We start from the raw sequence: 57,671 nt of genomic DNA, 5'->3' as shown, positions 1-57,671 counted from the left end.
CCGAAGTTCACCCGGACGGGCCGCCCGTCCGGGGCTCTCGCGCGCCCTCAGAACGTCCAGGAGCGCCCGGCGTGGTCTGGACAACCGTCGACACCGGCGGCCGACCGAACGCGATTCTGAGCGCCGTTCACGTCCGTCCACCTGGGACCGCACGCGCTAGCACGCACGGATGCCCACGTTCGTGAAGACCCCGTGATCACGGGCTGTCATGCCCTGATCACGCCCGCAAAGCCGCCCGAAGCCCCCAGGGCACCCCGGCGGGTCCCGCGGAGACCCCCGCGAAACCACTCTGTGCAAACGTGAAGAAAGTTGATCTTGCCCCGGCGGAGGCCGATTTCCGACGTCTGGTGGACTGCTCACGAGACGTCCGGGCGGAAGCACCCGCAGGTGCACGGCCCACCTGCACGGGCGTTTGGGGTTCGGTAATTCTGTTGCATCGCCTCCGGAAGCCGTTCCGTTAACAACGGGCTCAGCACTAGCCCGATCGTGTGACGGTGAACGCCCTGAGTGACGAGTCGTTTCAGATAGATACCCATTCGATCCCCCCGTAATGGCCTCCGGGCGGCTACAGTGCCTTCGACGACACCACTTTCGGTCTAAAGCTGGCGCGGCTGAACGGCCGAAGGTCCCGGTGCCGGTCGGGGGGCACGACCGACTCCAGGGAGGTAGTGACGTGGCTACCGTCGGCTTATCTCAGGCCGTTCGATCCACGCCAGCCGGTGCTTTGCCGGCGAGCATGGTTCCGCACCCGCGGGAAGAGCTTTTTTCCGTGTTGGTGGTCGATGACCACCCGCTGTTGAGGGAGGCAATCGCAGCACGACTCGCACAGATGGGTGCGGGCACGGTTCACGAGGCCGCCACGGTGGCCGAGGCGAGGGCGCGAGCACAGGCCACCGGCCCGTGCGACCTGGCGATCCTCGATCTCGGACTGCCGGACGGCAGCGGCATCGAGCTGGTTACGGAACTCCGTAGCCACGGATGGCCGCGCGTGGTGGTGCTCGCATCGTCCGACGACCCGTACGCGGTTCGGTCGGCGTTCCAGGCCGGTGCCCAGGCGTACCTGCTGAAGTCCGCGTCGCCGGTGGTTGTCACCGACGGCGTGCGCAGGGTCCTGGAAGGCGGCGTGTACGCCGACCCGAGCGTGGCCCCGGTCCTGGCGACCGGCACGCGGGTGGCGGGCACCGACAACACCCCGCGGGAGCTCTCCGCCCGTGAGGTCGAGGTGCTCCAGCTCGTCGCCGACGGACAGTCGAACAAGGAGATCGGGGAGGAGCTTTCCCTCTCCGCGCTCACCGTGAAGTCGCACCTCTCCCGCATCGGGCGCAAGCTCGGCACGGGTGACCGGGCACAGATGGTCGCATTGGCTATGCGCGCCGGTGTGATCCGCTGACGAAGGCAGACAGAGGCCCTGCGGGGCGGGCGGACCAGGCGCGGTACGCCCGTCCCGTAGGGTCGTCAGCTATGGGAAGTGCACAGGCGGATGGCGCCCGGACCGGAGAGACCACCACCGAGGACGCCGGAACGCCCGTGCTGCTACGCGAGCCCGCCGAAGGCACACCCCCCGTGGTGACCGATCCGGCGGCGCTCGCCGAGGCGTGCGCGCGGCTCGCCGCGGGAACCGGCGCCGTGGCCGTGGACACCGAGCGGGCGTCCGGCTACCGCTACTGGCCCAAGGCCTACCTCGTGCAGCTGCGCCGCGAAGGCTCCGGCACGGTGCTGATCGACCCGATCGCGCTGGCCGACGACCTCGCGCCCCTGCGCGAAGTCCTCAACGACACCGAGTGGGTGCTCCACGCCGCCAGCCAGGACCTGCCGTGCCTGGCCGAGCTGGACCTGCACCCCAAATCCCTCTTCGACACCGAGCTGGCCGGCCGGCTGGCGGGCTACGAGCGCGTGGCGCTGGGCACGCTCGTCGAGCTGTTGCTCGGCTACACACTCGAGAAGGGCCACAGCGCCGCCGACTGGTCGAAGCGGCCGCTGCCCGTCGACTGGCTCAACTACGCAGCGCTGGACGTCGAGCTGCTCAACGAGCTGCGGGGCAAGCTCGAAATCGAGCTGGAGGCCCAGGGCAAGCTGGAGTGGGCGCGCCAGGAGTTCGAGGCCGTGCGCACCGCGCCGCCGCCCGCCCCGCGCGCCGAGCCGTGGCGCCGCACGTCGGGCGTGCACAAGATCCGCAGCCCGCGCGGCCTGGCCGCCGTGCGCGAGCTGTGGCAGGCCCGCGACGAGCTCGCCCGCAAACGCGACCGCGCACCCAGCCGCATCCTGCCCGACAGCGCGATCGTCAACGCGGTCACGGCGGACCCGAAAACCGTCGAGGAGCTCCAGGCCCTGCCGGTTTTCAGCGGCCGCGTGCAACGCAAGTACACGGCCAGCTGGCTGCGGCACCTGCAGGCGGCCAAGGCGCTACCCGCGAGCGAGCTCCCCAGCCCCACCCAGCCCTCCGACGGCCCACCCCCGGTCAACCGCTGGGCCGACAAGGACCCCGACGCCGCCGCCCGCCTCTCCGCGGCCCGCGCAGCCCTCGCCGCCATCGCCGAGGACCGCCGGCTGCCCGTGGAGAACCTCATGCTGCCCGACCTCGTGCGCCGTACCTGCTGGCGCCCGCCGGCCGACCTGTCGGAAGACGGGGTGGCGGCGGTGCTGCGGGCCGGTGGGGCCCGGCCGTGGCAGGTGGAGCTGACGGTGGGGGCGCTGAGCAAGGCGCTGCACACGACGGCTTCTGCCTGACGGCTCCGGCAGGCAGAAGCGGCCGGATTCGCGCTTCGCTCGGCAGATCACACTGCGCTGAGCAACGCGGCGGTCTCGAGGGTGCGCGAGTGGGTGGGCCCGAGCGCAGCGTTGAGGGCGACGACCGCGGCCTCCAGCCCACGGCGAGCCTCCTCGCGGTGCCCTCGGCGCGCGGCGACACGCGCGAGAGTCACCTGGGCCGCAACGGGAGTGGGGTGGCCCGACGGCCAAGCCCCGGCGGCGAGGAGGGCTCCGGCTTCCCGCTCCGCGCGGTCGAGGTCGCCCATCTCCAGGTACGCGTGCGCCAGCAAGCCGCGGATCAGGGGGGACTCGCGCCTGTGGTCCGGGAGGGCGGCCAGGATCGAACCCAGTAGCTCGGCGGCTTCCCGGGCTTCCCCGGCACGCAGCAGCACCGCGGCGAGCAGCTCGCGAAACCCCCCGGTGCCGTGCCGGGCGACGAGCTCGCGCAGCGGCGCGACGGCCGGCTGCGGATCGCCCCGCTCCGCGCGGATCAGCAGGCCGACCCCGGCGGCACTGTCGCGCGAGCGATCGGTGGTGGCCAGCGATGCCAGCTCGGCAAGCAACCGCTCGGCCTCGTCGAACCGTTCGAGCACACGCAGCACCGTGAGCTGGCGATAGCCGGCCACCCGCGTCGCCATGTGGGCCGGCCCGACCTCGGCCGCGCACGAGCGCCGGTGGGTTTCGAGCACGTCGAGCGCCTCGGCGTAGCGCCCGGCCACGCTGAGCACCAGCGCGAGGTTGAGCCGGGTCTGGAAGGTGCCGGGCTCCTTCGCGCCCCACGTCCGCTCGTAGACCTCGGCAGTCTGCTCCAGCACCGGCACGGCCTCGTCCGGCCGGCCCTGCTCGGCCAGGCTGAGCGCGAGGTTCGTCCAGGCGGCCAGCGTGTTCGGATGCCGCACCCACCACCCGCGCCTGCGCCGGCGCCAGCTCGGCGATCAACACCTCAGCGGCCGGCCAGTCCCCCGCCTTCATCAGCGCGCATCCCAGCTCATGCCGGCGCCGCAGGCCGTCCAGGCTTTCAGGTTTACGGGTCTTCGCCAGCGCGGCGCGCAGCCTTGTCACCTCGTCGGCCGGCGCGAGCGCGGGCCTGGCGCGAAACAGCTTCACGGGCGGCCGCCGCTCGATCTGGGCATCGCAGCAGTCTGCCGCGCTCAGCCGAGGCAGTCCAGGACCTTCTGCGCAGCAAGCACTTCCGCGTGCCGATCGGCCACATCCGGGCCAAGACCCCCGGGCGACCCCAGCACCGCAGCAGCCTGACTTCAGCCGAGGCGGTCCAGGACCTCTTGCGCCGCAAGCACTTCCGGGTGGCCGACCGGCCAGGCCACCGCCGCCAGCACGGCGCGGGCGTGGAAGGCCGCCACGTCCGGGTCCGGGTGGATCTGGGCCAGGGTGCCGCGGTTGCGCAGCGTCTGGCGCCAGCCGCTCCACGACTCGGTGACCAGGGTGGTCAGCAGGGAGGCCGCCTCGGGGTGGTCGCCGGTCAGGACCAGGACGTCGGCGAGGGACTGGCGGAAGAAGCCGTGGCGGGGGTGCCGGGTGGCGAGTTCGCGCAAGGGTGGCACGGCGAGGGCGGGGTCGCCCTGTTCGGCGCTGATCTGGAGGCGGGCGGCTTCGGCCCAGTCGAGGTCGAAGGGCTTCTTCAAGTGCGGCACGATGTGCTCGGCCAGCTCGCGCAGGGCCTCGTCCTGGCGGTCGGCGTCGCACAGGGCGATGAGGTCGCCGAAGCGGACTTCGCGGGTCAGGGGGTCGGCGTCGCCGAGTTCGGAGGCGCAGTAGCGGACCAGGGAGGCCGACGCGGCGACGCGCTCGTCGATCCGGTTGGCGACGCTCAGGGCCTCGACGAGCATGCGGCGGCACCAGATCGTGGCGGCCTCGGCACCCCAGGTCCGCTCGTACACGTCCTCGGTCTCGGCCAGCAGCGGTACGGCCTCGTCGGGGCGGCCCTGCCCGGACCACGACATCGCGAGCTGCACCCACACGTTCAGCGTCTCCTTGCTGCGCGGGCCGAACTCGCGGGTCATGGGCGGCACGAGCTCGCGCAACACCGGCTCGGCGTCACGCCATTCGCCCAGCTCGCCGAGGCGCGAGGCGACCGCGAAGCGCTCCAAGAGGTCACGCGCGCCTTCGCGGCCGCGCGACCACTCCGCCGAGCCGCGCAGCGCGGCAGCCTCGTCGAAGGGTCGCGAGCGGAAGAACTTCACCGGCACCACCGCAACGACCTGTCCACAATGTGCATTATGTCCGACCAGCCCCCTCCAGCAGCGAGCGGGCCGCCGCCCGCAGCGGGTCGTCCGGTTCGCCGAGGCCCGCCAGGCGGACGACGGCGTCGGCCGCTTCGCGGGCGTGGGCTTCGACGTCGAGCGCGGGATCGTCGCGGCGGGTGATCGCGGTGCTCTCCACCAGGCCGAACACGAGGTCCGTGCGGATCTCCGAAACGCCCGGCCGGGCAGCGGCCACGAGCGTGCCGTACGCGGCCTTGAGCTCGGCCCGCTCCGCGCGGAACCCCGCGAGGTTCGGCGACGACACCTCGGGCAGCAGGTACAGCGCGCCGATGTTGTGCCGCGCCCCGCCCAGCAGCCGGACGTCCGCGTAGGCCAGCGCCCACAACCGCACGCTCGCCGGCGCCGGCGAGGAGACCAGGCCGACCGCGACCGCCAGCGACGGCCGGACGGTGGCCGCCAGCAGCTCGGCGAGGATGTCCTCCTTGGCCGGGAAGTGGTAGTACAGCGACGCTTGGCGCAGGCCCGCCCGCTCGGCGATCGCGCGGGTCGTGGTCGCCGCGTACCCCGCGCCGGTGAACAGCTCGCCCGCCGCGTCGAGCAGCGCTTCGCGCGCGTCCTGACGGCTCGCCGCCGCGCCGCTCGCGCGCGGTCGCCCCACTCCCGTCGCCTTCCCGTCCACGCGGCCGATCCTGCCAGGCGCCCAGCCGTGTTACGCGCCGCAGCCCCCTCCCGAAACACGCGTTAACACTCGCCTTACGCGGGCGAGACGGCACCGACCCACCGGCGGCTTAATTTCGGTCAACCGATCGAAATCCCCGCCAGCAGACGGGAGCCCCGCATGCCCGCGCCACCGGTCCCCTCCGACGACCTCACCCAGTTCGGCTACCGCCAGGAGCTCCGCCGCAGCCTGGGCGGCTTTTCCGCCTTCGCGGCCGGCTTCTCCTTCGTCTCGATCCTCACCACCGTGTTCCAGCTCTTCGGCTTCGGCTACACCTTCGGCGGCCCGCTGTTCTTCTGGTCGTGGCCGTTCGTGCTCGCCGGGCAGGTCCTCGTCGCGCTCGTGTTCGCGGAGCTGGCCGCCCGCTACCCGCTCGCCGGATCCGTCTACCAGTGGGCCAAGCAGCTCGCGCGTGGGTTCGCCGGCTGGCTCGCGGGCTGGATGATGCTGCTCGGCTGCGTGGTCGCGCTCGCCGCCGCGGCGATCGCGCTGCAGATCGTGCTCCCCTCGGTGTGGAGCGGGTTCCAGCTCGTCGGCGGCGACCCGTCGGTCACCTCACCGACCGGCGCCACGAACGCCGTGCTGCTCGGCACGCTGCTGATCGTGTTCACCACGGTGGTCAACGCCGCCGGCGTGCGCGTGATGGCCCGGATCAACGACGTCGGCGTCGCCGCGGAGCTGATCGGCGTCGTCGTGCTCATCGGTGGCCTCGCGCTGTTCGCCGTGCGCGGGCCGCAGGTCGTGGTGCACAGCGTCCCGGTGAGCGACGGCGCCTCCGCGGCCGGGATCGGCGGTGTGCTCGCTTCGGCACTGATGGCCGCGTACGTGCTGTACGGGTTCGACACCGCGGCGTCGGTCGCGGAGGAGACGCGCGACGCCCGCCGGGCCGCGCCGCGAGCCGTACTGCGCGCGGTGCTGGTGTCCGGAATCGGCGGCCTCGCCGTGGTGCTCACCGCGCTGATGGCCGCGCCGAGCCTCACCGACGGCGAACTCGCCGGGCACGGCCTGCCCTACGTGATCACGGCCGTCTTCGGCGACACCTTCGGCCGGATCTTCCTCGCCGACGTCGCGATCGCCGTGATCGTCTGCACGCTCACCATCCAGACCGGCACGATCCGGCTGATCTACGCGATGGCCCGCGACAACGCGCTGCCGTTCTCCACGCGCCTGTCCGGCGTGAACCCGCGCACCGGCACCCCGCTGTGGCCCGCCGTCGTCTCCGGTGCGCTGGCGATCGCGCTGCTCGGGGTGAACGTCGGCAACCCGACCCTGTTCAGCACGATCACCGGCACCTCGGTCGTCGTGGTCTACCTCGCGTACCTGCTGGTCACCGGCCCGCTGCTGGTGCGCCGGCTGCGCGGGCGGTTCCCAGCCCAGCCGGGCCTGTTCTCGCTGGGGCGCTGGGCGCTCCCGGTGAACGTCGCCGCGGTCGCCTACGGCGTGGTGATGATCGTCAACATCGCCTGGCCCCGCGCGGAGATCTACGACCTCGCCGGCTCGGGTTCGCCCTGGCTGCTGCTGTTCCCCGTCGAGTTCGTCGGCGCCGCCCTGCTGATCGGCTGGTTCTGCTGGCTGCGGCTGCGCCGGTCCACCGCCCCCGCCCTCGAACCCGCGGTCTGAGAGGACGTCCATGAGCACCACGGCAACCACGTACGGCGCGCGCGACCACGCCCGCGCCCAGGCCGGCACGGTCGTCGACACCATGCCGACGATCCCGGCCACGGGATCACCGGCACCGCCCGGCGTCGATCCCGCCACGCTGACCTGGGCCGAGACCGTGGCCGGCGGCGGCTACACGCACAAGGTCCTCGCCCGCGGCACCCGGCTGCGGCTCACCGACCTCGATGGGGACGCCTGCGCCCACCTCCTGCTGTTCAACGCCGACGCGCCGTGGGAACGGCTCAACGTGGCCGACACCGTGAAGGTGCAGTGGAACGCCTACCTCGGCGAATCCGTCGCACTGCTGTCGGACCAGGCGCGGGTGCTCTCGACTGTCGTGGCCGACACCAGCGGCCGGCACGACGCGTTGTGCGGCACGTCCACTGTGGACGGCAACACCGAGCGCTACGGCGACGGCGCACCCGAGGGGCCCTCGCCGGCCGGGCTGCCCCTGTTCACGCTGGCGGCGGCGAAAAACGGCCTGGGGCCCCGGGATCTGCCGCCCAGCCTGTCGTTCTTCCAGGGCGTGCGGGTCGACGCGGAGGGCGGGCTCGAGTTCACCGGCTCCGCAGGCCCCGGCGCGTCGGTGGACTTGCGGATCGAGCTGCCGGTGGTCGTGCTCCTGGCCAACACCGCACACCCGCTCGACCCGCGCGAGGACTACACCGTGAGCCCGCTGCGCGTCCTCGCCTGGCGCGACCGGCCGACCACTCCGGACAGTCCGGAGTGGACCCACACGCCGGAAGCGCAGCGGGCGTTCGAGAACACCGCCGACTACCTCACCGCCCGGGGGCTCGCATGACCACGACCGTGCTCGACGTCGAAGTCCCCGCGCGGGCGCCGTTCTCCACGGTGCTGCGCCGCGGCCAGGAGCTCGCGATCATCGACCTCGGCGGCAACCAGGCCGTCGACTTCCTCTGCTACGACGCGAACGACACCTCCCGCCGCTACAGCGCCGCCGCGACGATCTCGGCGCAGCGGAACATCTTCCTCACCACCGGCAGCGTGCTGCGCACCGGTGAGGGCGCCCCGCTCGTCACCGTCGTCGCCGACACGTGCGGCCGCCACGACACGCTCGGCGGCGCGTGCAGCAAGGAGTCCAACAGCCTCCGCTACGGCCAGCACACCCGGTTCCAGCACGCGTGCGCCGACAACTTCCTCATCGAGGGCAGCAAGTGGGGCCTCGGCAAACGCGACCTGGTGAGCAACGTCAACTGGTACATGAACGTGCCCGTCGAGGCCGACGGCACGCTCGGCATCGTCGACGGCATCTCCGCGCCGGGCCTGGAAGTCCGGCTGCGTGCCGAGACCGACGTCCTCGTGCTCGTGTCCAACTGCCCGCAGATCAACAACCCCTGCAACGGCTTCGACCCGACGCCGGTGCGGATGGTCGTGACCGAGCCGGAGCGTGCGGCGTGAAACTCCTGGTCGCCAACCGCGGCGAGATCGCCGTCCGCCTGCTGCGCGGCGCGCGGGAGCTGGGCATCCCGACCGTCGCCGTGTACTCCGACGCCGACCGCACCGCGCCGCACGTCCGGCTGGCCAACGAGGCCGTACGGCTCGGGCCGGCGCCCGCCGCCGAGAGCTACCTGCGGGCCGACGCGATCATCCGGGCCGCGCTCGACACCGGCGCGGACGCGATCCACCCGGGGTACGGCTTCCTCAGCGAGGACACCGCGTTCGCCCGGGCCTGCGAGAACGCCGGGATCGCGTTCGTCGGCCCGGCGCCGGAGCACCTGGAGGTGTTCGGCAGCAAGCACACCGCGCGCGAGGCCGCGATCGCCGCCGGCGTGCCGCTGCTGCCGGGCACCGGGTTGCTGGCCGACCTCGACGAAGCCCTGGCGGCAGCGGCCGGGATCGGCTACCCGGTGATGCTCAAGGCGACCGGGGGCGGCGGCGGGATCGGGATGCGCGCGTGCGCATCGGCCGAGGAACTGTCCGCCGCGTGGGAGACCGTGCGCAGCGTCGCGGCCAAGAGTTTCGCCAGCTCCGGCGTGTTCCTGGAGCGGCTGGTGACGAGCGCGCGGCACGTCGAGGTGCAGGTGTTCGGCGACGGCGCCGGCGCGGTCCTCGCGCTGGGCACACGCGACTGCTCGCTGCAGCGGCGCAACCAGAAGGTCGTCGAGGAGTGCCCGGCGCCGGACCTGCCGGACGCGGTGCGGCGGCAGCTGGCCGACGCGGCGGTGGCGCTGTGCTCGTCGGTGCGCTACCGCTCGGCCGGCACGGTCGAGTTCGTCTACGACCCCGTCCGCGAGGAGGCCGCGTTCCTCGAGGTCAACACGCGGCTGCAGGTCGAGCACCCGGTGACGGAGGCGGTGTACGGCGTCGACCTGGTGGGCTGGATGCTGCGGCTCGCGCAGGGCGATCGCGGGATGTTCGACGCGGTCCCCGAGCCGCGCGGGCACGCGTTCGAGGCCCGCGTCTACGCCGAGGACCCGAGCGCGAACCACCGTCCGAGCGCCGGCCTGGTCACCGGTGTGACGCTGCCGGACGTCCGGGTCGACACGTGGATCGAGGCCGGCACGACCGTCACCACGCATTACGATCCCTTGCTGGCCAAGGTGATCTGCACCGGAACCGACCGGGCGGACGCGCTGGCGAACCTGCGCGCGGCCCTCGCGGCCACGGCGGTCGACGGGCTGCGCACCAACCTCGGCCAGCTTCGCGCCGCGGCCGTCGATCCCGCGTTCACGAGCGCCACTCACGACACCGCGACGCTCGACGGCGTCACCGACGACGAGCCGCGGATCGACGTCGTGCGCGGCGGCACGATGACCACCGTGCAGGAGTGGCCGGGCCGCACCGGATTCTGGCACGTCGGGGTCCCGCCGTCCGGCCCGATGGACGACCTGTCCTTGCGGCTCGGCAACCTCGCGCTCGGCAACCCCGAGGGCGCGGCCGGCCTCGAGTGCACTGTGGACGGTGTCACCCTGCGGTTCTCGGCCGCCACCACCGTCTGCGTCACCGGCGCCGACGCGCCCGTGCTCCTCGACGGCGCCCCCGTTCCCGCGTGGACGCCGTTCGAGGTCCCGGCCGGCGGCACGCTCGACGTGGGCGCGGGCACGGCCGGCCTCCGCAGCTATGTGCTCGTGCGCGGCGGCCTCGCCGTGCCGGAGTTCCTCGGCAGCGCGGCGACGTTCACGCTCGGCCGGTTCGGCGGGCACGGCGGCCGCGCGCTCGCCGCGGGCGACGTGCTCACGCCCGGCCCGGAGCCCGCGGACCCGGTCGCCGGCGCCGTCGCGGACCGGCCCCCGATGAGTACACAGTGGACGATCGGCGCGCTGGAAGGACCGCACGCCGCACCGGAGTTCTTCACGCCGGCCGACATCGAGACCTTCTACCGCACCGACTGGCAGGTGCACTTCAACTCCGCGCGCACCGGCGTCCGGCTCGTCGGGCCACGCCCGGAGTGGGCTCGCGAGGACGGCGGCGAGGCCGGGCTGCACCCGTCCAACATCCACGACACGCCGTACTCGATCGGCGCCGTCGACTACACCGGCGACCTGCCGATCCTGCTCGGCCCCGACGGCCCGAGCCTCGGCGGGTTCGTCTGCCCCGCGACGGTGGCCACCGGCGAACGCTGGAAGCTGGGCCAGTTGCGCCCGGGCGACACCGTGCGGTTCGTCCCGATCGACACCGACCACGCCGCGGCCCTGCGCCGGCGCCCGGCGGTGCCACTGCTCGCCAGCCGCGGTGTCCTCGACGACGGCGGTGTGCTCGCCCGGCGGCCCGCGGCCGACGGCGAGCCGTCGGTGACCTACCGGCGCAGCGGCGACGACAACCTGCTCGTCGAGTACGGCGACATGACCCTCGACCTCGCGCTGCGGATGCGCGTCCACGCGCTGGCCGAGCGGCTCGCCGCCGAAGGCGTACCGGGGATCGTCGACCTCACGCCGGGCATCCGGTCGCTGCAGGTGCACGTCGACCCGGACGCGCTGCCGGTCGGCAAGGCCCTCGGCCTCGTGCGTGAACTGGAGGGCGATCTCCCGGGCACCGCGGACCTGGTGGTGCCCAGCCGCGGCGTACGGCTGCCGCTGTCGTGGGACGACCCGGCGACGCGTGAGGCGATCGAGCGGTACATGACGGGCGTGCGCGACGACGCTCCCTGGTGCCCCTGGAACATCGAGTTCATCCGCCGCGTCAACGGTCTGTCTACTGTGGACGACGTCTACCGCACGGTGTTCGACGCCGAGTACCTCGTGCTCGGCCTGGGCGACGTCTACCTCGGCGCGCCCGTCGCGACGCCGCTGGACCCGCGCCACCGCCTGGTGACCACGAAGTACAACCCGGCGCGGACGTGGACGGCCGAGAACTCGGTCGGCATCGGCGGTGCATACCTGTGCATCTACGGGATGGAAGGGCCGGGCGGTTACCAGTTCGTCGGCCGCACCGTGCAGGTGTGGAGCGGCTGGCACCAGCGCGGCGCGTTCGAGCCGGGTTCGCCGTGGCTGCTGCGGTTCTTCGACCGGATCTCCTGGTACCCGGTGTCGGCCGACGAGCTGCTGGACCTGCGGGCGCGCGGCTCGGCCGGGCAGCTGGAGCTCGACATCACCGACGGGGAGTTCCGCCTCGCCGACTACCAGCGGTTCCTCGCCGACAACGCCGAGAGCATCGCCGGGTTCCGCGCCACGCAGTCGGCGGCGTTCGAGGCGGAACGCCGCGCCTGGGCGGCCGCGGGCGAGTTCGACCCGAAGCCGGAGCCGGTCACGAGGCCGCCGGCCCGCGTGCAGGCGCCGCCGGGCGGCCACGTCGTCGAGGCCCCGTTCGCCGCCACCGTCTGGCGCGTGGACGTCGAGGCGGGCACGCGGGTGGACCACAAGCAGTCGCTGGTCACGCTGGAAGCCATGAAAACCGAGGCGCGCATCCCCGCGCCCGCGGACGGAAAGGTGCTCGAGGTGCTCGTGTCCCCCGGCGACCAGGTCGCGCCCGGCACCCCGCTGGTGGTGCTCGGATGATCCGCGAACGCGTGCGCGCCGCGTACCGGCGCATGGAGCAGGTCGACCGCCCCGAGATCTGGGTCGACCTGCGTTCGGAGGCCGAGCTGCTGGCCGAGGCCGCAGCGCTCGAAGAGCGGTACACGACCGGGGAACCACTCCCCCTGTACGGACGGCTCGCCGCGGTCAAGGGCAACATCGACGTCGCCGGGCTGCCGACCACCGCCGGGTGCCCGGCCTACGCCTACGAGCCCGAGGCCGACGCCCCCGTGGTCGCCCGGCTGAAGGCGGCCGGGGCGCTGGTGCTCGGCACGACGAACCTCGACCAGTTCGCCACGGGGCTGGTCGGCACGCGCAGCCCGTACGGTGCGGTGCGCAACGCCGTCGATCCGGCGTACGTGTCCGGCGGGTCCAGCTCGGGGTCCGCAGTCGCCGTCGCGCTGGGGATCGCCGATCTCGCGCTCGGGACGGACACGGCGGGCTCGGGCCGGGTGCCGGCGGCGTTCAACGGGATCGTCGGGCTGAAGCCGGCGCCAGGCCTGGTGCCCACGGACGGCGTCGTGCCGGCGTGCGCGAGCATCGACTGCGTGTCGGTCTTCGCGCGCACGGTGGGCGAGGCGGAACTCGCGTTGCGGTGTCTCTCGGACGAGGGCGCCTTCCGGATCGGCGTCCCGGCCGCCCTGGGCCCGCTGCAGGACGGCTGGACCGAGGCCTACACCGCCGCGGTGGCGGACTACGCCGCGGCCGGGGCGGCGGTGACCACCGTGGACTTGTCGCCTTTTCTCGCCGCGGCGCGGCTGCTGTACGAGGGCTCGTTCGTCGCCGAGCGCTACACCGCCGTCGGCGAGTTCGTCGAGAAGCACCGCGACGACGTCGACCCGACTGTCGCGGGCATCATCACCGCCGCTCGCGACCTGCCCGCGCACCGGGTGTTCGCCGACCAGGCCACGCTGGCCGAGCTCAAGCGCGAGGCCGACGCCGTGCTCTCCACAGTGGACGCCCTGCTGCTGCCGACCACCACCGGGCACCCGACGCTCGCCGAGGTGGCTGCGGACCCGGTCGGCGCGAACGCCGCCCTCGGCCGCTTCACGAACTTCGCCAACCTGCTCGGCCTGTCCGCGCTCGCCGTGCCCGCCGGGACCGTCGGCGGACGGCCGTTCGGGGTGATGCTCGTCGGCCCGCCCGGCGCGGACGCGAAGCTGGCCGCGCTGGCCCGTGGCGTCGAGGAGCGCGTGCGCCTCGTCGTCGTCGGAGCGCACCTGCGGGGGCAGCCGCTCAACCACGAGCTGACCTCGCGCGGTGGCCGGTTCGTCGCCGAGACCGAGACCGCGCCCGAATACCGGCTGCACGCGCTGGCCACGACCCCGCCGAAACCGGGGCTCGTGCGTGTGGCCGAGGACGGCGTCGCGATCGCGGCGGAGGTGTGGGAGCTGCCGGTGGCCGGCTTCGGCGCGTTCGTGGCGGCGGTACCGGCGCCGCTGGCGATCGGGCGGGTGCGCCTGGCCGACGGCTCGGAGGTCTCGGGGTTCCTGTGCGAGCCGGCGGCGCTCGCCGCCGCGGAGGACATCTCGGCGAAGGGTGGCTGGCTCGCCCACCTGCGGTCCTGAGGGCGGGGGCCGCCCGGGAGTGTGCCGTCGCCCACTCGTCCGGGCCACTCCCCTGGTTACCCACCGGTAACAAGGGCTATCGTGCGGACAGGATTTCTGTCTACTTCAGGAGCATTCGTGGCCGCACCAGCAACGCCGCCCCTTGCGCCGACCGCGCGTGGGGTGCGCAACGTCGTGTTCGTCGAAGGGGTACGCACCCCCTTCGGCAAGGCGGGCGACAAGGGCATCTACGCCGGGACCCGCGCGGACGACCTGGTCGTCAACGCCATCCGTGAGCTGCTGCGGCGGCACCCCGAGCTGCCGCCCGAGCGGGTGGACGACGTCGCCATCGCCGCGACGACCCAGATCGGCGACCAGGGCCTCACCATCGGCCGCACCGCCGCCCTGCTGGCCGGGCTGCCGAAGTCCGTGCCGGGCTTCGCGATCGACCGCATGTGTGCCGGCGCGATGACGGCCGTGACCACAGTCGCGAGCGGCATCGGCTTCGGCGCGTACGACATCGCCATCGCCGGCGGCGTCGAGCACATGGGCCGCCACCCGATGGGCGAGGGCGTGGACCCCAACCCGCGCATCATTGCCGACAAGCTCGTGGACCCGACCGCACTCGTCATGGGCCAGACCGCGGAGAACCTGCACGACCGGTTCCCGGAGATCACCAAGGAGCGCACCGACGCCTACGCCGCGCGCAGCCAGGAGCGCTACGCCGAGGCCGTGAAGACCGGCAAGATCGGCCCCGAGCTGGTGCCCGTCGCCATCCGCTCGAAGGAACTCGGCTGGGGGCTGGCGACCGAGGACGAGCCGCCGCGCCCGGGCACGACCGTGGAGCAGCTGGCGAAGCTGAAGACGCCGTTCCGGCCCCACGGCCGTATCACCGCGGGCAACGCGGCGGGCCTCAACGACGGCGCCACCGCGTCGATCCTCGCCGACGAGGAAACCGCCCGCGAGCTGGGCCTGCCGGTCGCGATGCGGCTGGTCGGCTACTCGTTCGCCGGCGTCGAGCCGGAGGTCATGGGCATCGGCCCGATCCCGGCCACGGAGAAGCTGTTCAAGCGCACCGGCCTGTCGATCGACGACATCGGCCTGTTCGAGATCAACGAGGCCTTCGCCGTGCAGGTGCTGGCCTTCCTCGACCACTTCGGCATCGCCGACGACGACCCGCGCGTGAACCAGTGGGGCGGCGCGATCGCGTGCGGCCACCCGCTGGCCTCGTCCGGCGTGCGGCTGATGACGCAGCTGGCGCGCCAGTTCGCCGAGCGCCCCGACGTGCGCTACGGCATGACCACCATGTGCATCGGGATCGGCATGGGCGGCACCGTGATCTGGGAGAACCCGGCGTTCGAGGGGGCGAAGTAAATGACTTTCACCGCTGAAGAGGCCAAGGCCGCGTTCCCCGACGAGGTCGTGACCACCGCCGTCACCCGCCTGGTGAAGGTGCCGGGGCTGGCCAAACCCGTCGCGCTGATCACGCTCGACAACGGCCACGACCACACCCGGCCGAGCACATTCGGCCCGCAGGGGCTGGTCTCGCTGAACGCGGCGCTGGACGTGGCGTTCGCGGCCGAGCCCGCGGCGATCGCGGTCACCGGCAAGCCGTTCATCTTCGCCGTCGGCGCGGATCTGTCCGGTGTGGAGGCCGTGTCCGACCCGGCGCTGGCGCGCAAGATCGCGCAGACCGGCCACGACGTGTTCCGCCGGCTCACCGAGTCGACGATCCCGACGTTCGGCTTCGTCAACGGCGCGGTGATGGGCGGCGGGCTGGAGCTGGCGCTGTCGTGCCACTACCGCACGCTCTCGGAGAACACGGCCGCGATCGCGTTCCCCGAGGTGTTCCTCGGCCTGTTCCCGGGCTGGGGCGGCACGCAGCTGCTGCCGAACCTCGTCGGGGCCGACGCCGCCGTCACCGTGATCATCGAGAACGCGCTGGCGCAGAACAAGATGCTCAACGTCAAGCAGGCGGCGGAGCTGGGCATCGTCGACGAGGTGTTCGGCTCGGCCGACTACCTCGAACAGTCGCTGCTGTGGCTCGCGAAGGTCGTCAACGGCGAAGTCACCCCCGCGCGGCGCGAGATCGATCGCGGCGCCGGCTGGGACGCGGCGATCGCCCGCGCGAAGTCCATCGTGGACGGTCGCACGCACGGCGCTTCGCCGGGCGCGACCAAGGCCGTTGAGCTGCTGGAGCTGGCGCGGGAGAACGATCTCGACCGCGGCTACGCGGCCGAGACGGACGGCCTGGCCGAGCTGCTGATGTCCGACGTGCTGCGCGCCGGGCTGTACTCGTTCAACCTCGTGAACAAGCGCGCGAAGCGCCCGGCCGGCGCGCCGGACAAGTCGCTGGCGCGCAAGGTGAACAAGGTCGGCATCGTGGGCGCGGGCTTGATGGCCAGCCAGCTGGCGCTGCTGTTCGTGCGGCGCCTCAAGGTGCCGGTGGTGCTCACCGACGTCGACCAGGAGCGCGTCGACAAGGGCGTGGGGTACGTCCACGACGAGATCGACAAGCTGCTGGCCCGCAAGCGCGTGTCCCCCGACGGCGCCAACCGGCTCAAGGCGCTGGTGACCGGGTCGCTGGACAAGGCCGCGTTCTCCGACGCCGACTTCGTGATCGAGGCCGTGTTCGAAGAGCTGGGCGTGAAGCAGGCGGTGTTCGCCGAGCTGGAACAGCACGTGTCGCCCGAGGCGATCCTGGCGACGAACACGTCGTCGCTGTCGATCAGCGCGATGGCCTCGAAGCTGCAGCACCCCGAGCGCGTGGTGGGTTTCCACTTCTTCAACCCGGTGGCCGTGCTGCCGCTGCTGGAGATCGTGCGCGGCGAGAAGACCGACGACGCCACGCTCGCCACGGCGTTCTCGGTCGGCAAGCAGCTGAAGAAGTCGAGCGTGCTGGTGAAGGACGCCACGGCGTTCGTCGTCAACCGGCTGCTGCTGCGTTTCCTCGGCGAGGTGCTGGTGTCCGTGGACGAGGGCACGCCGTTCGAGGTCGCGGACTCGGCGCTGGAGCCGCTGGGCCTGCCGATGTCGCCGCTGAACCTGATGCAGCTCGTGGGCCCGGCCATCGCGCTGCACGTGGGCGAGACGCTGCACGGCTCGTTCCCGGACCGCTTCACGGTGAGCGAGAACCTCGCCAAGTTCGTGAAGGCGGGCAAGAAGGGCGTGTGGACCTGGGACTCGTCGGGCAACGCGTCCGTCGACCCGGAGGTCGACGCGCTGTGGACCCGGGGCGACAACCCGTCCACGGCGGAGCAGGTGCGCGACCGCGCGCTGAACGCCATCGCCGAGGAGATCCGCCTCATGCTCGACGAGGGCGTGGTCGCGGAGGCACAGGACATCGACCTGTGCCTGCTGCTGGGCGCGGGCTGGCCGTTCTGGAACGGCGGCATCACGCCGTACCTGGACCGCGCGGGGGTCTCCGAGCGGGTGAACGGGAAGCCGTTCCTGGCGCCGGGTGTCGCTTCGGTTCCGGTGGCTTGAGTTTTCCGGGGCGGCTGTCCTCTGTGGACGGCCGCCCCGCTTCCGGGTTCCGGGTTACGGGCAGGACGGGGCGCGGGTGCCGGGCGGAAAGTACTCTCGCACCTGGTCCTGGGTCAGCGGGTTCACGCCTCCCGCGCCCAGGGTCCGCTGCCGCAGTTTCGCGGCCAGTGCGGTCGCGTCGGTGCCCGGTCGCCCGAATGCGGTGATCATCGGCGGCACGTCTTCCGGGCCCATCGCCTGCCGCAGGTCCGGGTCGTCCTTGAAAACTTCCTTGAGCCGGGCGTAAGTCTGGGCCCGGGTCTCGGTGAACACCTCGGCCACGTCGGGGTCGTCCTGCAGCGCCTGCGCCGCGAACTGCATCTCGTCATCCTTGTCGAAGGCGAGTTGCACGGCGGTGCAGCCCCCGCGTTCACCCGACGGCGCGGCCTGATGCCGGCGCACGGCGTCGGAGTGCACGGCGCCGCCGACGACGAAGGCCAAGCCGACACCCGCACCGAGGGCGAGCACGAGCACGGGGGCGAGCCAGCGCCACATTCGCCTCACCTGATCAGAACTCCCCCGCGCGCGGGCAGACCGGACCGCGCTTGTCCTGGGGGAGCTTCTCGCGCACGGCGTTGACGTCGAAGTCCTCGGCCCGCCGCGCGTTCGGGAACCGCCGCCCGAGTTCGGCCGCATACGCCTTCAAGTCCGTGCCCGGAAGCGGGATCACGGTCACCGAGCCGGGGATGGCGCTCGGATCCGTGGTCGCCAGGAGGTCGGGCTCGTCCTTGAAGATCTCCTTGAAGCGCACCCAGGCTTCGGCCTTCGTCTCGGTGTACACGTGCCGGGCCTTCGGGTCGTCGCGCAGCTGGTCGGCCGCGAACCGCATCGCCTGGTCGTCGTCGAAGTACACGTCCACGGCCGCGCACGGCCGGTGCCCGGCCAGCGGCACCGGTGTGCGATTCACCGGCAACGGATCCGGCCGCACGGCCGCCCCGATGACAAACGCCAGCCCGACCCCCGCGCCCAGTGCGACGACCAGCACCGGGACGAGCCAGCGCCAGATGCGAATCCCCATGAAAAGATCATCACACACCGAGCCGGGAGTGGTCCCGGTCAGCGTTCGCGGTGCGGCTAAGCGCAGACGAAGCCCTGGAGCCCTGAGTGGTACTTCTTCCAGACGGCCTCGAGGTCGAGCTGCTGGACCTTCTGCCCGTCCGGGAACCGCTGCTTCAACTCGGCGCCGTACGCGGTGAGGTCGACACCCGGAACCGGAAGCACGCCCACCGTCGCCGGCATGGCGCTTTCACTCGCGGCGGCGATTTTCGCCGGGTCCTGCTTGTAGATCTTCTTGAACTCCATCCAGGTCATCGCCTGGGTGTCGAGGAAGACCCGACGAGCCCGCGGGTCCTCACCCAGCGCGGCGGCGGCGCGGCGCATCGAATCGTCGTCACGGAAGAAGACCTGCACAACCACACACGGCTGGTGCCCGGCCGACGGCGCCGGCGTCCGAGCCGCCGACGACGCCACAGCCCGCACCGACCCGGCGACCAGGAAGGCGGCCCCGGCGCCCACCCCGAGCGCGACCACCAGAACCGGCGCGAGCCAGCGCCACAAGCGAATCCCCACGGTCTTTCCTCTCACCCCGGATGCCGGGGTCAACGTTCGCCGGCCGGAGGGCAGGCGGGCCCGCGTTGGTCCCCCGGCAGGGTTTTCGCGAACGAGTCGACGTCGAACCGGTTTGCGTCGGCTGCGCTCGGGAACCGCTGTTTCAGTTCGGCGGCATACGCGCTCAAGTCGGTGCGCGGAACCGGGATCACGGTGATCACCGCCGGCATGTCCGTCGGCTTCGCCTGTGCGACGAGGTTCGGGTCGTCCCTGAAGAGCTCCTTGAACTGCACCCACGCCTCAGCCTGGGTCTGGGTGTACACCCGCCGCGCCTTCGGGTCGTCAGCGAGCGCCGCGGCCACCCGGCGCATTTCGCCATCGAGATCGCGCCCGACCCCGGCGTCGAAGAACACCTGCACGGCCGCGCACGGCTTGTGCCCGGCCAGCGGCACGGGTGTCCGGTCGACCGGCAGCGGGCCGGCCGCACCGCAGCCCCGGCGAGCAACGCCGGCCCGGCCCCCGCGCTCAGCGCGACGACCAGCACCGGGGCGAGCCAGCGCCACAAGCGAATCCCCATCACGCGCTCAGTACTCGCCCGCACGCGGGCACGTCCGGCCGTCGCGGGGTTTGCCGAACAGCTTGTTGAAGGCGTTGACGTCCATGGAGTAGATCTCCTGCGCGTCCGGGAAGCGGGTCTTCAGCCGGGCGGTGTAAGCCACGAGGTCGGTGGTGGGCGGCGGTACGACGGTGACCACCGCGGGCGAGCTCTCCTCGCCGCCCAGGCCGTTCAGCATCTCCGGGTGGTCCTTGAAGCCGTCGCGCAGCGAAAGGAAGGACTCGTGTTTGGTCTCGACGAAGACGAGCCGCGCGTCGGGGTCGTCGTGGAACGTGGCGGCGGCGCGCCGCATCTGCTCGTCGGTGTCGAAATACGCCTGCACGTCCCGGCACGGCTGGTGCGCGGCCAGCGGCACCGGCGTGCGGTCGACCGGCAACGGGGCCGGCCGCACGGCCGTCCCGACCACGAAGGCCAATCCGGCGCCCACCCCGAGCGCGACGACCAGCACCGGGGCGAGCCAGCGCCACATTCGCATCCCCACGCACGATCATCATCCGGCGGGGCGGGAACGTTACCGGGTGGGGACGCCGTGCGGTCCGGCCGGCAGATGAACCGTGACGGTCAACCCGCCGCCCACCACCGGCTCCGCGGAGATGGCACCGCCGTGGGCCTGGACCGCGGCGCGCACGATCGACAACCCCAGGCCCGCTCCCGAGCGGGCGGTGCGGGCGACGCCGGCGCGGCGGAAGGGCTCGAACAGCTCCGGCACGGCCGCCGGGTCGAGCAGGCCGCCCGACGAGCGCACGCGCAGCGTGGACCACTGGGGGCCCGGTGTCGTGGTGACCTCGACCCAGCCGCCGTCGACGTTGTGGCGCACGGCGTTCTCGACGAGGTTGCCGGCGATGCGTTCGAGCAGCGCGGGGTCACCGAACGCGGGCGCGGCGACGGTGGCGAACTCGGCGCGCAGGCCCCGCGCCGAAGCCTCCGCGCGCACGGCCGCCCACGCGCGCCCGACGAGCACCGCCAGGTCCACCGGCTCGCGCAGCACCAGGCCGGCGCCGTCGGTGCGGGCCAGGAGCAGCAGGGAGTTCACGAGCTGGCCGGCGCGTTCCGTCGCGTCGCGGACCACACCGCCCATGCGCCGCAGCTCGGCCTCGTCGGCCTCCTCGTCGGACAGCGTGACATCGAGCTCGGTGCGGATGACCGAAAGGGGCGTGCGCAGCTCGTGGCTCGCGTTGGCGACGAAGTGGCGCTGCGCGTCGAACGCGGCCTGCAGGCGGTCGAGCATGTCGTCGAAGGTCTGGGCAAGCTCGGCCAGCTCGTCGCGCGAGCGGACCTCGCCGATGCGCTCGCCCATCGACTCCACCGAGAGCCGCCGCGCGGTGCCGGTGATCTCGCGCAGCGGCAGCAGCACGCGCGAGGTGAAGGTCCACGCGAGGATCGCCGCCGCGGCCACGACGAAGCAGAACGCCAGCGAGCCGAAGATCAGCACCCGGTTCACCGCGTGCGTCCGCAGGTGCTGCGCGAGCGTGGACGCGTCGACGTCGACCCCGTCCACGCGCACGATCGTGCCGGGCGGCATGTGCGGCACGGCGTCCACCGCGTCGCCCACGAGCGACCACGCCAGCCACAGCAGGAGGAGCCCGGCCGCGGCCACCAGCACGGTCGCGAGGATCGTGACCCGGGCCCGCAGGCTGCGTGTGCCGGGCAGGTTCACTACGCGCCGGCCTCCGCGACCGGCACCCGGTAGCCCGAGCCCACCACGGTCTCGATGATCCCCGGTTCACCCAGCTTCTTGCGCAAGGTCATCACGGTCACCCGCACCGTCGTGGTGAACGGGTCGGCGTTCTCGTCCCACACGCGCTCCAGCAGCTCCTCGCTGCTGACCACGGAACCCGAGGCCGACAGCAGGACCTCGAGCACGCCGAACTCCTTGCGCGTCAGGTCGATCGGCCCGCTCGCGCGGCGCACGATGCGCTTCGCCGGGTCCAGCTCCACGTCGCCCGCCGTGAGCAGCGGCGGCGCGGCCGGCGTCGCGCGGCGGCCGAGGGCACGCACGCGGGCGACCAGCTCGGGGAACGCGAACGGCTTCGCGAGGTAGTCGTCCGCACCGAGCGACAGCCCGTCGACCCGGTCGGAGACGGAACTGCTCGCGGTGAGCATGAGCACCCGCGTGAGCTCGCCCGACGCGACGATCTCGCGGCACAGCTCATCGCCCGACATCCCGGGCAGGTCGCGGTCGAGCAGCACCACGTCGTACCGGGTGACGGACGACTTCTCGTGCCCGTCGTCACCGGTCAACGCGACGTCCACCGCCATGCCCTCGCGGCGCAGGCCGCGGGCGATCGCGTCGGCCAAGGGCTCTTCGTCTTCGACTACCAGAACACGCACCAGACCACAATCCCACAGTTTCCTGAGAGCACCTGAGAGACCTGAATGGACACTCCGGGCCACCTCACGCGCAGCTCACGACCAGCGCAGCGCGAACCACAGCCGCATCCGCGTCTCGGGGTCCGAAAGATCCACGCCCAGCGCCCGTTCGGCCTGCCCGATCCGGTGCCGCACGCTGTTGCGGTGCACCCCGAGCTCGGCGGCCGTGCGGTCCCAGCCGCCGTGGTGCGCGAGCCAGGTCCGCAGCGTCGGCACCAGCTCCCGGTCGTGCGCGCGGTCCAGCTCCCGCAACGGCGCCAGCACCCGCTCGGCGAACCCCGCCGCGGCACCGGGCGCGACGAGCGCGTCGAAACCCAGCGGGTCCGCGGCCACCACCGGTCGTCCGAGGGCCTGGGCGCGGGCCAGCAGCAGCTCCGCCTCCGCGAGCGCGCCCGGCAGCCCGTCCGCGGTCACGGGCGAGCCGGCCACCGCGAGCCAGCCGTGTTCGCGCAGCCCGTCGAGCTCCGGCGGCGCACCCACCACCGCGAGGAACCGCGGGCCGGGCAGCACCTGCACGAGCGGAGTGTCGAGCCGTGCGCGCAGCCAGTCGTGGCGCACGGCGACCTCGTCCGGGCCCCGGCGGTGCGCGACCCCGGCCACGAGCCGGCCCTCCGCCGTGCCCAGCAACGTCGTCAGCACGCCCGCGCCACCCCGGCCCAGCAGCAGACCGGTGGCCGCCGCGCCGAGCTCCGCCGTGTCGGAGCCGGCGCGGCCGACGAGCCCGAGCAAAGCCGCGCCGACGGCGAGGATCGCGCGGTCCCCGCCGTCGAACCGGCGGCGACGCCCGAGCACGAGCAGGTGCGCCGCCGTCGCCTGCGGGTACACCGGCTGCGCCACCACGTACGTCCCGTCCGGCAGCTCGGTGGTCGCGCTGCGGATGCCGGTGCCCGCACGCACCGTCGTGAGCAGGTCGGCGACTTCCGGCGGCAACGGCTGCGGCGCGTCGTGCCCGGCCACGAGCGCGTCGGCGGGCCCGACGAGCGCCACCCAGCCCCGCAGCCGCTCGGCCAGCGCCGTCACGAGCGCCCCCATGCCGTCGCCCGCGGCGCGCGTGAGGGCCTCCCGCGCGGCCGCCGTCCGGCGCTGTTCGCGTTGCCCCGCCTCGGCGAGCGCGACGGCGACGGCCCGGCTGATCGCGAGGAACGGCGTGCGCGGCGGCACGACCAGGAGCGGCAATCCGTGGCGCACGCACGCGTCGCGCAGCGGCTCGGGCAGGGTCTCCGACACCGTCGGGGTGAGGCCGAAACCCAGCGCGGTCACGCCGGCGTCGCGCAGGCGGCGGACGTAGTGCTCCGGTTCGCGCGGCAGGTTGACCCCGGCGGTGAGCACCAGCTCGGCACCGAGCAGGTAGGGCGCGGGATCATCGAGCTCGCTCACGTGGGCCCAGCGCACAGGCGCGTCGAGCGCGCCCGGCCGCAGCGTCTCCCGCACGAGGTCGAGCGCGAGCTCCGGGTTGCCGACGACCGTCCGTAACGGAACATTCACTTCCGCGGACTCGTGCTCGAGGTTCTGGGTCATTCCATCCCGGCTTTCGACGGTTCCTGGACGGATCGTCCCATGCCGCAGTGGTGGCGCACGAACCTACGGTGGCCCGAACAACCCCGCAGAGAACCGAGGAGGACCCCGTGGGCGGCGACTACGCGGTGATCGCGCTGTACATCGCGGGCATGATCGGAGTGGGCTGGATCGGCTTGCGCCTCGCGAAGACCAAGTCCGACTACCTCGTGGCGGGCCGGCGGCTGGGCTGGTTCATGTACTCCGGCACGATGTCGGCCGTCGTGCTCGGCGGCGCGTCGACCGTCGGCGGCGTGAAGCTCGGCTACACCTACGGCGTCTCGGGCGCGTGGCTCGTGGTCACCATCGGCGTCGGCATCCTCGTGCTGCACGCGGTGTTCGCGCGGCGGCTGGTGAAGCTGCGCGTGTACACCGTCGGCGAGATGCTGGACCTGCGCTACGGCGGCCGCACCAGCGCCGTGTCCGGGGTCGTCATGTGGGGCTACACGCTCATGCTCACCGTGACCTCGACGCTGGCGTTCGCGTCGATCTTCAAGGTCCTGTTCTCGATCCCGAGCTGGGCCGGCATCGCGATCGGCGGCTCGATCGTGGTGCTCTACTCGGTGCTGGGCGGCATGTGGTCGATCACGCTCACCGACATCGCGCAGTTCGTGATCAAGACGATCGGCATCCTGTTCGTGCTGCTGCCGATCGCGCTCGTGTCCGCCGGCGGCTTCGGCGGGATGGCCGAGAAGCTCGACGCCACCTACTTCGAGTTCACCTCGATCGGCGGCGAAACGATCCTCACGTACTTCCTGATCTACACCTTCGGCCTGCTCATCGGGCAGGACATCTGGCAGCGCGTGTTCACCGCCCGCACCCCGCGCGTCGCGACCGGCGGCGGCATCATCTCCGGTGTCTACTGCCTCGTCTACGGCGTGGCCGGCGCGCTCATCGGCACGGCCGCGAAGGTGCTCTACCCCGACCTCGGCAGCGCGCAGGACGCGTTCGCCACGATCGCCGAACGCCTGCTGCCCACCGGGGTGCGCGGGCTGGTGCTGGCCGCCGCGCTGTCGGCGCTCATGTCGACCTCCAGCGGCGCGCTGATCGCGTGCGCCACCACCACGACGTCGGACCTGCTGCGCAAGATCGGCCTCAAGGGCGGCGAGGTGCTGCGCAACCGCGTGACCACGCTGGTCCTGGGCGTCGTCGCCATCGGCATCGCGATGGTCGTGGACGACGTCGTCAACGCGCTCACCATCGCCTACGACATCCTGGTCGGCGGCCTGCTGGTGACGATCCTCGGCGCGTTGTTCTGGAAGCGCGGCACGCGTCAGGGCGCCTACGCGTCGATGGTGGCCGGCACGGTGTTCGTGGTCGCGTTCATGATCATCGACGGCGTCGCGGCCAACAGCCCGATCTACTGGGGCCTCGGCGCGAGCCTGATCGTGTACGTCGCGGTGAGCCTCGCGACGCCGCGCACCCCCGAAAGCATCCTTTCCGTGTGGACGCGGCGCCTGAACGGGTCCGCGGCAGAGGAAGAGAAAGCGGTGCCGGAGACCCCGGCCGCCGCGCAGGCCTGAACACCCCAACCACGAGGAGCACACCGCAGTGAGTGACCTGCCCCCGATCGGCCCGCTCGACTCGTCGCGCGTCCCGCGCTTCGCCGGCTTCGCGACCTTCGCGCGGCTGCCGCGGATCGACGAGGTGGACCACGCCGACGTCGCCGTGGTCGGCGTCCCGTTCGACTCCGGCGTGTCCTACCGGCCGGGCGCGCGCTTCGGCCCCGCCGCCGTGCGCGAGGCGAGCCGGCTGCTGCGGCCGTACCACCCGGCGCTGGACGTGTCGCCGTTCGCCGAGCGGCAGGTCGTGGACGCGGGGGACATCGCGGCGAACCCGTTCCACATCGGCGAAGCCATCGAGAAGGTGCAGCAGGACGCCGAAGCGCTCATGGCCGGCGGCACGAGGCTGGTGACGGTCGGCGGCGACCACACCATCGCGTTGCCGCTGCTGCGCGCCACGGCGAAGAAGCACGGCCCCGTCGCGCTGCTGCACTTCGACGCGCACCTCGACACGTGGGACACCTACTTCGGCGAGCCCTACACGCACGGCACGCCGTTCCGCCGCGCCGTCGAGGAAGGAATCCTCGACACCGCAGCGCTTTCGCACGTCGGCACGCGCGGACCGCTGTACGGCAAGCGCGACCTGGAGGAGGATCGCCGGCTCGGCTTCGGCATCGTCACCTCCGGCGACGTGCTGCGCCGGGGCATCGACGAGACCGTCGACGCGCTGCGCCAGCGGATCGGCGACCGGCCGCTGTACGTCTCGGTGGACATCGACGTGCTCGATCCCGCGCACGCGCCCGGCACCGGCACGCCCGAGGCGGGCGGGATGACGAGCCGCGAGCTGCTGGAGATCCTGCGCGGGCTGCGCGACCTGCACCTGGTGGGCGCCGACGTCGTCGAGCTGTCCCCGGCCTACGACCACGCCGAGATCACGGCCATCGCCGCCTCGCACGTGGCCTACGACCTCGTGAGCCTGCTGGCGCTGGGGAAGAGCGAATGACGCGCATCGGGGGCGACGTCGTCGTCGAGACGCTGCGCGCGCTCGGCGCGGACACGGTGTTCGGGCTGCCGGGCCAGCACGCGCTGGGGCTGTTCGAGGCGCTGCGGCGCGCGGACGACGTGCGCGTGGTGAGCTCGCGGGTGGAGAACAACCTCGCGTTCGCCGCCGACGGGTTCGCCCGCGCCCGGCTGGCCGCCGTTTCGGGAGGCCCGATTCCGGTCACGCCGATGATCGTGTCGACGGGCCCGGGTGCCTTGCTGACGCTGGCTTCGCTGCAGGAGTCGCGGGCCGCGTCGGTGCCGGTGCTCGGGATCTCCAGCCAGATCCCCGCCGCCGGGCTCGGCGGCGGGCGGCACGGATACCTGCACGAGCTGCCCGACCAGCAGGCGAGTTTCCGCGACGTCGTGAAATCAGTGCACGTGGTGCGGAGCGTCAGCCAGATCCCGACGGCGCTGCGGGAAGCGTGGACGGCGGCGGCGACCGCGCCGTACGGGCCGGTGTGGGTGGAGATCCCGCAGGACGTGCTGCTGGCGCCGGCCTCCTTGCCGCCCCTGCGCGACGTGACCGCGACGCCGGTGCTGCTGGAACCGTTGCCGGAGCTGGCGGCGGAAGCGTCGAAGCTGCTGGCCGCGGCGGAGAACCCCGTGATTCTCGCCGGCGGCGGAGCGCTGCGGTCGGGTGCGCAGGCGGAGCTTCTTGCGGTAGCCGAAGCGCTGCGGGCGCCGGTGGTGTCGACGTTCGGCGGCAAGGGCGTGTTCCCGTGGGATCACGAGCTGTCCGCGCGCTCGTGGCTGGAGGACTGGCACACCACGGAGTTCCTGGCCGGCGCGGACGTGCTGCTGGTGCTCGGGTCGGGGCTCGGTGAGCTGTCGAGCAACTACCGCGAGTTCGCGCCGCGCGGGCGGGTGATCCAGGTGGAGGCCGACCTCGGGAAGCTGGAGTCGAACTATCCCGCGCTGGGCCTCCACGCCGACGTGCGGCTGTTCCTGGGGGCGCTGGACCTTCCGGCGCGGACCGCGGACGGGCGTGCCGAAGCCGCCGTGGCCGATTTGCTCGCGCGCGTCGAGTCGCGATTGGACAGTCAGGACCTGGCCACGGAACGCAAGCTCGTCGACGATCTCCGCGCTGCGGTGCCGCAGGGTGCGCAGACGTTCTGGGACATGACGATCGCCGCCTACTGGGCGTGGTCGGCGTGGCAGCCGGACGGCGCGCCGATCCACACCGCGCAGGGTGCGGGCGGCCTCGGTTACGGGCTGCCCGGCGCGCTCGGCGCGGCCGCGACCGGCATCCCCACGCTGGCCGTCTCCGGCGACGGCGGCGCGATGTACGGCCTGGCCGAGCTGGCCACCGCCAAACAGCACGGTCTCGACGTCACATGGCTCGTGATCGACGACGGCGGCTACGGCATCCTGCGCGAGTACCTCACCGGCGCGTTCGGCGAGACCACCGCGACCGAACTGGCGCGGCCCGACTTCGCGGCGCTGGCGGAGTCGTTCGGGGTTCCGGCCGTGCGGTCCACGCTCGGCTCGGTGGGCGCGGACGTGGCGAAGGCCCTGCGCACGCCGGGACCGTCGGTGGTCCTGCTGCCGGCCGTGCTGAAGATGTTCGCCCCGACCCACCTGGAGAAGCTGTGACCCACGTCCTGAACTTCGCCGACGGCGCTTTTGGTGCGGCCTAGGACACGCTCACCCTCACCGACCCGGCCACCGGGGAGGCGCTCGGCACGAGCGTCCTCTCCGGACAGTCCGAAGTCGACAAAGCGATGGCAGCCGGGTGCTGGTGCACGCGGACGTGCACGACGAGTTCGTCGCCGGGCTGACCAAGGTGGCCGCCGCGCGGGTGTCCGGGGTGGACTACGGCCCGCTCGACAGCCGCGCGCAGCTCACTGGTGCAGGAGGAGGTGTTCGCGCCGGTGATCACCGTGCAGGCGTTCGATTCCGAAGAGCAGGCTGTGGAGCTGGCCAACGGCGTGCCGTACGGGCTCGCGTCCTCGGTGTGGACGCGCGACGTCGCCCGGGCGGCTTGGGTTTCGCGCGACCGGGAGGCGAACCGTTTGTCATGACGACAACAAAACGGCGGGCCTCTTCACAAAGAGACCCGCCGTGGTGAAAACGAGAAACTCAGCCCCGCGGATTCTCCGCCGGTACATCCTGCGCCACGCCCAACCGGCCCGACGCCCACTCCGTGATCCGGCGCGCCACGTCCTGCGCGGTGAGTCCGACGCGGTCCAGGACCTCGTCGCGCGAGCCGTGTTCGTGGAAGGTCTGCGGGACGGCCAGGTCGCGCAGCGGGACGTCGCAGTCGGCGTCGCGGAGGACTGCGGCCAGGGCGGAGCCGAAGCCGCCGTGGCGGCCGCTGTCTTCGACGGTCACCACGAGCTTGTGCTGGTCCGCGAGGGCGACCAGTTCGGCCGGGACGGGGACGACCCAGCGCGGGTCGACGACCGTGACGCCGATGCCCTGGTCGGCCAGGCGGTCGGCGGCCGCGAGGCCCAGCTTGCCGAACGAGCCGACGGCGACCAGCAGCACGTCCGGGGTGCAGGACTCGCGTGGGCGGCGCAGCACGTCGACCGTGCCGAGGCGTTCGACGGCGGGCAGGTCGGCGCCGACGGTGCCCTTCGAGAAGCGCAGGGCGGTGGGGCCGTCGGAGATGGCCACGGCCTCGCGCAGCTCCTCGCGCAGCGTGCCCGGGTCGCGGGGCGCGGCCACGCGCATGCCGGGCACCATGCCGAGCAGCGACAGGTCCCACATGCCGTGGTGGCTGGGGCCGTCGGGACCGGTGATGCCGGCGCGGTCGAGCACGAACGTCACCGGCTGGCGGTGCAGGGCGACGTCCATCAGGACCTGGTCGAACGCGCGGTTGAGGAACGTGGAGTAGACCGCCACCACCGGGTGGAAGCCGCCCATCGCCAGGCCCGCCGCCGACGTCACGGCGTGCTGCTCGGCGATGCCGACGTCGAACCAGCGGTCCGGGAACTTCTCGGAGAACTTCTCCAGGCCGGTGGACCGCAGCATCGCCGCGGTGATCGCCACCACGTCCTCGCGCTCGGCGCCGATCTTCGCCAGCTCGTCGCCGAACACGCCGGTCCAGCTGGGGCCCTTCACCGGCGGCAGGCCGGTCTCCGGGTCGATCGGGTCGGTCTGGTGCATCTGGTCGGCCTGGTGGTTCACCGCGGGCGCGTAGCCGTGGCCCTTCTCGGTGACGACGTGCACGATCACGGCGCCGCCGAACGCGCGGGCGCTCTGCAACGCCTTCTCCAGCGCCACCAGGTCGTGGCCGTCGACCGGGCCGAGGTACTTCAGGCCCAGGTCGGAGAACATCACCTGCGGGCTCAGCGCGTCCTTGATGCCGGCCTTCGCTGCGTGCAACGCGGCGTAGATCGGCTTGCCCACCACGGGGGTGTTGCGCAGGATCTCGCGCCCGCCGTCGAGCAGGCGCTCGTAGCCGGGCTGCAGGCGCAGCGCCGCGAGGTGGTCGGCGAGCCCGCCGATGGTCGGCGAGTAGGAACGGCCGTTGTCGTTGATCACGATCACGACCGGCCGGTCCCGGTTCGCCGCGATGTTGTTGAGCGCCTCCCAGCACATGCCGCCGGTCAGCGCGCCGTCGCCGACCACCGCCACGGCGTGGCGCGGGGCGCCGCCGGACAGCTCGAACGCCTTCGCCAGGCCGTCCACATAGGACAGCGCGGTGGACGCGTGGCTGTTCTCCACCAGGTCGTGCTCACTCTCGGCGCGCGACGGGTACCCGGTCGGCCCGCCGAGCTGGCGCAGCTTGTCGAACTCGGTGTGCCGGCCCGTCACGATCTTGTGCACGTACGCCTGGTGACCGACGTCCCACACGATCGCGTCGCGTGGCGAGTCGAACACCCGGTGCAGCGCGAGCGTGAGCTCCACGACACCCAGGTTCGGACCGAGGTGACCCCCGGACCTCCGCACCTTCTCGACGAGGAAATCCCTGATCTCGGCGGCCAGCTCGTCGAGGTCCTCGACGCTCATGCGCTTCAGGTCCGCCGGTCCGTGCACGGAGTCCAGCATCGTCACAGCTCCACCTCGCCTGGTTCCCTTCGCTCCCGCCAGTTCGGGCCAGTCTACGGATCCGCGCCACCACCGCCGCGCCGCCCGCGTCCCGGATCACACGCCGGGGCCCCGCGCAACTCCACGGTCGGGTGTGAACATGGAGTCTTCGGCCAAGTCGCGGCTACCGCGAGTGGCCCCGATAATCCGAACCGGACCAAGATCGAGAGGACCTCATGGCGGACTTGTACATCGGCGGCGAATGGGTGGACGCGAAGGCGGGTGGCCGGCGCGAAATCCGGTGCCCCGCCGACGGCTCGCTCGTCGCCGAGGTGGCCGAGGCCACGCGCGAGGACACCGAGGCCGCCATCGCCGCCGCCCGGCGCGCGTTCGACACCGGCCCGTGGCCCTCGACACCCGCCGCCCAACGCGGTGACCTTCTGCTGCGCACGGCCGACCTGCTCGACCGCGACGCCGAGACCTTCGCCCGCGCCGAGTCGCTCGACACCGGCAAACGCCTGGTCGAGAGCCGCTACGACATGGCCGACATCGCCGCCTGCCTGCGCTACTTCGGCAAGCTCGCGGCCAACGACGCGGGCCGCGTGGTCGACACCGGCAGCGCCGACGCGTTCAGCCGGATCGTGCACGAACCGGTGGGCGTGTGCGGGCTCATCACGCCGTGGAACTACCCGCTGCTCCAGACCATCTGGAAGGTCGCGCCCGCGCTGGCCGCGGGCAACACGCTCGTGCTCAAGCCCAGCGAGCTGACGCCGCACACGTCGATCCTGCTCATGAAGCTGCTCACCGAGGCGGGCCTGCCCGGCGGCGTCGCCAACCTGGTGCTCGGCGCGGGCCCGGAAGCCGGCGCGCCGCTTTCGGAGCACCCGGACGTGGACCTGGTCTCGTTCACCGGTGGTCTGGCCACCGGCCGCGTGATCGCCGCCAACGCCGCCGCGACGGTGAAAAAGGTGGCCCTGGAGCTCGGCGGCAAGAACCCCAACGTGGTGTTCGCCGACGCCGACTTCGAGACCGCCGTGGACTACGCGCTCACGGCCGTCTTCCTGCACTCCGGCCAGGTCTGCTCCGCGGGCGCGCGGCTCATCGTGCAGCGCGAGTGGCACGACGAGTTCGTCGACGAGCTGGTGCGCCGCGCCGAGCGGATCCGCCTCGGCGGGCCGTTCGACGAGCACGCCGAGACCGGCCCGCTGATCTCGGCCGCCCACCGTGAAAAGGTCGAGCGCTACGTCGCCACGGCCCTGGCCGAGGGCGCCGTGCTGCGCACCGGCGGCAAGCGGCCCGACGACCCCGAGCTGCGGAACGGTTTCTACTACCTGCCGACGATCCTCGACAACGTCGCACAAGGCAGCCACGCCGTGGTGGAGGAGTCGTTCGGACCGGTGCTCACGGTCGAGACCTTCACCGACGAGGACGACGCCGTGCGCATCGCGAACGACACCCACTACGGGCTGGCCGGCGGCGTGTTCACCAATGACGCCGCGAAGGCGCAGCGCGTGGCCAACCGCCTGCGCCACGGCACGGTCTGGATCAACGATTACCACCCGTACCTGCCGCAGGCCGAGTGGGGCGGCTACAAGCAGTCCGGCTTCGGCCGCGAGCTGGGCCCGACGGGCCTGGCCGAGTACACGGAGGCCAAGCACATCTACCAGAACCTGCGTCCCGGCCCGCAGAAGTGGTTCGCCGGCTGACACCCGTGCGCTGAAAAAGCGCCCTCAAGCCCTAGTCCGATCGAGAACCACCGAAAGGACCAGTGCCCGTGAGCACCGACACCGGCGGCCGTGGCAACGCGGACACCAGCGATCAGGAACTCGGCGAGTTCGGCTACACCAACCAGCTCAAGAGAACGCTGGGCAGCTTCCACACCTTCGCCGCCGGCATCAGCTACATCTCGGTGCTCACGGGCGTGTTCCAGCTCTCCTACCTGGGGATTTCCCAGGGCGGCCCGGCGTACTGGTGGTCGTGGCCGATGGTGTTCGCCGGGCAGCTCATGGTGGCGCTGAGCTTCGCGGAGCTGGCCGCGCAGTACCCGGTGGCCGGGTCGGTCTACAACTGGGCGAAAAAGCTCGGCAACGGGCACGTGGCGTGGCTGGCGGGCTGGATGATGCTGCTGGCCTCGATCGTGTCCATCTCGGCGACGGCGCTGGCCTACCAGCGGACGCTGCCGCAGATCACGTCGTTCTTCCAGTTCATCGGCGACGGCTCGGGCTCCAGCGACGCGGCCAACGGCGTGCTGCTGGCCACCTGCCTGATCGTGTTCACCACGCTGGTCAACGCGTTCGGCGTGAAGCTGATGGCCCGCATCAACAGCGCCGGCGTGTTCATCGAGCTGCTGTTCGCGGTGCTGCTGGTGGTGTTCCTGGCGTTCCACTTCGTGCGCGGCCCCGGCGTGGTCACGGAGACGAACGGCACGGGCGCCGGACACGCGGGCGGCTACCTCGGTGCGTTCCTCATCGCGGCCATCGCGTCGTCCTACGTGATGTACGGGTTCGACACGGCGGCCTCGCTCGGCGAGGAGTCGGTGGACCCGCACCGCAACGCCCCGAAGGCCATCATGCGGGCGCTGGTGGCGTCGTTCCTGCTCGGCGGGCTGATCATCCTGTTCGCGCTCATGGCCGTCGGCGACATCCACGCGCCCGAGCTCGGCACGGTCGGCCTGCAGTTCGTGCTCACCGACGCGCTCGGCCCGGCGATCGGGCGGATCTTCCTGTTCGTGGTGTTCATCGCGATCACGGTGTGTGTACTCGCCGTGCACACGGCGGCGATCCGCATCGCGTTCGCCATGGCGCGCGACAACGCGCTGCCCGGTGGCTCTCGCCTGGCGCGCGTGAGCAAGAAGACCGGCACGCCGGTGCTGCCCGCGATCGTGATCGGCGTGATCGCGATCGCGCTGCTGCTGGTGAACATCAACTCGGCGCAGATCTTCTCGGCGGTCACGAGCCTGGCGATCATCCTGATCTACCTGGCCTACCTGCTCGTGACGGTCCCGATGCTGATCAAGCGCCTGCGCGGCGGCTGGCCGCGCAAGGACTGCCCGCCGGGCCGGTTCTCGCTCGGGCGCTGGGGCCTGCCGGTGAACGTGCTCGCGGTGCTGTGGGGCATCGGGATGACGGTGAACCTCGCCTGGCCGCGCACGGAGATCTACAACGCGTCCCCGCCGTTCCACTGGTACCTGCGCTGGAGCTCGGTGCTCTTCGTCGGCGTGTTCGCGGCCGGCGGGTTCGCCTACTACTGGTTCGTTCAACGCCACCGCATCGGGGTGCTCGCCGGCCACGCTTCCGTGCCGTCGTCTCAGAAGGAGGAGTCCAGGTGAACGAGTTCGACTACGTGGTGGTCGGCGGCGGCACGGCGGGTTCGGTGGTGGCGGCGAGACTTTCGGAGGACCCGGACGTCACCGTCTGCCTGCTGGAGGCCGGACCGTCCGATGTGGACGACGCCGCCGTGCTCGAGCTGACGAACTGGATGGCACTGCTGGAATCCGGCTACGACTGGGACTACCCGGTGGAGCCGCAGGAAGCCGGCAACTCGTTCCTTCGTCAGGCCCGCGCGCGAGTGCTCGGCGGGTGTTCTTCGCACAACTCGTGCATCGCGTTCTGGGCACCGGCCGAAGACCTCGACGAGTGGGCGTCGCTCGGCCTGCCGGGCTGGTCGGCCGCGGACATCTTCCCGCTGTACCAACGGCTCGAGACCAACGACGGCCCCGGCGAGCACCACGGCCGCTCCGGGCCCGTCACGATCCGGTCCGTGCCGCCGCGCGACCCCGCGGGTGTCGCGATGCTGGCCGCGTGCGCGCAGGCGGGCATCCCGACCACGGAGTTCAACTCCGGCAAGACGGTGACCCACGGCGCGAACTGGTTCCAGATCAACGCGCGCGAGGACGGCGTGCGGTCCTCGGCCTCGGTGTCGTACCTGCACCCGATCCTGGACAAGCGCGAGAACCTGGAGGTGCGCACCGGCGCGCGGGCCAAGCGGCTGCTGTTCGACGGCCGCCGCTGCACCGGCGTCGAGCTGCAGCACCCCGACCTGATCCACCACACGACCGTGACCGCGCGGCGCGAGGTGATCGTGAGCTCCGGCGCGATCGACACGCCGAAGCTGCTGATGCTCTCGGGCATCGGGCCCGCCGGGCACCTGCGCGAGGTGGGCGTGGACGTGCTCGTGGACTCCCCCGGCGTCGGCTCGAACCTGGAGGACCACCCCGAGGGCCTGGTGCAGTGGGACGCGCTGCAGCCGATGGTCACCGAGTCCACGCAGTGGTGGGAGATCGGCATCTTCACGACCACCGAGGAAGGTCTGGACCGGCCGGACCTGATGTTCCACTACGGCTCGGTGCCCTTCGACATGAACACGCTGCGCCACGGCTACCCGACCACGGAGAACGGCTTCTGCCTCACGCCGAACGTCACGCGCAGCCGTTCACGCGGCACCGTCCGCCTGCGCACGCGCGACTTCCGCGACAAGCCCCGCGTGGACCCGCGTTACTTCACCGACGAGCACGACCTGCGCGTGATGACCCACGGCGTGAAGCTGGCCCGCGAGATCGCCGCGCAGCCGGCGCTGGACGAGTGGGCCGGCGTCGAGCTCTCACCGGGCCGCGACTGCGTGAGCGACGACGAGATCGCCGACTACCTGCGCAAGACCCACAACACCGTCTACCACCCCGCGTGCACCGCCCGGATGGGCCCGGACGGCGACCCGGACGCCGTGCTCGACGCCCGCCTGCGCGTGCGCGGCGTCGAGGGCCTGCGGGTGGCGGACGCGTCGGTGATGCCGTTCCTGGTGACGGTGAACCCGTGCATCACCACGATGGCCATCGGCGAGAAGTGTGCGGACCTGATCAAGCAAGACCGCGGCTGAGCGGCGAGGAACACCACGCCGGCCGGGTTTCCGGTGAGCGGGCACCGTCCACAAGCGTCCGTCCGGACGCAGTGGAACCGGTCACGGCGCCCGTACACTCGGGTTCCCGGGCCTGGTGGAGGTGTCGTGAGCGGTCGGTCGCTGCGCGGGACGCGGGCGGTGCTGGTGGCCGCCGGGGCGGTGGCGGGCGGCGTGGCCCTCGTGCTGCCGACGGCGCACTTTCTGTCCGACCGGGTGCCCGGCGACGTGCCCAGCCCCGAACTGAGCGTGGCGCTGCGGCTCGTCTGCGCGGTCGCGTTGGCGGCGGCCTTCGCGCTCGCCTGGATCACGCTGCGGCGGCACAGCGACGAGCCGCTGGCGTTCGCGACGCTGCCGGGGCTCGTCATCGTCGGTATCGCCGTGCGCTACCTCGTGCGGACGCTGCCGGCCTACGTCGATCAGCTCCCGGCCGCGCGCATCGGTCCGGCGCTGGGCGCGTGGCTGATCCTGGGCGTCGGCCTGCTGCTGACCGTGACGGGGCTCGTAGCGGGTTTCGCCACGAAGAGACGCTGACGCCGTTGCCAAAGTAGGCAATGCTTACCTAATATCGCCCGCATGACTTCTGGCCTGGTGGGACGGCGTGGTGCGCTCAAAGCCGCGGTGGGGGTGTCCGCGGGGCTGGCCCTGGCGGCTTGTTCGAGCTCCGGGGAGACGCCCGCCGCGAGCGGTCCGGCCGCGCCCGGCTTCCCGGTCGACGTGAAGGGTGTCGAGGGCACCACGACGATCCCCCGGCCGCCGCAGCGCGTGGTGTCGGTGGGCCAGTACCGCGACTCCGACGCGGCCGTCGCGCTCGGTGTCGTCCCGCTCATCACGCCGGATCTGGGCAAGTTCCTGCCCGGCGGGATGTCGCCGTGGCTCAAGGCGAAGGCGGGCACCCACCCGCCGGAGCTGTTCGCCGACACGCAGCTGCCGTTCGAGCGCATCGCCGCGCTCAAGCCCGACCTGATCCTCGGCACCGACCGGTCCACGTTGGCCCAGGACTACAAGACGCTCAGCGCGATCGCCCCGACGCTGTCGTCCGCGTCCGGCTACAACAAGGACACCTGGCAGGTCACCACCCGCCGCGTCGCCACGGCACTGGGCCGCTCGCCGGAAGCCGAGAAGCTCGTGACCGACGTCGAGGCCCAGATCAAGGCCGCGAAGGACGCCAACCCGAGCTTCGCGGGCCGCACGTTCACCATCGGCCCGGTCACCGGCGACGGAACGATCACCACGATCAGCAGCGCGCAGGACGCGTCCGCCCTGTTCTTCGCGCAGCTGGGGCTCGTGCTGTCGCCGAAGGTGACGTCGCTGCCCCAGACCTCCATCCCGGGCCGCTCGCAGATCAGCCCGGAACGCCTGGACCTCATCGACGCCGACGTCCTCGTGCTCACCTACACCACACCCGGCAGCCGCGCAGAAACCGAGGCGCTGCCACTGTTCCGGCAACTCCCCGCCGTGCGCCGCGGCTCGTACGTCGCCCTCGACATCACGACGGCGATCGCCCTGGCGTTCCCCTCGGCACTCAGCGTGCCCTACGGCCTGCAACAGGTCGTGCCCAAGATCTCCGGCGCGATCAAAGCCTGAGCCCGCCAACGCCACCACAGCGCGAGATCGCCGGCTCAAAGGCGATCTCGCACGCCCCGGCGGAGCCGGGGCCAAATTACTGCAGGAGGGCGACGCACTCCACGTGGTGGGTCATCGGGAAAGCGTCGAACGCCCGCAGGTCCGTGAGGGAGTACCCGTGGTCGGCGAAGGTCGCCAGGTCGCGCGCGAGGGCGGCGGGATCGCAGGCGACGTACACGATGCGGTCGGGCGAGCCCGCCGCGATGGCGTCCACCACGGCGCGGCCGGCGCCCTTGCGCGGGGGGTCGAGGACGACCACGTCGACGGGCTTCGGGGCGTCTTCGAGGGCGTGTTCGACGCGGCCGGCGCGCCACGAGACCTGAGGCAGGTCGGCGAGGTTGCGCCGGCCGTCGGTCACCGCCTGGCGGCCGGACTCCACGGCGAGCACGTGCCCGTCCGGTCCGACCTGGTCGGCCAGCACCGACGCGAACAGGCCGACGCCGGCGTAGAGGTCCCACGCCACGCCGCCGCGCGGGGCCTCGGCCCACTCGCGTACGAGCTGGGCGAACGTGTCGGCCGCGAAGGGGTGCACCTGCCAGAAGCCGTGGGCGTCAAGGCGCCAGTCGCGGCCGGCCGCGTGTTGCACGGCGAGGCCGCCGGACAGCTGGCGGGACTTGGTGCGGCCGTGGACGGTGGAGAGCTCGCGCAGGTGCGTGTGCCCGTCGCCGTCAGTGGTGGTCTCCAGTTCGGTGCCCGGGCGCCAGCGCTTGGCCAGCGCGACGTCGAGCGTGCCCGGCACCGCGATCGGGCAGTCGTCGAGCGCGACGACGCGGTGGCTGTGGTGCGCGCGCAGCCCGGCGCGGCCGTCGCGGCCGGCCACGAGCCGCACGCGGCTGCGCCAGCCGAGCGGGCCGCCGTCGAGCGGCTCGACCACGACGTCACGCGTGATGCCCGCGAGGCGCTCCAGCTGTTCGGCGACCACGGCCGCCTTCAGCGAACGCTGGTACGCGGGGTCGGCGTGCTGCCAGTCGCAGCCCCCGCAGCCGCCCGGGGCGGCCAGCGGGCACGGCGGCGTGACGCGATGCTCCGACGCCTCGAGCACCTCCACCGCGTCCGCCCGGCAGAACGAACCGCCCTTGTCCTCGGTCACCTCGGCGCGCACGCGCTCGCCCGGCAACCCGTGGCGCACGAACACCACCCGTCCGTCCACACGCGACACGCAGTGGCCGCCGTGGGCGACCGGGCCGATCTCGAGCTCGAGCACGCGGCCGAGCCAATTCTCCGTCATTCAGCAGTTTCCTTGGCCGGTTTGGGGGTTTCCACGGGCTTCGCGACACCACCGGCGCTCGCCGCGAACCCACGTCGCACGTCGCCGGCCGCGGGGCGGGCCCGGCGTTCGCGCTCGGCTGCCTTCGCCGAGGACTCCAGCTGCCACGGCACACTCGCGACGATGACACCCGGCTGGAACAGCAGCCTTCCCTTGAGCCGCAACGCACTCTGGTTGTGCAGCACCTGCTCCCACCAGTGGCCCACCACGTACTCCGGGATGAACACGGTGACCACGTTGCGCGGGTTGTCGCCGCGCACGCGCTTCACGTAGTCCAGCACCGGCTTCGTGATTTCCCGGTAGGGCGACTCGACGACCTTCAGCGGCACCTTGAACTTGTGCGCCTCCCACTCGGCGGTGAGCCGGCGGGTGTCGGCGTCGTCGACGTTCACGGTCACGGCCTCGAGCACGTCGGGCCGCATCGCCTTGGCGTAGGCCAGGGCGCGCAGCGTCGGCCGGTGCAGTTTGGACACCAGCACGATCGCGTGGTTGCGCGAGGGCAGCACCGTCGGGGTGTCGCCGAGTTCCTTCAGCTCTTCGGCCACGCGGTCGTAGTGCTTCCGGATCGCCGTCATCAACGCGAAAATCGCCACCATGGCGGCGATCGCGATCCACGCACCGAGGAGGAACTTGGTGATCAGCACGATGATCAGCACGGTGCCGGTCATCGTGAGGCCGATCGCGTTCACCGTCTGCGAGCGCCGCATCCGCCGCCGCACCGCGCCGTCGGTTTCCTTGGCCAGCAGGCGGTTCCAGTGCCGGACCATGCCGGTCTGGCTGATCGTGAACGACACGAACACACCGACGATGTAGAGCTGGATGAGCCGCGTGACCTCCGCGTCGAACGCGATGATCAGCACCAGCGCGAAGATCGCGAGGAACAGGATGCCGTTGGAGAACGCCAGCCGGTCGCCGCGCGTGTGCAGCTGCCGCGGCAGGTACCGGTCCTGCGCGAGGATCGAGCCGAGCACCGGGAAACCGTTGAAGGCCGTGTTGGCCGCCAGCAGCAGGATGATGCCGGTGGCGAAGGAAATGTAGTAGAACGCCGGCGGGAAGCTGGCGAACACGGCCTGGGCGATCTGCGTCACGATCGTCTTCTGCTGGTACCCCGCCGGAGCGCCCTGCAACTGCTCGGCCGGATTGTCGGCGAAGTTCACCTTGGTGATCACGGCGAGCGTGATGATGCCGATGAGCATGACCACCGCGAGCACGCCCATCAGCAGCAGCGTGGTGGCCGCGTTCTTCGACTTCGGCTTCCGGAACGCCGGCACGCCGTTGCTGATCGCCTCGACCCCGGTCAGCGCCGCGGCGCCGGAGGAGAACGACCGCAGGATCAGGAAGACGAACGCGAAGCCCGTCCACGTGCCCTCGGAGTGCAGTGTGAAGCCCGCGCTCTCGGCCCGCATCGTCGTGCCGGTCGCGGCTTCGATCAACCCCCACCCGACCATGACCAGGATGCCGATGATGAAGCCGTAGACGGGGATTGCGAAGGCTTTGCCCGATTCGCGCACTCCGCGCAGGTTCAGCGCGGTCAGCACCGCGACGATCACCACGGCGGTGATCACCTTGTGCTCGGCGACCCACGGGATGGCCGAGCCGATGTTGGCCACACCGGACGAAGTGGACACTGCGACGGTCATCACGTAGTCCACGAGCAGCGCGCTGGCCACGGTGAGCCCGAACTTGCTGCCCAGGTTGGTGCCGGCGACCTCGTAGTCACCGCCACCGCTCGGGTAGGCGTGCACGTTCTGCCGGTACGACGCCACGACCGTCAGCATGACCAGCGCCACGGCCACCCCGATCCACGGCGCGAACGCGTACGCCGACAGCCCGGCGAAGCTCAGGGTCAGGAAGATCTCCTCCGGCGCGTACGCGACGCTGGAGAGCGCGTCCGACGCGAAGATCGGCAGCGCGATGCGCTTGGGCAGGAGCGTGTGGCCGAGGCTGTCGCTACGGAACGGACGTCCGAGCACCAGGCGCTTCAGCACGGTCGGGAACTTCGACACCTTGGAAGACTAACTGCCACCCCGCACGGTAGGTTCGGCGCTGGTGCGCGAGGGTACCTACGGACGGGTTTACCCCCACCTACGAGGAGGCAGGGCGTGCACGTGGTGATCATGGGGTGCGGCCGGGTCGGCGCATCCCTGGCCGCGGCGCTGGAGCGTCTCGGCCACGAGGTGGCCGTCATCGACAAGAACCCCCAGGCGTTCCGCCGGCTGGGCAGCGACTTCCACGGCCAGCAGATCGTCGGCGTCGGGTTCGACCGGCAGGTGCTGATCGAGGCGGGCATCGAACAGGCCGGCGCGTTCGCGGCCGTGTCGAGCGGTGACAACTCCAACATCATCTCCGCGCGGGTCGCGCGCGAGAACTTCGGCATCGAGCACGTGGTCGCGCGGATCTACGACCACAAGCGCGCCGCCGTGTACGAGCGGCTCGGCATCCCCACCGTCGCGACGGTGCCGTGGACCACCGACCGCTTCCTGCGCACGCTCCTGCCGGACGGCGTCGCCTCGGTGTGGCGTGATCCCTCGGGCAACGTCGCGCTGCTGCAGCTGCCGCTGAACGAGGGCTGGATCGGGCGCAGCGTGCGCGAGCTCCAGGACGCCACCGGCGCACGCGTCGCGTTCATCATGCGGTTCGGCAACGGCGTGCTGCCGGACAACAAGACCATGGTGCAGGCCGACGACGTCGTGTACGTCGCGGCCCGCTCCGGCACCGTCAGCGACGTGACGAGCGTGGCCGCTCGCGCTCCGGAGGAGGAGAACTGATGCGGGTCGCGATCGCGGGTGCCGGCGCCGTCGGGCGCTCCATCGCCGTCGAGCTGATCGACGGACGGCACCAGGTGATGCTGATCGAGCGCGAGGCCGACCAGTTCGAACCCGACACCGTGCCGCAGGCCGACTGGGTCCTCGGCGACGCGTGCGAGGTCTCGATCCTCGAGGAGTCGGGGATCGAGCGCTGCGACGTGGTGATCGCCGCCACCGGCGACGACAAGTCCAACCTCGTGGTGTCACTGCTCGCGAAGACGGAGTTCGCCGTGCGCCGCGTGGTGGCCCGCGTGAACAACCCCGCCAACGAATGGCTCTTCACCGACGCCTGGGGCGTCGACGTCGCCGTGTCGACCCCGCGCATGCTCGCCGCGATGGTCGAGGAGGCCGTGAGCGTCGGCGACCTCGTGCGGTTGATGACCTTCCGCCAGAGCCAGGCGAACCTCGTGGAGCTCACGCTGCCCGAGGAGACCCCGTTGGCCGGCAAGCCCGTGAGCGAGATCGCGCTGCCCCGCGACGCCGCGCTCGTGACGATCCTGCGCGGCGACCGCGTGATCGTGCCGCAGCCGGAGGACCCGCTGGAGGCCGGTGACGAGCTGCTGTTCGTGGCGACGTCGGACGTCGAGCCGGAGATCCGCACGGCCCTGGGATACTGACGCAGACGGGAAAGGCCCCTCACGAGCACGTGAGGGGCCTTTCCGGCGTCTTGGGGAAGGCGGTCAAACCTCCGGAGTCGGCGTCTGCGCGTACTTCTCGCGCAGCCGGGCCTCGACCTCCGCGTCGGTCTCCGGCTTCGGTTCCGTCTCGGCCAGTGCCTTGAGCCGCTTGTCCGAGCGGCGGACCGCCCAGACGACCACGAGCAGGCCGAGCGCGTAGAGCGGGTAACCCATGGCGATCTTCGCGAACGCCAGCCAGCCGGTGTAGTCGCTGTTGTAGAGCCAGCGCTGCACCACGAACCGGGCGGCGAAGATCACGGCCAGCGCGAGCGTGGCGACGTCGTAGCCGTAGCGCGAGGGCTTGTCCTTGCGCCAGGCCTGGCCGGTGCCGTTGAGCGCGCTCCACACCACGCCGGCGATCGGCCAGCGCACCAGGATCGACAGCACGAACACGCCGCAGTAGGCGAGGCTCGCCCAGATGCCGAAGAGGAAGAAGCCCTTGGCCGAACCCGTGCGGAACGCGATGAACGCCGCGATCGCGACCCCGAAGAACCCCGAGATCGCCGGCTGCAGCGGCTCCTTGCGCACGACCCGCAGCACCGTGATCGCCACGGCGCTGCCGACCGAGCCCCAGATCGCCGCGGTGAGCCCGAAGAAGGCGTTCACCAGCACGAACACGATCACCGGCACCGACGAGTAGAACAGACCGGACACGCCGCCCATCTGCTCCAGCAATGTGGGTTCGGGCTTCTCGGCGTCGGTGTCGGTTCCGTCGTCGGCGCGGTGCTGGTCGCTGTCCTGCTTTTCGTCCCCGCCTTCGGGCACGTGCTTCTCGTCGCGGGGAGCGGGTTCAGTCACGGGAGTCGATCAACCTACCGGGCTCTGGAGTTCGTAGTACGGGTTGTACAGCACCTTCTGGCCGTCACGCTCTGCCATCCGGCCGCGGACCTTGATGGTCCGACCCGGCTCGATACCGGGGATCCGGCGTCGGCCCAGCCAGATTAGCGTCACGCCCTGTGTGCCGTCGAACAGCTCGGCCTGGAGCGTCGGAGTTCCCTCGCTCGGGCACAGCTCGACGCTGCGCAGCCTGCCGAGCACTGTCGCCTCTTCGCCGGACCGGCAGTCACAGGCGCGGCGCGCCCCTTCGGCCCCGGACCTCTCGGACATCTCGTCGGCGTCGAGGTCCTCGACGTCGCTGGTCAGCTTGCGAACCAACCGGCTGAAGTAGCCGCCGTCCTTGGCGGACATGGTGTGCTCCTGTGCTCCGGGGCCCCCGACTTCGCGGCCCGTGCGTAAACCAGCGTAGCTGTGGTTCACATCAGCGAAACGGGTTTGCGCCAAGATCGCAACGTGACGTCCGCAATCCGGAACCTGCCCGTGGTCCTGCTGCCCGGAACAGGGTCCGATGAAACGTTCGTTCAGTCGGTGTTCACCGGCCCGTTGGCTTTGGTGGGCGCCCGGCTGATCGCGCCTCCCCCGCCACCCGGTGCCGTGCTCGCCGAGGGGTACCTCGAAGAGCTGGACCGGCTCGCGCGGGTGCACGGGTCGCTGGTCGTCGGCGGCGTCTCGTTCGGCGCGCACCTGGCCGCGGAGTGGGCGGTGGCGAACCCGCGCCGTTGCGAGGGGCTGGTGTGCGCGCTCCCGGCCTGGAACGGCGAGCCCGGCTCAGCGCCCGCGGCCGTCGCAGCGCGCGCCTCAGCCGATCTGGTGGCCGCTCAGGGGGTCGACGGCGCGCTGGCCGCGGTGGCGGCCGGGAGCCCGGCGTGGCTCGTCGACGAGTTGTCTCGGGCCTGGCGGCGCCACGGCGACGACCTGGTGCCGGGGCTGCGGGTCGCGGCGGGCCGGCGCGCGCCGTCGTTGACCGAATTGGCGACGGTCGCGGTGCCGGCCGGGGTCGCCGGGTGCGCCGGTGACCTGGTGCACCCCGTGGCGGTGGCGCGCGAGTGGGCCTTGGTGCTGCCGAGAGGGGAGCTGGGCGTGGTCGAGCTGGCCGATTTCGGGCGGGACCGCGAAGTGCTCGGACGCGCGAGCCTGGTCGGGTTCCTGAAGGGCTGGTTCGGGTCCGCCGCCGGAACTGTGTAGTGAAAAGAAATGAACGAAGGCCCCGGCACGGGTGAGTGCCGGGGCCTTCCTCGTACGACGGTCAGCCTTCTTGCTGCTCGGCGATGTGCTGCGCGACGGCTTCCGGGAGCGTGATGGGGAGCGGGGTGCGCACCGGCATCGGGGAGTCGCCGCGGTCGACGATCGTGTGGCGCACGATCATGCGGAGCACGTCGGGCGCCTGCGCGGACTGCGACTGCGGACCGGCGATCACGCCGCGCAGCATCCAGCGCGGGCCGTCGACACCGACGAAGCGCAGCGCGACGTCGCCGACGATGGCCGAGAGCTCCAGGCCCCACTCGCCGCGGCCGACCGTCACCTTCGCGCCGTCGGCCCGCAGCTGGTCGGCCAGCTCGGTGCCGACCTCGCGCCACAGGCCGCCGGAGCGCGGCGCCGCGTAGGCGCTGACCGTGATCTGGCCCTGCTCGGTCACCACGTGGACCGCGCGGACACCACCGGCCTCCGGGTCCATCTCGACCTGCACCTGCGAGCCGTCCGGGACCGGGACCCGCACCGAACCGAGGTCGATGCGCGGGATGCCGTCCTCTTCGGCGTCGGCGACGTCGAAGGGCCCCTGCTCGGTCTCCGACAACTGGTTCTCGGGTTCGATCGCGTCGTCGGCGTCCGCCCCGGTGTCGCCCGCGGCGCCGTCGGCGGGCTCGGTCGGCCCGCCGTCGGACTTGCGCTTGCGTCCGAAGATCCCCACTACTTCTCCGTTCCTTCCCCAGTGCCCGCGTCCGCGCCGGGCACGTCCGGGACCAGTGTGGCGTGCCCGCCCGTCGAGCCGTAACCACCGGCGCCACGTTCGGTGTCGCCGAGCTCGGCGACCTCCACGAACACGGCGTGCTCGACCCGCTGGATCACCAGCTGCGCGATCCGGTCGCCGCGCGCGAGCACCACCGGCTCGTGGAGATCATGGTTGATGAGGCAGATCCGGATCTCACCGCGGTACCCCGCGTCGATCGTGCCGGGGGTGTTCACCACCGAAAGGCCCACGCGGGCCGCCAGCCCCGAGCGCGGGTGGACGAACCCCGCGAACCCCGGCGGCAGCGCGATCGCGACGCCGGTTCCCACCACCCCGCGTTCGCCGGGCCCGAGCACGATATCCGAGGTGGTGACGAGGTCGGCGCCCGCGTCGCCGGGCCGCGCGTACGCGGGCAACGGGACGCCGGGGTCGAGCCGGGAGAGGAGTACCTGAACGCTGGACACGGGCCGCGAGACTACCCTTGTCGCGTGGCTGACACCGTGAACACCGCCGTGAAGCGCGGACTGGCGCACTCCGAACGGCTGTACGTGCCGTGGTGGGGCTGGCCGCTGCCGATGCTCGGCGCGATCCTGCTCGGCGTGGAGATCCACCTCGGGTACCCCTCGATCCCGGTGTGGATCCCGCTGCCCATCGCCATCGTCGTGATGGGCGCGCTGCTGCTGTCGCTCGGCCGCTCGCGCGTGCGGGTGACGGGCGGTGACGAGCCGGAGCTGTGGGTCGGCGACGCGCACCTGCCGCTGCGGTTCGCCGGCGTGGTCGAGATCCTCGAGAAGGACGACAAGCGCCGCGCCCTCGGACGTGACGGCGACCCGGCCGCGTTCGTGATGCACCGCGGCTGGGTGGGCCCGGCGGTCCGCGTGCAGCTCACGGACCCGGCCGACCCCACGCCGTACTGGCTGTTCAGCACGCGCAAGCCGAAGCGCGTCGCCGAACTCCTGCGCGCCCGTTCCTGAACGGGCGGGCCTGAAGTTTTCCGCGGAACCGGTCCCGCGGACGCGGAAGGGGGCCCGCCTGGTGGGCCGACCCCCTTTACCCAGCTCGCGAGCGAGCTTCCCCGGACCGCCGCGACTGTGTTTCCCCTGAAACCTGTGTTCCCCTGAAGCCCTGTACGAGATCCCCGTACGCCGTCAGGCGCAGGCTGTGCTCAGGCGCAGTCGCGGCAGATCAGCCGGCCGCCGTTGTCTTCGGCGAGCCTGCTGCGGTGGTGCACCAGGAAGCAGACCGAGCAGGTGAACTCGTCAGCCTGCTTCGGCACGACCTTCACGGTCATGTCCTCGCCGGAAAGCCCGGAAAGGTCGGCACCAGGAAGCTCGAAGTTCTCGGCGTTCGCGTCCTCGTCGACGTCGACGACGCCGGACTGGTTCTCGTTCCGCCGGGCCTTCAGCTCCTCCAACGAGTCTTCGGCCAGCTCGTCGGCTTCGCTGCGGCGCGGAGCGTCGTAGTCGGTAGCCATGTGTCCCTCACCCCTGCGAATCAGCTTGTCTTGTTCTTCCGGTCCCGCGGGCGTGCCCGTGAGCCGGTCGTGCCGCTGGTCAACGTTCCAGCGCCCCTGTTTGTGCCCGGCGCCCGCAGTGACCGAGGTCTCAGCCAGGTGCCCCTCTTCCTGCGGCCGGAGCCCGGGAAGGGTAGCTCACCGTTCGCCGAGCTCCGCACCGAGTCGCACATTGCTTGAATTTCGTCACCCGACAGGGGGAACCCGCAGGTGAGACGGGTGCGATCCGGTCAGGTTGCCCGCGCGTCGCGAAGATCACCCGGCAGCGGTGTCCGCTTGCTCCCGCGGAGGTCTCCGTGGTGCGATCGGCGGACCGGGGATTCGCGGCCCGGCCTCGGCGGGGACGGGGCGGGCACACGGTGACCCGCGCCACCGGGTGCGGCGCCGAACGCCTAGGCTGGGCGGCTACGGCGGCCCGCACGGTGTCGCCTGGTGAAACCGGGGACGAAACCGGGGGACGAAACCGACCGGGGCGCGCGGCGCCACGCGGTCGTGGGGGTCTCGCGGCGAGGGGTCCGCGGACGGGGTTTCCGCGTTCGGGAAGGGACGGGGCAGGTGGCGTCGGGGAACGGCTCGGGGGACCGTGGTGCGCGGCCCTATCGCAAGCACCGGCCGCTGCCCGCGCTCATCGTGATCGGGGTGCTCGCCCTCGGCGCGGTGTTCGTGTGGGTGAACGCCGTGGTCGGCCGAGGGGACGTCGACGAGGCCGTGCTCTGCACGCCCGCCCCCACTCCACCACCGGGCACCACTTACACGACCGTGGCCCACAACGGCCTCGACGACCGCTCCCCCGTGCCGCCCGACAAGGTGGCGCTGAAGGTCCTCAACGCGAGCACCACGCGCGGCCAGGGCGGCATCACGACCACGGCCCTGCGCGAGCTCGGCTTCACCGCCACCGGCGACCCGGCCAACGACCCGGCGTACCCCAAGGGCGACGCCAAGTGCCGCGGCCAGATCCGCTACGGCGAGAACGGCGCCGCGGCCGCGCGCACGGTGAGCCTCGTGGTGCCGTGCGCCGAGCTCGTGCGCGACAACCGCAAGGACGCCAGCGTCGACCTCGTCACCGGCACGCTCTTCGACGACATCCGCCCGCGCCCGGAGGCGCGCCAGATCCTCCAGAAGCTCGCCGACTGGTCCAAGTCCCACCAGGGCGGGGGCGGCAACGAGCAGTCCTCGGGCCCCGGCGCGCCGGTGATCGACCAGACGCTGCTCGCCGCGGCCCGCGACGTCGCCTGCTGACCCTGGACCCCCGCGCGGGGGTCCAGGGCACGCGTCAGACGCTCTTGGCGTCCAGCGAAGCCAGCACCTGCCGCAGCGGCTCCGCGATGCCGGGCGCCGCCGCGAAGGTCACGTCCTCACCCAGGTCGGGTGCCGAGCCCGGCAGGAGGATCGTCGCGCCGGCCTCGGCCGCGACGAGCGCCCCGGCGGCCCAGTCCCAGCGGTGCAGGCCGTGCTCGAAGTACGCGTCGAGCCAGCCCGCGCCGACCGCGCACAGCTCCAGCGACGCCGCCCCGCCGCGGCGGAGGTCGCGCACGTGCCCGAGCAGCTCGCCCGCGAGCGCGCCCTGGCGCACGCGACGGTCGCGCGCGTAGGCGAACCCCGTGCCGACCAGCGACAGGTCCAGGCGCGTCGGCGAGGACGCCGAGAGGCGCCTGCCGTCGAGCCAGGCACCCTGGCCCCGCGCGGCCGTCCAGCGGCGGCCGCTGACGGGTTCCACGACCGCGCCGGCCACCGACACCCCGTCGACCTGAGCGGCCAGCGACACCGCGAACGCCGGCAGCCCGTAGAGGAAGTTGACGGTCCCGTCGATCGGGTCCACCACCCAGGTCACGCCGGACCCGGCCGCGGCGCCGCCGCCCTCCTCCCCGAGCACGGGCTCGCCCGGGCGCAGCTCGGCCAGCCGGGCGCGCACCAGCTCCTCGGACTCCTTGTCGATCGCGGTGACCACGTCGGTGTCCGCCGACTTGGTGTCGACGCGGACCTCACCGCCCGCCTGCATGGCGGTCCAGGCCGCCCGCACCAGCCCGGCCGCCTCGACCGCCACCTGCTCCGCAACGCTTTTCAGCAACGACTCGTCAGCTCCCACGTCCGACATGTCACCACATCCGGTTAAAGTCTCCGCAGCAGACTTCTGAATCGTGCGAGAAGGGACCACGTCAGTGACGGCGACCCGAGGTTTCGGAATCGACATCGGCGGCAGCGGGATCAAGGGCGCGCTGGTCGATTTGGAAACGGGACAGCTCATCGGCGAGCGACACCGGATCGAGACGCCGCAGCCGTCGACACCCGACGCCGTCGCGGACGTGGTGGCCGAGATCGTGCGCGCCGCGGAGTGGGACGGACCGGTCGGCGTGACGCTGCCGGCGGTCGTCAAGAAGGGCGTCGCGCACACCGCGGCCAACATCGACCACGCCTGGATCGGCACGGACGCCGACGCGCTGTTCGCCAAGCGGCTCGGCAAGAGCGTCGCGGACGTGGCGATGCTCAACGACGCCGACGCGGCCGGCATGGCCGAGATCCGCTTCGGCGACAAGGCCGCGCGCACCGGCGTCACCGCCCTGCTGACCTTCGGCACCGGCATCGGCAGCGCCGTCTTCCACGACGGCAAGCTCGTGCCGAACACCGAGTTCGGCCACCTCGAGGTCGACGGCCACGACGCGGAGAAGCGCGCCGCGGCGTCGGTGAAGGACAACGAGGGCCTGTCCTACCACCAGTGGGCCAAGCGGGTACACCGTTACCTGACCGTGCTGGAGAACCTGATCTGGCCGGATCTGTTCATCGTCGGCGGCGGCGTGAGCAAGAAGGCGGAGAAGTGGGTGCCGCTGCTGGAGGTCCGGACTCCGGTGATCGTGGCTTCGCTGCAGAACAACGCGGGCATCGTCGGCGCCGCCGCGGCCGCGGTCGAGGGCATCGAGCACTGATCGAGCACGGACCCGCAGACGCCCGGGAACGGCCGCGAAACCAACGCGCGGGTCACGGGAAGGTCACGTGCGGGTACCGTGCGGCAGGCCGGAGGGTGATCGCTTCGCGACGCACTGCCCGGCCGTCGTTACAATGGAACGCGGCCCACGGCTGCGGGAGTGAAAACCGCAGGCCGAGGCGTGTTCCCCGAATGTGAGGCAGCCGAGGTGGCGATACCTCGGCTCGTCATGATCGACCGCTGCGAAAGGGCGTAAGTGGCAGCCGCAAGAACCGCAACCCGAAGCGGGACGAAGACAGCGACCGCAGCCGGCGAGCCGGCCGACGAGGCAGCCACCGGCGCGGCGAAACCCAAGACCGCCACCAGGTCTGCCGGCGCGAAGAAGGCTCCGGCCAAGAAAGCGCCGGCCAAGAAGGCCACCACCAAGGCGCCCAAGACCGAAGACGGCGACCCGGACGGCCCGGTCGACCTCGACGAGGCCGAACTCGACACCCCGGACCTGTCCGACCTGGAAGAGGTCGAGGTCGACGTCGTCGACGAGACGGTCAACGACGAGGTCGCCGACGACGACTCCGACGACTCGGAAGACGAAGCCGAGGAGACGGAGACGCCCGCCGCGCGCCGCCGGAGCAACGCAGCCGCCGAGAAGGGGCCGAAGTCCGCCTCGGACAACCCGGACTTCGTCTGGGACGAGGAGGAGTCCGAGGCGCTGCGCCAGGCGCGCAAGGACGCCGAGCTCACCGCGTCGGCGGACTCGGTGCGTGCCTACCTCAAGCAGATCGGCAAGGTCGCGCTGCTCAACGCCGAGGAGGAGGTGGAGCTCGCCAAGCGCATCGAGGCGGGTCTCTACGCCGCCGAGCGCGTGCGCACCGCCGAGGAGGAGGGCGAGAAGCTCGTCACCCAGATGCGCCGCGATCTCAAGTGGATCGTGCGCGACGGCGAGCGCGCCAAGAACCACCTGCTGGAGGCGAACCTCCGGCTCGTGGTCTCGCTGGCCAAGCGCTACACCGGCCGCGGCATGGCGTTCCTGGACCTCATCCAGGAAGGCAACCTCGGCCTGATCCGCGCGGTGGAGAAGTTCGACTACACCAAGGGCTACAAGTTCTCGACGTACGCCACGTGGTGGATCCGCCAGGCGATCACCCGCGCGATGGCCGACCAGGCCCGCACCATCCGCATCCCGGTGCACATGGTCGAGGTCATCAACAAGCTCGGCCGTATACAGCGCGAACTCCTTCAGGACCTCGGCCGCGAGCCGACGCCCGAGGAGCTCGCCAAGGAGATGGACATCTCGCCGGAGAAGGTCCTGGAGATCCAGCAGTACGCGCGTGAGCCGATCTCGCTGGACCAGACCATCGGCGACGAGGGCGACTCGCAGCTCGGTGACTTCATCGAAGACTCCGAAGCGGTCGTCGCGGTCGACGCGGTGTCGTTCACGCTGCTGCAGGACCAGCTCCAGTCGGTGCTGCAGACGCTGTCCGAGCGCGAGGCGGGCGTGGTCCGGCTGCGCTTCGGTCTCACCGACGGCCAGCCGCGCACGCTCGACGAGATCGGCCAGGTCTACGGGGTCACGCGTGAGCGCATCCGCCAGATCGAGTCGAAGACGATGTCGAAGCTGCGGCACCCGTCGCGGTCCCAGGTCCTCCGGGACTACCTGGACTGATCACCCAGTCTCGACGAAGAACCCCGTCACCGGAATCCGGTGGCGGGGTTCTTTGCTGTGCGCGAAGATCCACCGGGCTTTGATCAACGGGGCAGGCTTCTCGACCGGGCACTGATCGGTGGGGTACGGACCGACCGGCCACTGTGGACGAAGAGGGCTCCCGCTCACAGGACTGGACCTCCGCCGCCCGGACAGGTCCATACCATGACCGGTATGTCCGTTTCCAGTGTTCCGCGGGCGTTCGCAACATTTCCCTCACTCCCGGAAACATTTCCGGAACGTGATCCGCGGTATTCGCCCACACACCCACGGCGACGATCCGCACGAAGTGAATACCTCGCGGGCCCCGTCCACCGCAACATCCGAAAGTCGGTCCTTCACGTGCCCGCGGCGGAAATCGTGATTATTTGGTTGCCTGGGAACGAAGATCGAAGGGCCTTCTCCGGATTATGCTGCGCCGACAACGAGCGTCAGCAGCATTCGGAAGGCAGCACCGGCTAGTGTTTTCGACGAAAACTCAATCGGGCGAGAGTCAGGCGTGGCCGTCGGTACGGAGTGGAACCTCCGTTCCCGGTGAATCGAGGAAACCGTGATCGGCTTCCTCCTCCGCCGCCTCGTCAACTACGTGGCATTGTGCCTGGTCGCCACCTTCGCGGCCTTTTCCTTGGCGTCGCTGGCTTTCAGCCCGCTCGACGCGCTGAAGCTGCGGAACCCACCGGCTCCGCAGTCCACAATCGACGCCAAGGCGGCCGAGCTCTACCTGAACCAGCCCATCCCCGAGCGCTTCTTCACCTGGCTCGGCGGAGTGCTGCACGGGAACTTCGGCCGCACGGTCGCCGACCAGCCGATCACCGACGAGCTCTTCCGCCGCGCCGGCGTGAGCCTTCGGCTGTTCCTGCTGGGCATCACGATCGGCATCATCATCGGCGTGCTCGTCGGGGTGGTGAGCGCGATCCGGCAGTACAAGGTCAGCGACTACGTGGCCACCACGTTCTCGTTCGTCGTGCTGTCCACTCCGGTCTTCGTGATCGCCACGATCCTCAAAGCGGGCGCCCAGTCGGTGAACGACAACCTGCTCGGCGGGTACCAGTTCTTCATCGTGCAGGGCGAGACGAGCGGCCTCGACGGCAGTTTCGGCGACGTGCTGCTCGACCGGTTGCAGCACATCATCGTGCCGACCCTGGCGATCGTGCTGACGCAGGTGGCGTACTACAGCCGCTACCAGCGTTCGGCGATGCTCGACGTCCTCGGCTCCGACTTCCTGCGCACCGCACAGGCGAAGGGCCTCACGCGCCGGCGCGCGCTGTTCAAGCACGGCTTGCGCACGGCGCTGATCCCGATGGCGACGCTGTTCGCGTTCGGCTTCGGCCTGCTCATCACGGGCGGCATCTTCACCGAGCGGATCTTCGGCTGGTACGGCATGGGCGACTGGCTGGTGACCGGGATCCAGAAGCAGGACACCAACATCGTCGCGACCGTGACGCTGTTCATCGCGATCTGCGTGCTGCTGGCCGGGTGGCTGGCCGACGTGCTCTACGCCGCGCTCGACCCGAGGGTGAGGATCTGATGGCCGCTCCCGTGAACGAGGCCGACATCGCCGACTCCGCCGTGCTGGCGGTCGACCCGGGCAACGAGGCCGAGAGCAAGTCCTCCAGCCGCGGCAAGCTCGTGTTCCGCCGGTTCCTGCGCAACAAGCTCGCGGTCGTCTCGCTGGCCGTGATCGTGCTGTTCTACGTGCTGGCCTTCACCTACACGTGGTACTCGCCGTGGTCGTACGACGAGCTCGACCCGCTGTCGAACCTGCTGCCGCCGGACGGGAACCACTGGTTCGGCACGAACCAGATCGGCGGCGACATGTTCGCGCAGACCATGCGCGGGCTGCAGAAGTCGCTCACGATCGGCCTGCTGGCCGCACTGTTCTCCACGGGCGTCGCCTCGATCGTCGGCGCGGCCGCCGGGTACTTCGGCGGCTGGACCGACCGCATCGCCATGTGGTTCGTGGACCTGCTGCTGATCCTGCCGCCGTTCCTGATCATCTCGATCCTCTCGCCGGCCTTCCGCGGCAAGACGTGGCTGATCCTGGTCGGCCTGATCGCGTTGTTCCAGTGGATGATCACCGCCCGCATCGTGCGCGGCATGACGCTGACCCTGCGCGAGCGCGAGTTCGTGAAGGCCGCGCGGTTCATGGGCCAGCCGTCGTGGCGGATCATCGCCAAGCACATCGTGCCGAACATGGCCTCGCTGCTGATCATCGACGCGACGATCAACGTCGGCGTCGCGATCATCACCGAAACCTCGCTGTCGTTCTTCGGGTTCGGCGTGCAGTCGCCCGACGTTTCGCTCGGCACGCTCATCGCCGACGGCACCGACGCCGTGCGCACCTTCCCCTGGCTGTTCTACATCCCGGCGGGCTTCCTCGTGGTCACCGTGCTCGCGGTGAACTACGCGGGTGACGGCCTGCGCGACGCGCTCGACCCGTCGTCAAGCCGGTCGCGGCGCAAGGAACGCAAGCGCATCGCCGAGAAGACGAAGTCCCCCAGCACCACAGGAGCCACAGCATGACCGCCTCACTCGCACTGGGCGCGGAGACCGAGAAGCCCACCGGCACGGTGCTGGAGGTCGCCGACCTCGACGTGTCCTTCCCGTCGGAGTCCGGCCGCGTGCACGCGGTGCGCGGCCTGAACTACCAGGTCGCGGCCGGCGAGGTGCTGGGCATCGTCGGCGAGTCCGGGTCCGGCAAGTCGGTATCGTCGCTGGCGGTCATGGGCCTGCTCCCGCCGCAGGCGCGCATCTCCGGCTCCATCCGGTTCCAGGGCAGCGAGCTCATCGGCAAGTCCGACGTCGAACTGTCCAAGCTGCGCGGCAAGAAGATCTCCATGGTCTTCCAGGACCCGCTCTCGGCGCTGACGCCCGTGTACACCGTGGGCGCGCAGATCGCCGAGGCGCTGCTGGTGCACGCCAAGGGCTCGATGACCAAGCAGCAGGCCAACAACCGGGCCGTGGAGCTGCTCGACCTCGTCGGCATCCCGAACGCCGCGGCGCGCGCCAAGGCGTTCCCGCACGAGTTCTCCGGTGGTATGCGCCAGCGCGCGGTGATCGCCATCGCGATCGCCAACGACCCGGACCTGATCATCGCCGACGAGCCGACCACCGCGCTCGACGTGACCGTGCAGGCCCAGGTGCTGGAGGTCCTCAAGACCGCGCAGGAGGTGACCGGCGCCGGCATCGTGATCATCACCCACGACCTCGGTGTGGTCGCCGGGTTCGCCGACCGCCTGATGGTCATGTACGCCGGGCGCGCCGTTGAGCAGGGCCCGGTCGAGACCATCTACGCCCAGCCGCGGATGCCGTACACGCTGGGCCTGCTGGGCTCGATCCCCCGCGTCGACGCGCACGAGAAGCAGCCGCTGGTGCCGATCGAGGGCCAGCCGCCCTCGCTGGTGAACCTGCCCTCGGGCTGCCCGTTCGCGCCGCGCTGCCCGCTGGCGATCGACGCGTGCCACCAGGCCGAGCCCGAGCTGCTCACGATCACGCCGGGCAACCCGAACGCGCCGGTCGACACCACGCACCGCGCCGCGTGCATCCGCACCGAGGAGCTGGCCGATCCCAAGGCCGACGCGGCGGAGGTCTACGGCGCCGAGGTGATCGAGGAGGCGGCGGTCGCGAAGCTGCCGCGCACCCAGCGCACCACCGTGCTCGACGTGCAGGACCTGCAGAAGCACTACCAGATCACCAAGGGCGCGGTGCTCAAGCGCAAGGCCGGGGTGGTCAAGGCGGTCGACGGCATCAGCTTCGACATCGTCGAGGGCGAGACGCTGGGCCTGGTCGGCGAGTCCGGCTGCGGCAAGTCGACCACGCTGATGGAGATCCTCGAGCTGGCCGCCCCGCAGAACGGGTCGGTGGCGGTGCTCGGCCGGGACGTCGCGAAGCTGACCGGCAAGGGGCGCAAGGAGATCCGGCGCGACCTGCAGGTCGTGTTCCAGGACCCGATGGCCGCGCTCGACCCGCGGCTGCCGATCGGCGACATCATCGCCGAGCCGATGGTGACCCACGGCTACGACAAGGCGCGCATCGCCAAGCGCGTGCCCGAGCTGCTCGGGCTCGTGGGGCTGCGCGCGGAGCACGCCGACCGGTACCCGGCGGAGTTCTCCGGCGGGCAGCGCCAGCGCATCGGCATTGCCCGGGCGCTCGCGCTCGAGCCGAAGCTGATCGTGCTCGACGAGCCGGTGTCCGCGCTGGACGTGTCGATCCAGGCGGGCGTGATCAACCTGCTCGACGAGCTGAAGGCCAAGCTCGGGCTGTCGTACCTGTTCGTGGCCCACGACCTTTCGGTGATCCGGCACATCGCCGACCGCGTGGCCGTGATGTACCTCGGCAAGATCGTCGAGATCGGCGACGTGGAGACGGTCTTCGACGCGCCGCAGCACCCGTACACGCAGGCGCTGCTGTCCGCGATCCCGATCCCCGACCCGATCAAGGAACGCGAGCGCACGCGGATCATCCTCACCGGTGACCTGCCCAGCCCGGCCAACCCGCCGTCGGGCTGCCGGTTCCGCACGCGCTGTTTCGTGTTCTCGCAGCTGTCCGAACAGGACAAGCAGAAGTGCATCGACGTCGAGCCGCCGCGCGAGCCGCGCGCGGACGACCACGACGTCGCCTGCCACTACGCCAAGACCCGCGAAGTCGTGTAGCCACGCATCCGTTGGCACACAGGGAAAGAAAGGTAAACATGATGCGACGGAGAATGGCCGCGATCGTGGCTCCCGTTGCCGCTCTGGGGCTCCTGCTCGCCGCTTGTGGCGGCGGCTCCTCCAGTGGTGGCAACAGCGGGCTTCAGGACGCCGGCAGCCAGCAGGTCAAGACCGCGGACATCAACGCGATGCCGGTCGACCAGCTCAAGGACGGCGGCGACCTCAAGTGGCCGGTCGACCAGCTGCCCGACAACTGGAACTACAACGAGGTCGACGGCACGGTCCTCGACGGCGCGAACATGTTCGGCGCCATCCTGCCGTATCCGTTCCCGCAGAACGCCGACGCGACGGTGGGCCTGGACCAGAACTACCTCACCTCGGCCGAGGTCGTCAGCACCGACCCGCAGGTCGTCGAGCTGAAGATCAACCCGAAGGCCAAGTGGAGCAACGGCCGGCAGTTCTCGTGGGAGGACTACGCCGCGCAGGCCAACGTGCTCAACGGCAAGAACCCGGCCTACCAGGTCTCCTCGACCACCGGTTACGAGGACATCGCCAAGGTCGAAAAGGGCACCGACGACCAGGACGTGAAGATCACCTTCGCGAAGAAGTTCGCGGAGTGGAAGTCGCTGTTCAGCCCGTTGTACCCGAAGGAGCTGGACGCCGACCCGGACACCTTCAACAAGTCCTGGGCCCAGAAGCCGGGGCTCACCGCGGGCCCGTTCAAGGTCAAGAGCATCGACGCGACCGCCAAGACCGCGGTCTTCGAGCGTGACCCGAACTGGTGGGGCGCGAAGCCGAAGCTGGACACCGTGACCTACAAGGTCGTCGACCGCGCCGCGCAGCCGGACGCCTTCGCCAACGGCCAGATCGACTTCTACAACCTGAACAACGACATCAACACCTTCAAGCGCGCCCAGGCCGACCCGAACGCGGTCGTCCGGCAGTCGACCTACCCGGACTACACGCACCTGACCTTCAACGGTGCGTCCGGTTCGATCCTGGCCGACAAGGACCTGCGCCTGGCGCTGATGAAGGGCGTCGACACGGTCGGGATCAGCAAGGCGATCCTCGGGCAGATGCAGAAGGACACCACCCCGATCGGCAACCACCTGTTCCTCAAGGGTTCCAAGACCTACGAGGACAACTCCGGTCCGTACAAGTTCAACGCGGACGGCGCGAAGGCCGACCTGGACAAGCTCGGCTGGAAGCTCAACGGTGACACTCGGGCCAAGGACGGCAAGCAGCTCAAGGTGCGCCTGGTGATCCCGTCGGGCACCCCGATCAGCCAGCAGATCGGCCAGATCCTGCAGTCGGAGTTCAAGGCGATCGGCGTCGGGCTGGACATCCAGGCCGTGCCGACCACCGAGTTCTTCAAGAACTACGTCAACGTCGGCAACTTCGACCTGACGATCTTCCGCTGGATCTCGAACTCGTTCCCGATCGGCGGCAGCAAGGGCATCTACTACCTCGACCCGAAGAACATCGCCCAGAACTACGGCCGCATCGGTGACGACAAGCTGAACCAGCTGCTCGACACCGCGGCCCAGGAACTGGACGACACGAAGCGGGCCGCGGACATCAACGCCGCGGACAAGGAGATCTGGGCCGTCGGGCACCAGCTCCCGATCTTCCAGTCGCCGGGCGCGTTCGCGACGCGCAAGACGCTGGCGAACTTCGGTTCGCCGGGTTACGCGAACAACCCGTACGACTACACCAAGATCGGCTTCGTGAAGTAACTCGGTACCCCCGGACAAGAGCGGCGCGGGCCCCGGCCCGCGCCGCTCTTTCCTTTGTAGACACCTAAGGTGGAACGCATGCGGAGTTTCCTGCGGCTGCGGCCGGTGCGCCACGTCCTCGTGACGAGCGCCGTGGTGCTGCTCGCGTGCGCGGTGGTGTTCGTGGTGCAGCTGCTGGAGTTCTCCCACGCGCAGGCCGAGGTCCGGGGCATCACGGCGCAGGCCACGGGCACGGTGGTGCGCGGCGGCGAAGGCTCGGCGACCGTGCGCTTCCCGGTGGCCGGCGGGTCGCTCGCGACGGCGGACGTCGCGCTGGACAGCTCGGCCCCGAAGACCGGCACGAGCGTGCCCGTGCTGTACGACCCCGCGCGGCCCTCGCGCGCGCTGATCCGCGACGCCACCCCGATCGTGACCGCCGACCGCGCGACGACCTACGCCACGGTGACCGTGGTCGCGGCCGCGGCGGTGCTGGCCGTGGACCTCTTCCTGTTCTTCACGCGCTTCGTCCGGCCCGCGCGGGCCGCGGCGTCGACGTCCCCGATCCCGGTGCGGCGAGTGAAGGTGCAACGCGGGCTGCTCACGCGGTCCTGGCTCGAAACCGAGACGGCGTCGCCACGCTGGATCCCGGTGTACTTCTCCCCCACGCTGATCGGCCTGCCCGCGCCGACGAAGGTCGTGGTTCGCGGCGACGTGCGCCGCGACCGGCTCGTCGCCGTCGAGGTGGGCGACGAGCTGCTGTACCCGGCGGGCTCCGTGCGGGCCACCGAACCGCGCGGCCGCCGCATCGACAACCCGGCCGAGCCGGACGAGGAACGCGCGCTCGCCGCGGCACGCCCCGTGCCGCTCGCGCGCCAGTTCCGCGCCGACCTGCCGGTGCTGGCCGCCGCGCCCGTCGTCGGGGCGTTCTGGGCCTTCGTCGACGGCAGCGGCTTCAGCGGCTGGCTCGTGGTCACCGTGCTCGTCGCCGCGTTCGGCTTCTGGTGGGCCGCGCTGCGCGGCTCCGACCCGTCGGTCTGAACCACCCCAATGTGGCGTTGATGCGACGCCGGGAAGCTGCGGTTGTACTCCGGCGTGACGACCACGTACGCCTCCGCCGCC

49 protein-coding genes and 1 pseudogene are annotated in these 57,671 nt (G+C 71.4%); 30 read left to right on the top strand and 20 right to left on the bottom strand.

What is annotated here, in order from left to right; all coding sequences use genetic code 11:
* Nucleotides 1-673 precede the first annotated feature (673 nt).
* Nucleotides 674-1,390: a response regulator transcription factor gene (locus tag AB0878_RS43595; RefSeq protein ID WP_033291604.1), complete on the top strand. Its 717-nt coding sequence runs from the start codon at nucleotides 674-676 to the stop codon at nucleotides 1,388-1,390.
* Between the two features lie 71 nt (nucleotides 1,391-1,461).
* Entirely contained in the window at nucleotides 1,462-2,727 is a 1,266-nt protein-coding gene (locus AB0878_RS43590; protein WP_366588086.1) for a ribonuclease D, read from the top strand.
* Nucleotides 2,728-2,774: 47 nt separating this feature from the next.
* Here the strand turns inward: AB0878_RS43590 and AB0878_RS43585 are convergent, their stop codons facing one another.
* The 3 genes from AB0878_RS43585 to AB0878_RS43575 form a co-directional block, all read right to left on the bottom strand.
* On the bottom strand, nucleotides 2,775-3,647 hold the full coding sequence (locus AB0878_RS43585; protein WP_366588084.1) for a tetratricopeptide repeat protein: 873 nt from the start codon (nucleotides 3,645-3,647) through the stop codon (nucleotides 2,775-2,777).
* A gap of 360 nt (nucleotides 3,648-4,007) precedes the next feature.
* A complete protein-coding gene (locus tag AB0878_RS43580) occupies nucleotides 4,008-4,949 on the bottom strand; it encodes a tetratricopeptide repeat protein (protein ID WP_366588080.1) in 942 nt (313 codons plus the stop codon).
* A gap of 34 nt (nucleotides 4,950-4,983) precedes the next feature.
* Entirely contained in the window at nucleotides 4,984-5,649 is a 666-nt protein-coding gene (locus AB0878_RS43575; protein ID WP_366588078.1) for a helix-turn-helix domain-containing protein, read from the bottom strand.
* 159 nt (nucleotides 5,650-5,808) lie between these two features.
* Between AB0878_RS43575 and AB0878_RS43570 the strand changes: the two genes are divergently transcribed.
* The 7 genes from AB0878_RS43570 (at nucleotide 5,809) to AB0878_RS43540 (ending at nucleotide 17,353) form a co-directional block, all read left to right on the top strand.
* Nucleotides 5,809-7,308, top strand: coding sequence for an amino acid permease (locus AB0878_RS43570; RefSeq protein WP_366588077.1), 1,500 nt, complete (start codon nucleotides 5,809-5,811; stop codon nucleotides 7,306-7,308).
* A gap of 10 nt (nucleotides 7,309-7,318) precedes the next feature.
* The gene (locus AB0878_RS43565; RefSeq protein ID WP_366588075.1) at nucleotides 7,319-8,149 is read left to right on the top strand and encodes an urea amidolyase associated protein UAAP1; all 831 of its coding nucleotides are present in this window, start codon (nucleotides 7,319-7,321) and stop codon (nucleotides 8,147-8,149) included.
* Nucleotides 8,146-8,766, top strand: coding sequence for an urea amidolyase associated protein UAAP2 (locus AB0878_RS43560; RefSeq protein ID WP_366588073.1), 621 nt, complete (start codon nucleotides 8,146-8,148; stop codon nucleotides 8,764-8,766). The genes AB0878_RS43565 and AB0878_RS43560 overlap by 4 nt, the downstream gene beginning before the upstream one ends.
* The gene (gene uca / locus AB0878_RS43555) at nucleotides 8,763-12,302 is read left to right on the top strand and encodes an urea carboxylase (RefSeq protein ID WP_366588071.1); all 3,540 of its coding nucleotides are present in this window, start codon (nucleotides 8,763-8,765) and stop codon (nucleotides 12,300-12,302) included. The genes AB0878_RS43560 and uca overlap by 4 nt, the downstream gene beginning before the upstream one ends.
* On the top strand, nucleotides 12,299-13,888 hold the full coding sequence (locus AB0878_RS43550; RefSeq protein WP_366588069.1) for an allophanate hydrolase: 1,590 nt from the start codon (nucleotides 12,299-12,301) through the stop codon (nucleotides 13,886-13,888). The genes uca and AB0878_RS43550 overlap by 4 nt, the downstream gene beginning before the upstream one ends.
* Before the next feature lie 162 nt (nucleotides 13,889-14,050).
* Nucleotides 14,051-15,241, top strand: a complete 1,191-nt coding sequence (locus AB0878_RS43545; protein WP_366588139.1) for a thiolase family protein — start codon at nucleotides 14,051-14,053, stop codon at nucleotides 15,239-15,241.
* Nucleotides 15,242-17,353, top strand: a complete 2,112-nt coding sequence (locus tag AB0878_RS43540) for a 3-hydroxyacyl-CoA dehydrogenase NAD-binding domain-containing protein (RefSeq protein WP_366588067.1) — start codon at nucleotides 15,242-15,244, stop codon at nucleotides 17,351-17,353. It begins immediately after the preceding gene.
* A gap of 54 nt (nucleotides 17,354-17,407) precedes the next feature.
* Here the strand turns inward: AB0878_RS43540 and AB0878_RS43535 are convergent, their stop codons facing one another.
* The 8 genes from AB0878_RS43535 to AB0878_RS43500 form a co-directional block, all read right to left on the bottom strand.
* Entirely contained in the window at nucleotides 17,408-17,887 is a 480-nt protein-coding gene (locus tag AB0878_RS43535) for a hypothetical protein (RefSeq protein ID WP_366588065.1), read from the bottom strand.
* A 13-nt stretch (nucleotides 17,888-17,900) separates the two neighbouring features.
* The gene (locus AB0878_RS43530) at nucleotides 17,901-18,410 is read right to left on the bottom strand and encodes a permease-like cell division protein FtsX (protein ID WP_366588063.1); all 510 of its coding nucleotides are present in this window, start codon (nucleotides 18,408-18,410) and stop codon (nucleotides 17,901-17,903) included.
* Between the two features lie 56 nt (nucleotides 18,411-18,466).
* Nucleotides 18,467-18,961, bottom strand: coding sequence for a hypothetical protein (locus tag AB0878_RS43525; RefSeq protein ID WP_366588061.1), 495 nt, complete (start codon nucleotides 18,959-18,961; stop codon nucleotides 18,467-18,469).
* A gap of 29 nt (nucleotides 18,962-18,990) precedes the next feature.
* Nucleotides 18,991-19,392: a permease-like cell division protein FtsX gene (locus AB0878_RS43520; protein ID WP_366588058.1), complete on the bottom strand. Its 402-nt coding sequence runs from the start codon at nucleotides 19,390-19,392 to the stop codon at nucleotides 18,991-18,993.
* A 132-nt stretch (nucleotides 19,393-19,524) separates the two neighbouring features.
* Nucleotides 19,525-20,037, bottom strand: coding sequence for a hypothetical protein (locus AB0878_RS43515; RefSeq protein WP_366588056.1), 513 nt, complete (start codon nucleotides 20,035-20,037; stop codon nucleotides 19,525-19,527).
* A 30-nt stretch (nucleotides 20,038-20,067) separates the two neighbouring features.
* Nucleotides 20,068-21,213 (bottom strand): HAMP domain-containing sensor histidine kinase, encoded by a 1,146-nt coding sequence (locus AB0878_RS43510; protein WP_366588054.1) that lies wholly within the window; start codon nucleotides 21,211-21,213, stop codon nucleotides 20,068-20,070.
* Nucleotides 21,213-21,887: a response regulator transcription factor gene (locus AB0878_RS43505; protein ID WP_220238356.1), complete on the bottom strand. Its 675-nt coding sequence runs from the start codon at nucleotides 21,885-21,887 to the stop codon at nucleotides 21,213-21,215. The genes AB0878_RS43510 and AB0878_RS43505 overlap by 1 nt, the downstream gene beginning before the upstream one ends.
* A gap of 75 nt (nucleotides 21,888-21,962) precedes the next feature.
* Complete coding sequence (locus tag AB0878_RS43500; protein WP_366588051.1) at nucleotides 21,963-23,444, bottom strand: PucR family transcriptional regulator; 1,482 nt, start codon at nucleotides 23,442-23,444, stop codon at nucleotides 21,963-21,965.
* Between the two features lie 107 nt (nucleotides 23,445-23,551).
* Here AB0878_RS43500 and AB0878_RS43495 point away from each other — a divergent pair, with 107 nt between their 5' ends.
* The 4 genes and pseudogenes from AB0878_RS43495 to AB0878_RS43480 form a co-directional block, all read left to right on the top strand.
* The gene (locus AB0878_RS43495) at nucleotides 23,552-25,003 is read left to right on the top strand and encodes a sodium:solute symporter (protein ID WP_366588049.1); all 1,452 of its coding nucleotides are present in this window, start codon (nucleotides 23,552-23,554) and stop codon (nucleotides 25,001-25,003) included.
* Between the two features lie 37 nt (nucleotides 25,004-25,040).
* On the top strand, nucleotides 25,041-25,985 hold the full coding sequence (speB, locus tag AB0878_RS43490) for an agmatinase (RefSeq protein ID WP_366588137.1): 945 nt from the start codon (nucleotides 25,041-25,043) through the stop codon (nucleotides 25,983-25,985).
* The gene (locus tag AB0878_RS43485; RefSeq protein ID WP_366588047.1) at nucleotides 25,982-27,619 is read left to right on the top strand and encodes a thiamine pyrophosphate-binding protein; all 1,638 of its coding nucleotides are present in this window, start codon (nucleotides 25,982-25,984) and stop codon (nucleotides 27,617-27,619) included. Before speB ends, AB0878_RS43485 begins: the two co-directional genes overlap by 4 nt.
* 130 nt (nucleotides 27,620-27,749) lie before the next feature.
* A pseudogene (locus AB0878_RS43480) lies at nucleotides 27,750-28,029 on the top strand (aldehyde dehydrogenase family protein); the annotation flags it as partial.
* A 76-nt stretch (nucleotides 28,030-28,105) separates the two neighbouring features.
* On the opposite strand, the gene dxs reads toward AB0878_RS43480, so the two are convergent.
* Nucleotides 28,106-30,025 (bottom strand): 1-deoxy-D-xylulose-5-phosphate synthase, encoded by a 1,920-nt coding sequence (gene dxs / locus AB0878_RS43475; protein ID WP_366588045.1) that lies wholly within the window; start codon nucleotides 30,023-30,025, stop codon nucleotides 28,106-28,108.
* Between the two features lie 209 nt (nucleotides 30,026-30,234).
* Between dxs and AB0878_RS43470 the strand changes: the two genes are divergently transcribed.
* From AB0878_RS43470 to AB0878_RS43450, 5 genes are all read left to right on the top strand, one after another.
* Nucleotides 30,235-31,704: an aldehyde dehydrogenase family protein gene (locus AB0878_RS43470; protein WP_366588043.1), complete on the top strand. Its 1,470-nt coding sequence runs from the start codon at nucleotides 30,235-30,237 to the stop codon at nucleotides 31,702-31,704.
* A gap of 68 nt (nucleotides 31,705-31,772) precedes the next feature.
* Entirely contained in the window at nucleotides 31,773-33,326 is a 1,554-nt protein-coding gene (locus AB0878_RS43465) for an amino acid permease (RefSeq protein ID WP_366588040.1), read from the top strand.
* Complete coding sequence (locus tag AB0878_RS43460) at nucleotides 33,323-34,870, top strand: GMC oxidoreductase (RefSeq protein WP_366588038.1); 1,548 nt, start codon at nucleotides 33,323-33,325, stop codon at nucleotides 34,868-34,870. The genes AB0878_RS43465 and AB0878_RS43460 overlap by 4 nt, the downstream gene beginning before the upstream one ends.
* Before the next feature lie 126 nt (nucleotides 34,871-34,996).
* A complete protein-coding gene (locus AB0878_RS43455; protein ID WP_366588035.1) occupies nucleotides 34,997-35,422 on the top strand; it encodes a hypothetical protein in 426 nt (141 codons plus the stop codon).
* Between the two features lie 42 nt (nucleotides 35,423-35,464).
* Nucleotides 35,465-36,475 carry an iron-siderophore ABC transporter substrate-binding protein gene (locus AB0878_RS43450; protein ID WP_366588033.1) on the top strand — a complete coding sequence of 337 codons (1,011 nt, stop codon included), beginning with the start codon at nucleotides 35,465-35,467 and terminating at the stop codon, nucleotides 36,473-36,475.
* Nucleotides 36,476-36,551: 76 nt separating this feature from the next.
* Here the strand turns inward: AB0878_RS43450 and AB0878_RS43445 are convergent, their stop codons facing one another.
* Together AB0878_RS43445 and AB0878_RS43440 are read right to left on the bottom strand one after the other, a co-directional pair.
* Nucleotides 36,552-37,742 (bottom strand): class I SAM-dependent RNA methyltransferase, encoded by a 1,191-nt coding sequence (locus AB0878_RS43445; RefSeq protein WP_366588031.1) that lies wholly within the window; start codon nucleotides 37,740-37,742, stop codon nucleotides 36,552-36,554.
* Nucleotides 37,739-39,787, bottom strand: a complete 2,049-nt coding sequence (locus AB0878_RS43440; RefSeq protein ID WP_366588028.1) for an APC family permease — start codon at nucleotides 39,785-39,787, stop codon at nucleotides 37,739-37,741. The genes AB0878_RS43445 and AB0878_RS43440 overlap by 4 nt, the downstream gene beginning before the upstream one ends.
* A gap of 96 nt (nucleotides 39,788-39,883) precedes the next feature.
* On the opposite strand from AB0878_RS43440, the gene AB0878_RS43435 reads away from it, so the two are divergent.
* Complete coding sequence (locus AB0878_RS43435) at nucleotides 39,884-40,549, top strand: TrkA family potassium uptake protein (RefSeq protein ID WP_366588026.1); 666 nt, start codon at nucleotides 39,884-39,886, stop codon at nucleotides 40,547-40,549.
* Nucleotides 40,549-41,205 (top strand): TrkA family potassium uptake protein, encoded by a 657-nt coding sequence (locus tag AB0878_RS43430; protein WP_360596843.1) that lies wholly within the window; start codon nucleotides 40,549-40,551, stop codon nucleotides 41,203-41,205. The genes AB0878_RS43435 and AB0878_RS43430 overlap by 1 nt, the downstream gene beginning before the upstream one ends.
* A gap of 63 nt (nucleotides 41,206-41,268) precedes the next feature.
* Here AB0878_RS43430 and AB0878_RS43425 read toward each other — a convergent pair whose 3' ends face one another.
* Complete coding sequence (locus AB0878_RS43425; RefSeq protein WP_285974718.1) at nucleotides 41,269-41,928, bottom strand: DUF3159 domain-containing protein; 660 nt, start codon at nucleotides 41,926-41,928, stop codon at nucleotides 41,269-41,271.
* Nucleotides 41,929-42,072: 144 nt separating this feature from the next.
* On the bottom strand, nucleotides 42,073-42,453 hold the full coding sequence (locus AB0878_RS43420; protein WP_220238342.1) for an OB-fold nucleic acid binding domain-containing protein: 381 nt from the start codon (nucleotides 42,451-42,453) through the stop codon (nucleotides 42,073-42,075).
* 102 nt (nucleotides 42,454-42,555) lie between these two features.
* On the opposite strand from AB0878_RS43420, the gene AB0878_RS43415 reads away from it, so the two are divergent.
* Nucleotides 42,556-43,287 (top strand): alpha/beta hydrolase, encoded by a 732-nt coding sequence (locus AB0878_RS43415; protein ID WP_366588024.1) that lies wholly within the window; start codon nucleotides 42,556-42,558, stop codon nucleotides 43,285-43,287.
* 61 nt (nucleotides 43,288-43,348) lie between these two features.
* Here the strand turns inward: AB0878_RS43415 and AB0878_RS43410 are convergent, their stop codons facing one another.
* Nucleotides 43,349-44,011 (bottom strand): DUF3710 domain-containing protein, encoded by a 663-nt coding sequence (locus AB0878_RS43410; RefSeq protein WP_366588022.1) that lies wholly within the window; start codon nucleotides 44,009-44,011, stop codon nucleotides 43,349-43,351.
* Entirely contained in the window at nucleotides 44,011-44,514 is a 504-nt protein-coding gene (gene dut / locus AB0878_RS43405; protein ID WP_366588020.1) for a dUTP diphosphatase, read from the bottom strand. The genes AB0878_RS43410 and dut overlap by 1 nt, the downstream gene beginning before the upstream one ends.
* Before the next feature lie 24 nt (nucleotides 44,515-44,538).
* On the opposite strand from dut, the gene AB0878_RS43400 reads away from it, so the two are divergent.
* On the top strand, nucleotides 44,539-45,024 hold the full coding sequence (locus tag AB0878_RS43400; RefSeq protein WP_366588018.1) for a DUF3093 domain-containing protein: 486 nt from the start codon (nucleotides 44,539-44,541) through the stop codon (nucleotides 45,022-45,024).
* Between the two features lie 191 nt (nucleotides 45,025-45,215).
* On the opposite strand, the gene AB0878_RS43395 is transcribed toward AB0878_RS43400, so the two are convergent.
* Nucleotides 45,216-45,524, bottom strand: a complete 309-nt coding sequence (locus tag AB0878_RS43395; RefSeq protein WP_204090248.1) for a DUF4193 domain-containing protein — start codon at nucleotides 45,522-45,524, stop codon at nucleotides 45,216-45,218.
* 594 nt (nucleotides 45,525-46,118) lie between these two features.
* Between AB0878_RS43395 and cei the strand changes: the two genes are divergently transcribed.
* Entirely contained in the window at nucleotides 46,119-46,802 is a 684-nt protein-coding gene (cei, locus tag AB0878_RS43390; protein ID WP_366588016.1) for an envelope integrity protein Cei, read from the top strand.
* Nucleotides 46,803-46,836: 34 nt separating this feature from the next.
* Here cei and AB0878_RS43385 read toward each other — a convergent pair whose 3' ends face one another.
* Nucleotides 46,837-47,658, bottom strand: a complete 822-nt coding sequence (locus AB0878_RS43385; protein WP_366588014.1) for an inositol monophosphatase family protein — start codon at nucleotides 47,656-47,658, stop codon at nucleotides 46,837-46,839.
* Between the two features lie 64 nt (nucleotides 47,659-47,722).
* Between AB0878_RS43385 and ppgK the strand changes: the two genes are divergently transcribed.
* The 7 genes from ppgK (at nucleotide 47,723) to AB0878_RS43350 (ending at nucleotide 57,590) form a co-directional block, all read left to right on the top strand.
* Nucleotides 47,723-48,484: a polyphosphate--glucose phosphotransferase gene (ppgK, locus tag AB0878_RS43380; RefSeq protein WP_366588012.1), complete on the top strand. Its 762-nt coding sequence runs from the start codon at nucleotides 47,723-47,725 to the stop codon at nucleotides 48,482-48,484.
* Nucleotides 48,485-48,739: 255 nt separating this feature from the next.
* The gene (locus tag AB0878_RS43375; RefSeq protein ID WP_366588009.1) at nucleotides 48,740-50,146 is read left to right on the top strand and encodes an RNA polymerase sigma factor; all 1,407 of its coding nucleotides are present in this window, start codon (nucleotides 48,740-48,742) and stop codon (nucleotides 50,144-50,146) included.
* Nucleotides 50,147-50,735: 589 nt separating this feature from the next.
* Nucleotides 50,736-51,713: an ABC transporter permease gene (locus tag AB0878_RS43370; RefSeq protein ID WP_360596855.1), complete on the top strand. Its 978-nt coding sequence runs from the start codon at nucleotides 50,736-50,738 to the stop codon at nucleotides 51,711-51,713.
* Nucleotides 51,713-52,708, top strand: coding sequence for an ABC transporter permease (locus AB0878_RS43365; protein WP_366588007.1), 996 nt, complete (start codon nucleotides 51,713-51,715; stop codon nucleotides 52,706-52,708). Before AB0878_RS43370 ends, AB0878_RS43365 begins: the two co-directional genes overlap by 1 nt.
* Nucleotides 52,705-54,837 carry an ABC transporter ATP-binding protein gene (locus AB0878_RS43360; RefSeq protein ID WP_366588005.1) on the top strand — a complete coding sequence of 711 codons (2,133 nt, stop codon included), beginning with the start codon at nucleotides 52,705-52,707 and terminating at the stop codon, nucleotides 54,835-54,837. The genes AB0878_RS43365 and AB0878_RS43360 overlap by 4 nt, the downstream gene beginning before the upstream one ends.
* A 38-nt stretch (nucleotides 54,838-54,875) precedes the next feature.
* The gene (locus AB0878_RS43355) at nucleotides 54,876-56,573 is read left to right on the top strand and encodes an ABC transporter family substrate-binding protein (RefSeq protein WP_366588003.1); all 1,698 of its coding nucleotides are present in this window, start codon (nucleotides 54,876-54,878) and stop codon (nucleotides 56,571-56,573) included.
* A 78-nt stretch (nucleotides 56,574-56,651) separates the two neighbouring features.
* Nucleotides 56,652-57,590 carry a DUF3592 domain-containing protein gene (locus tag AB0878_RS43350; protein ID WP_366588001.1) on the top strand — a complete coding sequence of 313 codons (939 nt, stop codon included), beginning with the start codon at nucleotides 56,652-56,654 and terminating at the stop codon, nucleotides 57,588-57,590.
* The last annotated feature ends 81 nt before the right edge of the window (nucleotides 57,591-57,671 follow it).

Source organism: Amycolatopsis sp. NPDC047767 (assembly GCF_040704195.1).
Lineage (GTDB): Bacteria > Actinomycetota > Actinomycetes > Mycobacteriales > Pseudonocardiaceae > Amycolatopsis.
Note: the sequence above shows the minus strand (reverse complement) of the source record. Positions and strands in the feature narration are given on the sequence as shown.

What these genes read in the sequence shown, in the direction of transcription:
- AB0878_RS43365 (WP_366588007.1), top strand. Translation starts at nt 51,713, where the DNA reads ATGGCCGCTCCCGTGAACGAGGCCGACATCGCCGACTCCGCCGTGCTG.
- AB0878_RS43420 (WP_220238342.1), bottom strand. Translation starts at nt 42,453, where the DNA reads ATGTCCGCCAAGGACGGCGGCTACTTCAGCCGGTTGGTTCGCAAGCTG.
- AB0878_RS43425 (WP_285974718.1), bottom strand. Translation starts at nt 41,928, where the DNA reads ATGGGCGGCGTGTCCGGTCTGTTCTACTCGTCGGTGCCGGTGATCGTG.
- AB0878_RS43470 (WP_366588043.1), top strand. Translation starts at nt 30,235, where the DNA reads ATGGCGGACTTGTACATCGGCGGCGAATGGGTGGACGCGAAGGCGGGT.
- AB0878_RS43450 (WP_366588033.1), top strand. Translation starts at nt 35,465, where the DNA reads ATGACTTCTGGCCTGGTGGGACGGCGTGGTGCGCTCAAAGCCGCGGTG.
- AB0878_RS43560 (WP_366588073.1), top strand. Translation starts at nt 8,146, where the DNA reads ATGACCACGACCGTGCTCGACGTCGAAGTCCCCGCGCGGGCGCCGTTC.
- AB0878_RS43550 (WP_366588069.1), top strand. Translation starts at nt 12,299, where the DNA reads ATGATCCGCGAACGCGTGCGCGCCGCGTACCGGCGCATGGAGCAGGTC.
- AB0878_RS43590 (WP_366588086.1), top strand. Translation starts at nt 1,462, where the DNA reads ATGGGAAGTGCACAGGCGGATGGCGCCCGGACCGGAGAGACCACCACC.
- AB0878_RS43540 (WP_366588067.1), top strand. Translation starts at nt 15,242, where the DNA reads ATGACTTTCACCGCTGAAGAGGCCAAGGCCGCGTTCCCCGACGAGGTC.
- AB0878_RS43445 (WP_366588031.1), bottom strand. Translation starts at nt 37,742, where the DNA reads ATGACGGAGAATTGGCTCGGCCGCGTGCTCGAGCTCGAGATCGGCCCG.
- AB0878_RS43570 (WP_366588077.1), top strand. Translation starts at nt 5,809, where the DNA reads ATGCCCGCGCCACCGGTCCCCTCCGACGACCTCACCCAGTTCGGCTAC.
- AB0878_RS43530 (WP_366588063.1), bottom strand. Translation starts at nt 18,410, where the DNA reads ATGGGGATTCGCATCTGGCGCTGGCTCGTCCCGGTGCTGGTCGTCGCA.
- AB0878_RS43385 (WP_366588014.1), bottom strand. Translation starts at nt 47,658, where the DNA reads ATGTCGGACGTGGGAGCTGACGAGTCGTTGCTGAAAAGCGTTGCGGAG.
- AB0878_RS43350 (WP_366588001.1), top strand. Translation starts at nt 56,652, where the DNA reads ATGCGGAGTTTCCTGCGGCTGCGGCCGGTGCGCCACGTCCTCGTGACG.
- AB0878_RS43565 (WP_366588075.1), top strand. Translation starts at nt 7,319, where the DNA reads ATGAGCACCACGGCAACCACGTACGGCGCGCGCGACCACGCCCGCGCC.
- AB0878_RS43500 (WP_366588051.1), bottom strand. Translation starts at nt 23,444, where the DNA reads ATGACCCAGAACCTCGAGCACGAGTCCGCGGAAGTGAATGTTCCGTTA.
- AB0878_RS43485 (WP_366588047.1), top strand. Translation starts at nt 25,982, where the DNA reads ATGACGCGCATCGGGGGCGACGTCGTCGTCGAGACGCTGCGCGCGCTC.
- AB0878_RS43535 (WP_366588065.1), bottom strand. Translation starts at nt 17,887, where the DNA reads ATGTGGCGCTGGCTCGCCCCCGTGCTCGTGCTCGCCCTCGGTGCGGGT.
- AB0878_RS43360 (WP_366588005.1), top strand. Translation starts at nt 52,705, where the DNA reads ATGACCGCCTCACTCGCACTGGGCGCGGAGACCGAGAAGCCCACCGGC.
- AB0878_RS43355 (WP_366588003.1), top strand. Translation starts at nt 54,876, where the DNA reads ATGATGCGACGGAGAATGGCCGCGATCGTGGCTCCCGTTGCCGCTCTG.
- AB0878_RS43430 (WP_360596843.1), top strand. Translation starts at nt 40,549, where the DNA reads ATGCGGGTCGCGATCGCGGGTGCCGGCGCCGTCGGGCGCTCCATCGCC.
- AB0878_RS43395 (WP_204090248.1), bottom strand. Translation starts at nt 45,524, where the DNA reads ATGGCTACCGACTACGACGCTCCGCGCCGCAGCGAAGCCGACGAGCTG.